The sequence below is a fragment of the Kocuria turfanensis genome (assembly GCF_001580365.1).
In the GTDB taxonomy this organism is placed as follows: Bacteria; Actinomycetota; Actinomycetes; order Actinomycetales; family Micrococcaceae; genus Kocuria; species Kocuria turfanensis.
Genome location: NZ_CP014480.1, coordinates 3,605,680 through 3,661,382, shown reverse-complemented (window position 1 = coordinate 3,661,382; position 55,703 = coordinate 3,605,680). Strand labels below are relative to the sequence as shown.

Sequence of the window (55,703 nt, the reverse complement as noted above, 5' to 3'; positions counted from 1 at the left end):
AGATCGGCCTCGCGGGCCTCGCCGGGGCCGTTGACGACGCAGCCCATGACGGCGACGCGCAGCGGGACCGTGAGGCCCTCCAGGCCCGCGGTGACCTCGTCCGCGAGGGTGTAGACGTCCACCTGGGCGCGCCCGCACGAGGGGCAGGAGACGATCTCGAGCTTGCGCGGGCGCAGGCCCAGGGACTGCAGGATCTGGTTGCCCACCTTGACCTCCTCGACCGGGGGCGCGGAGAGCGAGACCCGGATGGTGTCGCCGATGCCCTGGGAGAGCAGGGCGCCGAAGGCGGTGGCGGACTTGATGGTGCCCTGGAACGCCGGGCCGGCCTCGGTCACGCCCAGGTGCAGGGGCCAGTCCCCGCGCTCGGCCAGCAGCTGGTAGGCCCGCACCATGGTGACGGGGTCGTTGTGCTTGACCGAGATCTTGAAGTCGTGGAAGTCGTGCTCCTCGAACAGGGAGGCCTCCCACACCGCGGACTCCACGAGCGCCTCCGGGGTGGCCTTCCCGAACCGGTCCATGATCCGCTGGTCCAGGGAGCCCGCGTTCACCCCGATCCGGATGGACACCCCGGCGGCCTTGGCCTCCCGGGCGATCTGGGCGACCTGGTCGTCGAACTTGCGGATGTTGCCGGGGTTCACGCGCACGGCCGCGCACCCGGCCTCGATGGCCTTGTACACGTACTTCGGCTGGAAGTGGATGTCGGCGATCACCGGGATCGGGGACTTCATCGCGATGATCGGCAGGGCGTCGGCGTCGTCCTGCGAGGGGCAGGCCACCCGGACGATGTCGCACCCGGCGGCGGTCAGCTCGGCGATCTGCTGCAGGGTCGCGTTGATGTCCGTGGTGGGGGTGGTCGTCATGGACTGCACGCTGACCGGCGAGTCGGAGCCGACGCCCACGGACCCGACCCGGATCTGCCGGGTCTTCCGGCGCGGGGACAGGACGGGCTGGGGTGCGGCGGGCATGCCGAGGCTGACCGGGGTCAAGGGTTCCTCCGAGGAGTTCGCGGACAGATGCGGGGACGGTGGCGGGCGGACCCGGTCGCCGGGTCCGTCGTCGCCTCCCATTGTGCCCCATGCCCCCGGACGGTTCCTGGGCGCGGTTCCCGGATTCCGCCGTGGCCGAACGGCTCAGAACAGCTGCACGGGCTTCACGATGTCCGCGTAGACCAGCAGGACCGACATCCCGATCATCAGCACGGCCACGGCGTAGGTCAGCGGGAGCAGCCGCGCCGGGTCGAACGGGCCCGGGTCGGCGCGGCCCAGCAGCCGGGCGACACCCCGCCGCAGGCCCTCCCACAGGGCGCCGGCCACGTGCCCGCCGTCCAGCGGCAGCAGGGGCAGCAGGTTGAAGACGAACAGCGCCAGGTTCACCGACCCGATCAGCCCCACCAGGGAGGCCGCCTTGTCCCGCAGCTCGATCTCCTCGTGGGCGGCGATCTCCCCGGAGATCCGGCCGATCCCGACCACGGAGATGGGCCCGTCCGGGTCCCGCGGCGCGTCCGAGAACGCGGCCTGCCCGACCTCGTAGACCCGCTGCGGCAGGTGCAGCACGACCCCGGCGATCTGCTCCAGGCCGTCGAGCACCGCCCCGGGCACCGCGGTGAGCGGCTGCCGGACGGGCACGGCGGTGGGGCTGATCCCGATGAACCCGACCTCCTCGTAGCGGGGCGCGCCGTCGGGGCCCGTCACGGCGGCGCCGGTGTCGTCGACCACCGGGCGGGAGGTGAGGATCGGGGTGAGCACGGTCCGCACCTCCGCCCCGTCGCGCTCGACCACCACGGGGATCCGCTCCCCGGCGCGGTCGCGGATCCGCGCGGTGAGCTCCTCCCACGTGGCCACGGGGGCGCCGGCGACGGCGGTGACGACGTCCCCGGGACGCAGCCCCGCCGCGTTGGCCGGGGCCTCGGGGTCCTCCGCGCGGCACTCGGTCTGCCCGGCGGCCTGCCGCTCGGCGGGCACCACGCACTCCGAGACCCACGCGACCGTCGTGGTCGGCGTCGCCGTGCCGAACCCGGTGAGCAGCACGGCGAGGCACACGCTGCCCAGCAGCAGGTTCATGACGGGCCCGCCGAGCATGATCACGATCCGCTTCCACACGGGCAGGCGGTAGAAGACGCGGTCCTCGTCCCCGGGGGCCAGCTGCACGGCGGAGGCGCTGCGGGCCTCGGCGGCGAGCTGCTGGAGGACCCCGGTGCCGGCGGTCCGCGCCGTGCTCCCCGCCCGGGCGGGCGGGTACATCCCGACCATGGAGATGTAGCCGCCCAGCGGCACGGCCTTGAGCCCGTACTCGGTCTCCCCGCGGCGGCGGGAGAACACGGTGCGTCCGAAGCCGACCATGTACTGGGTGACGCGCACGCCGAAGAGCTTGGCGGGGACCAGGTGGCCGAGCTCGTGCAGGGCGATGGAGACCGCGATGGCCACGGCGGCGAGCAGCACGCCCACGAGGAACAGGACCACGCCCATCCGGGGACCTCCGGAGATCGTCGGGTCGTCCCTGGCGGGCGCCGGGGACGGCAGGGGCCGCGCGTGCGCGGCGAGGACCAGTGTGCACCACGATCCTGGGCGCGGGGTGTCACGCTCCCGCGCACGACGACGGCCGGTCGCCTCCGGGGAGGGACCGGCCGTCGCGGGCACCGCCGGGGCGCCGGGGCCTCAGCGGCGCAGGATGCGCCGGGCCAGCCGGTTGCCCACCAGCTGGACCAGCTGGACGAGGACGACGATCACGGCGACCGCCGCCCACGTGACCTCGTCGTTGAACCGCTGGTAGCCCAGGCGCAGTGCGAAGTCGCCCAGTCCCCCGGCGCCGATGGCCCCGGCCATCGCGGACATGTCCGTGATGCCGATGACCAGGAAGGTGTAGCCGAGCACCAGGGGTCCGAGCGCCTCGGGCAGGATCACCGTGGTGATGATCCTCCCGCGCGAGACGCCCATCGAGCGGGCGGCCTCCACCACGCCGGGGTCCACGCTCATCAGGTTCTGCTCGACGATGCGCGCGACCGCGAACATCGCCCCGATGGTCATCGCGAAGATCGCCGCGTTGGGGCCCAGGCGGGTCCCGACGACCTGCTGCGTCAGCGGCCCGAGCGCCGCCAGGAGGATGATGAAGGGGATCGGCCGGACGAAGTTCACGACGAGGTTGAGCCCCTCGTGCACCGCCCGGTTCTCCAGGATGTTGCCCCGGCGGGTCACGTAGAGCCCCACGCCCACGAGCATCCCGAGGAAGCCGGCGAGGACGAGGGTGACGGACACCATGTACAGGGTCTCCCCGAGCGCGGAGAGCAGCTCGGGGCCCAGGACGGACCAGTCGTTCACGCGGCCACCTCTCTCAGGGTCGTGATGCGGGACAGCTCGTCGACCACGGCCTGCACGGCCGCGTCCTCGCCGGTCAGCTCGAAGGTGAGGGACCCGAAGGACTGCTCCTGGAGCACGCTGATCCCGCCGTAGGCGATGGTGAAGCGGACCCCGCGGGCGGCGCCGTCGGAGAGCACGCCGCCGATGTCCACGCCGTCGCCGACGTCCACGATCACCAGGCGCCCGCGGTGGGCCCGGCGCAGCCGCTCGACCTCGCGCTCGTCCGGCACCGAGTGCAGGACGGAGGAGACGAAGCGGCGTGCGGTCTCGGTGCGGGGCCGGGCGAAGATGTCCACGGTGGAGCCGTGCTCCACGACCTTGCCGTCCTGCATCACGGCGACGCGGTCGGCGATCGCCCGGACCACGTCCATCTCGTGGGTGATGATCACGATCGTGATGCCCAGTTCGCGGTTGACCCGCTGCAGCACCTGCAGCACCTCCTGGGTGGTCTCCGGGTCGAGGGCGCTGGTCGACTCGTCGGCCAGGAGCAGCTTCGGGCTGGTCGCCAGCGCCCGGGCGATGCCCACGCGCTGCTTCTGCCCGCCGGAGAGCTGCTCCGGGTAGTTGCCGGCGCGCGCGGACAGGCCCACGAACTCCAGCAGCTCGGCGACCCGCGCCCGCCGCTTCTCCTTCGGCCAGCCGGCCCGCTTGAGCGGGTACTCGACGTTGCCGGCCACGGTCCGGGACGTGAACAGGTTGAACTGCTGGAAGATCATCCCGATCTCCTGCCGGACGGGCGCCAGCTCGGTCTCCTTGCGGCCGGCCACCTCGAAGCCCTCCACGGTCAGGGACCCCGAGGAGACGGGCTCGAGCCCGTTGATCAGGCGCACCAGGGTGGACTTGCCCGCCCCGGAGTAGCCGATCACGCCGAAGATCTCGCCGCGGTGGACGTCGAGGCTGACGTCGTCGACGGCCAGCACCTCGCGCGCGGCCCGGCCGGAGCCGGTGCGGAAGGACTTCGAGACGTTGCGGAAGGCGACGAGCACCTCGTCCGGGCGCCCGCGTGCGACCGGCCCGGAGGGGACCGCAGCGCTCACTGTCCCTGGTCCTTCAGCTCCTGCTGGTAGCGCGCGGCCAGCTCCTGCAGCTCCTCCGGCTCCAGCTGCAGCGGCACGGCCGTGTCCTTGGTCTCCTCCATCTCGGCGTCGATCACGGTCTGCTCGTGGTAGAGGTCCGCGACCTGCCGGAGGGTCTCGTCGTCGGCGAGCTCCTCGGTGGTGGTGAAGAGGTTGACGTAGGCGCGGGAGCCCTCCGCCTCGGGGTCGTCCTGGGCCAGGGCGGACTTCGGGTCGATGTCCGCGCGGGCGAGGAAGTCGTTGTTGATGACCGAACCGGCCACCGAGTCCATGGAGAGCACCGTCTGCTCGGCCGACACGGGGGTGACCCGGACCGTGGAGGCCTCGGTGTCGACGTCGAGCTCGGTGGGGATGAGGGTGTCGCTCTTCAGCTCCACGAGACCGGCCGACTCGAGCACGAGCAGGGCCCGGGAGAGGTTCACGGCGTCGTTGGGGACGGCGATCTCGTCGCCCTTCTGGAACTGGTCCACGGAGTCGTACTCGTTGGAGTACAGGCCCAGCGGGTAGATCGACGTCGAGCCGATCGGGGTGATGGAGCCCCCGGCGGAGTTGTTGTAGTCGGCGAGGAAGGGGACGTGCTGGAACCAGGTCATGTCCACGTCGCCGGACTCGGTGGCCGGGTTGGGCTGGTTGTAGTCGGAGAAGTCGACGTACTCGACGGTGATGCCCTGCTCCTCGGCCAGCTGCTTGAGGGCGTCGTGGGTCGGGTGCGAGCCGACGACGCCGATGCTGACCTTGCCGTCGGCCAGGGCGCCCTCGCCGGCCTGGTCGGAGCCGCCGCAGGCGGTGAGGGTGAGGCCGAGGGTGGTGGCCAGGGCGAGGAAGGTGAGGCGCTGCGATCGCATGTCGTGCCTTTCCGTGGGTCCAGGAGGTCGGGGATCTCCACCAGTCCCACCAGGGCCGACGGCCACGGTCGAGGGCGCGCCGGAGGCGCGTCCGCGGTCGAACCGTACTTGCCGCCGGCCCACGATGGCCGGTGCCGGATGGTTCACCTGGGGCACCCCACTACGGGAGAGGGTTGCCGCCCAGCAAGCCAGGGCTGCGCGCTGGGACTCGTCATCCGCCCGACAGACTAGCACGTGCGCCGGGGCCACATCCGGTCCACTTCTGGCCGGTCAACAAATGGAAAATGCTCAATGCGGCGTGTCGGACCGCGCATCACTTACCAGTCTATGTTCACAGCGAAATTTCTTATGCGTTGGTGATTAGTCTGGATTAGCAAGCTACTGCGACGTCAAACTTTGCATATGATATTTGGGATAGATGGCCAGGAACTGATTAATAAAGGCCAATAACAGCAAGAAACCACAGCAACCCCAAAAGACCGAAGGCTAGGTCGATCCAGCCGAGAACTTTCCCCGCTGTCGCGGGGACGCCCATCGACTGAGCTTTGCTGGCCTGCGAGATGGCAAGGGGTCCGAGGACTATTCCGAGAACGAATAGGCCAATCACCCCCAGGACAACGGCATTGCTCTTGTGGCTCATACCCTGCATGGCCATTGGGTGGGGAAGGGGCGAATATCCGGGATACTGCACGTATTGCTGATGCATATAGGGATTTTGCGAGTACTGAGGCTGCGCCTGCGGGACGTCATCTCGCGCATGCCCTGCCTGCTGGTGATCCATAGGATGCCTACCTCTGTCAGTGAGTAGTACTGGAGCTAATAAAATTGACGGGCCGATCCGACACCTAGGGTGCCGTTCATTCGAATTAACTGAGTCATCCCGGACACCTAGCAATCGCCACGGCAAGCCAAGCCACACGAAAACAAACTGGCGCGTGGGATTCTTGAGTATGAGATTTCCACTTCGTTTATCACCCCAACGATGACGACCACCCGCTGGGGTCCGAACGGCCGTCTTGATGTCATTCCTACTTTACCTCATGGTCATACACGTCCACCGCGCGCCACGGCGCAAACGGAACATGCTGCGTAGACCCCCCGGAAAGCGCCATGTCAGCATGGTTCCATGCCCCGTTTCTGCACCCGGGAGGCGGTACCGCCTCCGGGCTTGTCTCACAGCGTTACTCCTCCGCTAACCTCAAACGGGAAACCATGCTGTATGTCCACAGAAATCTCTCGAAACGCTCAGCGGGCAAGGACCTCCTGGGCCCGCCGCCGCGCCCAGCGCTCGGCCTCCAGGACAGCGCCGAGGTCCAGGCCGCCGCCGTCCTCATGCTCGCCCAGCACCGCCTCCACCGTGTCCACGATCGCCGGGAACCGGATCCTCCCGTCGTGGAAGGCGTGCACCGCCTCCTCGTTGGCGGCGTTGAACACCGCCGGATGGGTGCCCCCGCGCTCCCCCGCGGCCTTGATGAGCTCGACGGCGGGGAACGCGTCCCGGTCCAGCGGCTCGAAGGTCCACTCGGTCGCGCGGGTCCAGTCGCACGCGGCGGCGGCACCGGGCACCCGGTGCGGCCAGGCGAGGCCGAGGGCGATGGGCAGGCGCATGTCCGGCGGCGAGGCCTGGGCCAGCGTCGACCCGTCCACGAACTGGACCATGGAGTGCACCACCGACTGCGGGTGGACGACCACGTCGATGCGCTCAAGGGGAACGTCGAAGAGCAGATGCGCCTCCAGCACCTCCAGGGCCTTGTTCACCATGGAGGCCGAGTTGGTGGTGACCATCACGCCCATGTCCCAGGTGGGATGGCGCAGCGCCTCGCGCGGGGTGACCGCCTCCAGCTCCGCCCGGGTGCGACCGCGGAACGGCCCGCCCGAGGCGGTCAGGACGAGCCGGTCCACCTCGGCGGCGCTCCCGCCGCGCAGCGCCTGCGCCAGGGCGGAGTGCTCGGAGTCCACCGGGATCAGCGCGTCCGGGTGGCCCGAGGCCGCGGCCGCCTCCTTCACCAGCGCTCCCCCGGCGATCAGCGACTCCTTGTTGGCCAGCGCCAGCCGGTGCCCGGCCCGCAGGGCCGCCAGGGTGGGGGCGAGGCCGATCGAGCCGGTGATCCCGTTGAGCACGAGGTCGGCCTCGGGGTGCGCCGCGGCCGCCGTGGCGGCCTCGGGGCCGTGCAGGATCTCGGGCCGGTAGTCCCCGGCGCCGGCGGCCGCGGCGCGCTCGCCGATCCGCCGGGCCAGCTCCTGGGCGTCCTCCCCGCTGCCGCTGGTCGCCACCACGGCGGCGCGGGTCTGCACGGCCTGCTCCGCCAGCAGCGACAGACGGCCTTGGCCGGCCGCGAGGGCCACCACGCGGAACGGCGCCCCGCCGGCGAGCCCGTCGGCTGCCCGCACGACGTCGAGGGCCTGGGTGCCGATCGACCCCGTCGAGCCGAGCACGACTATCCGGCGGGGGCCGGAGGCGGCCAACGCGCGCAGTTCGGGGGTCGGGTGGGAACGGGACGCGATGAAGGGGGACCTCATTGTCCCAGTATCCCCCAGCCGAGCCCGGGCCTGGGCTCGGACGTATCGAGACCCCGGTCACCGTTTCCGGTGGCCGGGGCCTCGAGGTCCGCTGGGGTGCGTGTCAGTGTGTGCGGCCCTTGCGACCCGTCACGAGTCCATAGATGAAAAGCAGAATGAGAGCGCCAACAACTGCGAGGATGATTGAAGTGATGGTTCCACCGCCGATATTGAGCAACGAACCGATCCATCCACCGAGCAGGGCCCCCAGAATGCCCAAAACGATGGTAACGATAATGCCCCCGCCCTGCCTGCCTGGCATGATCAGCTTCGCGAGAGCACCGGCGATGAGGCCGACGACGATCCACCAGATGATTGCGCCCATGACTTCTCCTTGTCCGTCCCGGGAGGGACTTTCATTGTAAGCAACCGGCGAGTTTCCCAGGAATACCCTGAGCCGGCTTCTGCAGCCACCCTACCGGACTGTCAGCCCTCTGTCTTTTCTCTTTCGCGAATTCCGGGTGCGGCCGCCGGGCCGGGAGTCCTCCCAGGTGGGAGCGGGGACGTCGTCAGTGGGCGACCGGCTTCTCCGCGCCGATGCCTGTGAGCGAACGCACCTCCATCTCGGACTGCTTGACCGGGTCCTCCAGGCGCCGCTCCGTCATGGAACCGATGAAGCCGAGGAGGAAGGACGCCGGGATGGACACGATGCCCGGGTTCTGCAGCGGGAACCAGGCGAAGTCCGCCGTGGGGATCATCGAGGTCTCCGCCCCGGACATCACCGGGGAGAAGATGATCAGGACCACGGAGATGATCAGGCCGCCGTACATGGACCAGACCGCGCCGCGGGTGGTGAACCGCCGCCAGTACAGCGAGTACAGGATGGTCGGCAGGTTCGCCGAGGCCGCCACCGCGAAGGCCAGCGCCACGAGGAACGCGACGTTCTGGCCCTGGGCCCCGATCCCGCCCGCGATGGAGACGATGCCGATGACCACCACGGTGGTCTTGGCGACGCGCAGCTCCTGGCGGGGGTCGGAGTTCCCCTTCTTGATGACGCTGGTGTAGATGTCGTGGGCGAAGGAGGCCGAGGCCGTGATGGCCAGGCCGGCGACGACCGCGAGGATCGTGGCGAACGCCACGGCGGCGATGATGCCCATCAGCAGCGAGCCGCCGAGCTCGAAGGCCAGCAGCGGGGCCGCGGAGTTCACGCCGCCGGGGGCCGCCTGGATCCGCTCGGCGCCGATGAGGGCCGCCGCGCCGAAGCCCAGGACGAGCGTGAAGAGGTAGAACAGGCCGATCAGCCCGATCGCCCAGACCACCGAGGTGCGGGCCTCCTTGGCCGTGGGCACGGTGTAGAAGCGCATCAGCACGTGGGGCAGACCCGCGGCGCCGAAGACCAGGGCGAGCCCCAGGGAGATGAAGTCCAGCTTGCTGGTCTCGCTGGCCCCGTAGCGCAGACCCGGCTCGAGGATCGCGGGGTTGCCGGAGACGGCGACCGCGTCGCCCAGCAGGGAGGAGAGGTTGAAGCCGTAGAGCGCCAGGATCCAGACGGTCATCACCGCCACGCCGGAGACGAGCAGCACGGCCTTGATGATCTGCACGTAGGTGGTGCCCTTCATCCCGCCCACGAGCACGTAGACGATCATGAGCACGCCCACGACGACGATGACGAGGGACTGTCCCGCCCGGGAGCTGATGCCCAGCAGCAGGGACACCAGGGCACCGGCGCCGGCCATCTGGGCCAGCAGGTAGAACGCGGACACCGCGAGGGTGGAGATCGACGCCGCCACGCGCACCGGGCGCTGGCGCAGCCGGAAGGACAGGACGTCGGCCATCGTGAACTTCCCGGTGTTGCGCAGGAGCTCGGCGATGAGCAGCAGAGCCACCAGCCAGGCCACGAGGAAGCCGATGGAGTAGAGGAACCCGTCGTAGCCCTGGACGGCGATCGCGCCGACGATGCCCAGGAAGGACGCCGCCGAGAGGTAGTCGCCGGCGATCGCCAGGCCGTTCTGCGTCCCGCTGAACCCGCGGCCGCCGGCGTAGTAGTCGGCCGCCGTGGCCGTGGACTTGGAGGCCCGCAGCACGATCACCATGGTGACGACCACGAAGGCCCCGAAGATGGAGATGTTGATCCAGGGCGTGCCGACCGTCTCCGTGGTGGCGGTCGCCATGGGCGCGAGCGCGGTGGGGAGGTGGTTCATCGACTAGTTCTCCTGTCCGTGGACGCCGCGGGTGGTCCCGAGGCTGGGCTCGAGGCGCTCCCGGATGGCCGTGGCCTTCGGGTCCAGCTTGCGGTTGGCGAAGGACACGTAGGCGCCCGTGATCGCGAAGGTGGTGACGAACTGGAGCAGCCCCAGGATCACGCCCAGGTTGACGTTGCCGACCACCTGGATGGCGAAGAGCTGCGGGACGTACATGGCGAGCACCACGTACAGCAGGTACCAGACCAGGAAGGCGACAGCGAGCGGGAAGACGAAGCCGCGGTGGGTCCTCCGCAGTTCCTGGAACTCGGGCGACCGCTGGGCCGCGGGGAAGTCGACGTCGGCGACGAGGTCGTCGGCGTCGATGGGTGGCTGGTTGGACATGGGCTACCTCCTCATGTGATGCGGACCACACTAGGCCTTTGTATGCAGAGGGGCAAGACGAAGCACCGGCAATTCCCAGTTTGGGGCACGAATGTGACATGGAGGGCGCATTCTGGACGATTCGTGTCCAAGGCTGTATACACAGCGGGCGCGGGTGGGCTCCTCAGCGCAGGGCCAGCAGGAGCTGGACGGCGCGGTCCAGGAAGGCGTCCACCTGCTGCTCCTCGTAGCTGCGCTCGCCGTGCGCGAGCGGGAAGACGGCCCCGCGCAGCTCGGCCGGATCCAGCGGGGCGGAGTCCGTCAGCCGGGCGCCGAGGCGCTCGCAGAGGACGTCGACGTGGGCGGCCGAGTAGCCCTGCCCCCGGGACCGTCCGGGGTGCCGGAAGCGCTGGGTGCGCGGCCGCTCGATCCGCCCGCGCAGCAGCCCCGTCAGGGCGTCGACGTGCTGCCGCCAGACCTCGGGTCCGCGCAGGCGCAGGACCTGCTCGCGCTCGGCGGCGGCGAGGGCGTCCTCCGCGGCGTCCAGGGCCTCGTCGACGGCCTCCGGGCGGTAGCCGCCCCGCGCCCCGGAGAACACGGCCGCGCGCACCTGCGTGCTCAGCAGGAGGGCGCACCCCTCCCCCGGGGCGGGATCGGGCGCCTCCAGGGTCTTCCGCACGCGGGCGAGGAAGGCGTCCACCTCGGCGACGTCGTAGCCCCACGCGCCCTCGGCGCAGCGGGGGATGCGGGACGCGGGGATGCGTGCGGCGGCGTGCTCGGCGGGCATGGGCGGGCGGTCCTGGGCGGCCCGGTCAGGCGCTCGCGGCGAACAGCTCGAAGAGCAGGTACCCGGCGGGGACCGCGAAGAGGATGGAGTCGATCCGGTCCATCACGCCCCCGTGGCCGGGCAGCAGCGTGCCCATGTCCTTGATCCCCAGCTCGCGCTTGACCATGGACTCGGAGAAGTCGCCGAGGGTGGCGGCCAGCACGAGGGCCACCGCCAGGAGGGCGCCCTCCCACCAGGCGTGGTCGAGCAGCAGCACGGCGCACAGGATCCCGATCACCACGGACCCGCCCAGGGAGCCGGCGAAGCCCTCCCAGGACTTCTTCGGGCTGATCCTCGGGGCCATGGGGTGGCGGCCCCAGACCACCCCCACGGCGTAGCCGCACGTGTCAGAGCCGATGGCCAGCAGGATGACGGTGAGCACCTTCAGCGCCCCGCCGTCCGTGTGGTAGAGCAGCAGCGCGATGCTGAGGAGGAACCCGACCCAGACGAGGGCGAAGACCGAGCCCATGATGGACAGGATCATCCCGTCCCGCTCGCCCAGCGCCCGCCACACGATCACCAGGGTCAGGCCCACGACCACGGCCATCATGAGGGCCTCTCCCCCGCCGGCGAACGCGGCGAGGGGCATGAGCACCCCGGCGGTGACCGCCGGGACGCGCGGGATGGAGATGCCGCGGTAGCGCAGCGACCGCCCGACCTCCCAGACCCCGATCCCGGCGGCCGTGCCGGCGAGCAGGGCGAGCACGGCGGGCTGGACGAACAGGCCCACGAGCAGGGTCCCGATGAGCACCACGGCGACGCCCACGGCGGCCGGCAGGTTCCGTCCGGCGCGGGAGGGTGCGGTGTGCCGCCGCTCCCGGTGGTGGCCCGCCGCCGCGTCCCGGGTGCCGGGGGCACGAGAGGGGAAGGCCTCCCCGGCGGGTCCCGGGGAAGCCTTCAGCTCCTGGTGCGGGGGTCGCGGGTCCGGCATCAGACCTGCAGCAGCTCCGCTTCCTTGTTCTTGAGCATCTCGTCGATCTGCTCGATGTGCTTCTTGGTCACGGCGTCGAGGTCCTTCTCGGCGCGCTTGCCCTCGTCCTCGCCGATGTCGCCGTCCTTGACGGTCTTCTCGATCTGGTCCTTGGCGTGCCGGCGGATGTTGCGCACCGACACCCGGGCCTCCTCGGCCTTGTGCCCGACGATCTTCACGTACTCCTTGCGGCGCTCCTGGGTCAGCTCCGGCATGACCACCCGGATGACGTTGCCGTCGTTGGCCGGGTTGGCGCCGATGTCCGAGTTGCGCAGCGCCTTCTCGATGTCGGTCAGCGCCGAGCGGTCGTAGGGGGTGATGAGCAGGGTGCGGGCCTCGGGGTTCTGGAAGGAGGCGAGCTGCTGGAGGGGGGTGGGCGTGCCGTAGTACTCGACGAGGACGCTGGAGAAGAGGGAGGGATTGGCCCGGCCCGTGCGGATGCCGGCGAAGTCCTCCTTGGCGCCGTCCACGGCCTTGCCCATCTTGGTCTTCGCTTCGGACAGGATGTCTGAGATCACGTAGGAGCTCCTTCGTCGGGTCGCACGGAGTCCTCCGCGCGGGGTCGGTTCCGCCGGGACGGCGCCGGGGGGGCGCCCGTCCCGGGCATGCTGGCCCCAGTCTAGCGCCGGGCCGCCGGGGGCCGGATCAGGCGGTGACGAGGGTGCCGATCTGCTCCCCGAGGATCGCGCGGGTGACGTTGCCCTCGCCCTGCATGCCGAACACGCGCATCGTCACGTCGTTGTCGCGGCACAGGCTGAAGGCCGTCTGGTCCATCACGCGGATGTCGCGGGCCAGGGCCTCGTCGTAGGTCAGTGCGGACAGCCGCTGGGCGTCCGGGTTCGTGCGCGGGTCGGCCGTGTAGACGCCGTCGACCCCGTTCTTGGCCATCAGCACCTCGTCCGCGTGCACCTCGAGGGCGCGCTGGGCGGCGACGGTGTCGGTGGAGAAGTAGGGCAGCCCGGCCCCGGCGCCGAAGATCACGACGCGGTCCTTCTCCATGTGGCGGATGGCGCGCCGCGGGATGTACGCCTCGGCGACCTGCTCCATCTTGATCGCGGACTGCACCCGCGTGTCGACCCCGCACTGCTCGAGGAAGTCCTGCAGGGCCAGGCAGTTCATGACGGTGCCGAGCATCCCCATGTAGTCGGCGCGGGAGCGGTCCATGCCGGCCTGGGAGAGCTCGGCGCCGCGGAAGAAGTTGCCGCCGCCGACGACGATCGCGGTCTCCACCTGTCCGACCGTCGCGGCGATCTGCTCGGCGATGTCGCGGATCACGCGGGTGTCCACGCCGATGGAGCCGCCGCCGAAGACCTCGCCCGAGAGCTTCAGCAGGACCCGGCGCCGCGTGGGGGTGACCCGCGGGCCACGGCTCAGGCGCAGGGCCTCGTCCTGGATCTCGGACGCTGAAGTGGTGGGCATGGTTCCTCCCGGCGACGACGGTGCTGCTGGACGGGCACGGTCCCGCGAAGGTGGGGCGGAGCGGGTCCGGGCCTCCCTCAGCATACAGAACACCCGGCGCGCCCTCCGCCGGTGCCGGCGGTCTCCGGGGCATCGTCGCAGGTGGGAGCGAGTATGACGGAGGGAGGCGACCCTGCGGTGCAGGGTCGCCTCCCTCCGGCGGGGCGCCGTGGCGCCCGGACGGACCCGGTCAGGCGCCGACGCGGAAGCGGGCGAAGGCCGTGGCGGTCGCGCCAGCCTCCTCGAGCACCTTGCCGACGGTCTTCTTGGAGTCCTTGGCGAAGTCCTGGTCGAGCAGGACGACGTCCTTGTAGTAGCCCTTCAGGCGGCCGTTGATGATGTTCGGGATGATCTTCTCCGGCTTGCCCTCGGCGCGGGCGGTCTCCTCGGCCACGCGCTTCTCCGACTCGACGGTCGCGGCGGGCACGTCCTCCTCGGAGAGGAAGGTCGGGGACATCGCGGCGATGTGCACGGCCACGTCGTGGGCGACCTGGTCGGCCTGGGCGCCGGAGGCGGCCAGCAGCACGCCGACCTGGGCCGGGAGATCCTTGGAGGTCTTGTGCAGGTACACGGCCACGTTCTCCCCCTCGACCCGGGCGAGGCGGCGGACGACGACCTTCTCGCCGAGCAGCGCGCCGGTCTCGGTGACGAGCTCGGAGACGGCCTTGCCGTCGGCCTGGGCCTCCATGAGCTCCTCGAGGGAGCTCGCGTCGGCGGCGACGGCGGCCTCGAGGACCTTGTTGCCGAACTCGACGAACGGGGCGGACTTGGCCACGAAGTCGGTCTCGGAGTTGACCTCGACCAGGTAGCCCACGGTGCCCTCGACCCGCGCGGCCACGAGCCCCTCGGCCGTGGCGCGGCCCTCGCGCTTGGTGACGCCCTTCAGGCCCTTGACGCGGATGATCTCCTGGGCCTTCTGCAGGTCGCCGTCGGCCTCGTCGAGGGCCTTCTTGACGTCGAGCATGCCGGCGCCGGTGCGCTCCCGCAGGGCCTTGATCTCAGCGGCGGTGTAGTTCGCCATGTGAACTCCTCACGTAGTCGGTGGTGCCGGCCGGGGCGCGCGGGCGCCCCGGCCGGCGTCCGGTGGAGATGGTGCCCCACCGGGGAAAACGGACGATGAACGGAGACTACTCGGCGGCGGTCTCGGTCTCGGCGGGGGCGGCGGTCTCGGCGGGGGCGGCGGTCTCGGCCGGGGCCTCGGCGGAGACCTCCGGGGCGGCGGTCTGCTCGGCGGCGTGCTGCTCGAGCAGCTCGCGCTCCCACTCGGCCATCGGCTCGGCGGCCTGCTCGGCGCCACCGGACTTCTTGTTGTGGCGCTCCATGAGGCCCTCGGCCACGGCGTCGGCGATCACGCGGGTCAGCAGGTTGACGGAGCGGATCGCGTCGTCGTTGCCCGGGATCGGGAAGGCGACCTCGTCGGGGTCGCAGTTGGTGTCGAGGATCGCGACGACGGGGATGCCCAGCTTCTGGGCCTCGTCCACGGCCAGGTGCTCCTTCTTGGTGTCCACGATCCAGACCAGGGACGGGGCCTTGGTCAGGTTGCGGATGCCGCCGAGGGTGCGCTCCAGCTTCTCCTTCTCGCGGCGCAGGAGCAGCAGCTCCTTCTTGGTGTACTGCGAGCCGGCGACGTCGTCGAAGTCGATCTCCTCGAGCTCCTTCATGCGCTCGATGCGCTTGGAGACCGTGGTGAAGTTGGTGAGCATGCCGCCCAGCCAGCGGTGGTTCACGTAGGGCATCCCCACGCGGGTGGCCTGCTCGGCGATGGCCTCCTGCGCCTGCTTCTTCGTGCCGACGAACAGGATGGTGCCGCCGTGGGCCACGGTGGTCTTGACGGCCTCGTAGGCGCGGTCGATGAAGGACAGCGACTGCTGGAGGTCGATGATGTAGATGCCGTTGCGCTCGGTGAAGATGAAGCGCTTCATCTTCGGGTTCCAGCGGCGGGTCTGGTGGCCGAAGTGCACGCCGCTGTCGAGGAGCTGGCGCATGGTAACGACGGACATGTCGTCTCCTTGTTCTCGTGCGGGAGGGCGTGCGACGACGCCCGGCCCGCGGGTACGGTTATCGGCTGCGTCCGGCGGACGAGCCCCTGGCGCAGCGGTGAGCGGAACCGAGGCGGATCCGCTGCCGGGCCGCCGTGCCGCACCCCGCCGGGACGGGGAACGCGGACCGGGGCGGCCGGGCCGGGACAGGAGATCCCGGCGGCGCTGCGCGCGAAGTCAGCTGCTCGCCACCGCGCCGTCGGATCCGGCACGGAGCCGGATCCGGAGTGGTCACGAGGGCACGCCACGAGGAGCGCAGAGAGCACACTGCGGGGTCAACTGTACTACACGGGCCCCGTTGCCCCTGCACACCCACGGCCGCGGGCAGGGCTTCGCCCGGGGCCGTCCACAGGCGGCGGGGAGGGCCCGGCGGGCGGCGCCGTCGCGGCCGAGGGTGGGGGCATGAGACCCGTCCCGCCCCGCTCCCGCACGATCCGCCGGCCGCGCCTGCCGATCGCCGTGGTCCTGGCCCTCGTCGTCGTCCTGGCGGGGACACCGCTGCCGGCCTCCGGGGAGCGGGGCTGGGTCTGGCCGCTCGTGCCGCGGCCGGCGGTGGTGGGCGAGTGGGCCGCCCCGGCGCAGCGCTGGGGGCGGGGGCACCGCGGCGTGGACCTGGCCGCGGCCCCGGGCGCGACCGTGCGCTCCCCCGCCGACGGCACCGTGAGCTTCGTGGGGTTCGTGGTGGACCGCCCGGTGCTCACGGTGGACCACGGCGGCGGCCTGCGCTCGAGCTTCGAGCCCGTCGAGTCGGCCCTCGTGCGCGGGGACCGGGTCCGTCGCGGGCAGGCGGTGGGCGTGCTGCGCGGGCGCGACCACTGCGGGGCCGCGGCCTGCCTGCACTGGGGCGTGCGCCGGGGCGGGGACTACCTCAATCCGCTGCAGTTCGTCGGCGCCCTGGAGCCCTCGGTGCTGCTGCCCGTGCCCGAGCGGCCGCACGCGGCGGCTCAGCCGTCCTGGCCGCCCTCGTCCCTTGCACCCTCGTCCTGAGCATTCTCGTCCCGGGCGTCCTCGAGGCCCTGCTCGACCTCCTCGACGCCGTCCTCGGCGCCCTGCTGGACGTCCTCCGCGCCCTGCTCGACCTCCTGCTGGATCTCCTCGGCGCCCTGCTCGACGTCCTGCTGGATCTCCTCGGCGCCGAGGTCGCAGCCGGTCAGCGCGGCGAGCGCGAGCGCCGCCAGGGACAGGGGCCTCCACGGCCTGCGGCGGGTCATCCGGACATCTCCTCGGTCGGTGGTGCGTGCCTCGCAGCACCAGTGCACCACATCCGGCCGCGGCGCGCACCCGCCCGGGGACAGTGAGGCACCCCTCCCACCGGGCGAACGCGGTGACAGGGGTGCGGGAGTAGGGCCGGTGGGGCTTGAACCCACGACCGAAGGATTATGAGTCCTCTGCTCTGACCAGCTGAGCTACGGCCCCGCGCCGGGCGGGCCGGCGGCGCAGACCACGTTACCGCACCAGGGCGCCCAGCCGGGTCCGCAGTCGGCGCGGCCGCCCGCCGCGGTCGGGCCCGGGATCGGGCTGCTCGCCGCAGTAGATCCGCAGGAACGTCTCCAGGGTGCGCGGGAAGCTGTGCTGGGCCACCTTGCGGCGGCTCTCCCGTCCCATCCGGGCCCGCTCCTCGGCGGTCGCCCCGAGCACTAGGCCCAGCTTGTGCGCCAGGTCGCGGGCGTCCCCGGGGCGGAACAGCCAGCCGTTGACGCCGTCCTCGGCCAGGTGCGGCAGGGCCCGGGCGTCGGCCAGCACGACCGGGCGGGACGCCGACATCGCCTCCAGGGTCACCAGCGACTGCAGCTCGGCCGTGCCCGGCTGGCAGAAGACGTCGGCCCGCAGGTAGGCGGCGCGCAGCTCCTCGTCGGGGACGTAGCCGAGGAAGTGCACCCGGTCGCCGACCCCCAGGGCCAGCGCGAGCTTCTCGAGCGCGGCGCGCTGCTCCCCGTCCCCGGCCAGCTCCAGGTGGGCGCCGAGCTCGGCCGGGAGCAGGGACATGGCCTCGATGAGGACGTCCACGTTCTTCTCCACCGCGAGACGGCCGGTGAACAGGACGGTCGGGTGCGGGCCGTGGTCCGCGTGCTCCCCGGCGTGGGCCTCGTAGTCGGAGATCCGGATCCCGTTCGACACGGCGAGCACGGTGTCCGGGAAGCCGTTGCTGACCATGGTCTGCACGGCCAGCGGCGTGGGGGCGGTCACCACGTCGCACCGGCCGAAGACCCGCACCATGTCCCGCCAGGAGACCTTGCGGTAGAGGTCGAGGAACCACTGCGGGAACGGCAGGAAGGGATCCAGGTTCTCCGGGACGAAGTGGTTGGTGCCCACCGTCCGGATGCCCCGCCGCCGGGCCTCGCGCACGAGCAGCCGGCCGAGGATGTAGTGGCACTGCACGTGCACGACGTCGGGGTCCACCTCGTCGAACACCCGGCGGATCTCCCCGGCCACCTGCCACGGGAAGCAGAGCCGGAAGTACGGGTGGGTGAAGGCGCGGTGGGAGCGCAGCCGGTGCTCGACGACGCCGTCGTCCTCGGCGCGCGCGGACGGCCCGCGGCCGGTCCGGGCGCAGACCACGTGCACCCGGTGTCCCCGCTCGTGCAGGCCCCGGGCGAGCCGGTGCCCGAACTGCGCGGCCCCGTTGACGTCCGGTGGATACGTCTCGGCGCCCAGCAGCACGGTCAGGGGGCGGTCGGTGGTCGTGGTCTCGGCGCTCAAGCGTGGCTTCCCGGTCGATGGTCGGCTGGTCGGTCAGGTCCTGCGGGTCACGGCCCCGGCCGGCTCGGTGCGTGCCGGTCCCGGTGCGCGAGCTCTGCACGGCGTGCGAGCACCTCCGGGTGGTGCTGCGAGAGCACGGCGACCCCGACTATAGCAACGCCTCCCGCCAGCGTCATGAGCACGCCGGTCAGCACGGAGAAGCCGGGGCCGGCCTCGCCGAGCACCAGCAGCCCCAGGAGGACGCCCACCATCGGGTCGATCACGGTGAGACCGGCGATGACCAGGTCCGGGGGCCCGGAGGCGAACGCGGTCTGCAGGAACCACCCGCCCAGGGCGGCGGCCACCGCGGCGGCGCCGATCGCGAGCCAGTTGACGTCGTCCAGCGGGCCCCCGGCGCTGCCCTGGATCCGGGTGATGGTCAGCCGGACCAGCACCGCCACGAATCCGTAGAGGATGCCGGCGGCCACCACGTAGAACGTCCCGCCGAGGCCGTGGCGGAACAGTGCCGCGGCGACGCCGAGGACGCAGACGAGGACCACGAGCATGACGACCACGGTGCGCTCCGCCCACGCCGAGATCCCGTGGGCCGGATCCGTCGCCGCGACCGCGCAGGTCACGAAGACCGCACCGCCGGCGGTGCACAGTCCGATGGCCGCCCAGGTCCGCCGGTTGATCCGCAGCCGCCGGTGGCGGGCGTGCAGCAAGGTGGTGATCACCAGGGCCACGACGCCGATGGGCTGGACCACCGTCACGGTGGCGAGGCCGAGGGCCGCCACGTTGAGCGCCGTGCCGAGCCCGAGCAGGCCCAGCCCCAGGAGCCAGCGGTGGTTGCCCAGCAGCGTCATCAGGGCCCGCGGGGTCAGGCGGCCGTGCGTGCGGTCCGCCACGGCGCTGCCCTGCTTCTGCGTGCCGACGGCCAGGCACAGGGCCGAGAGCAGCGCGAGGGCCACGGCCAACCACTGGCTCACCACATCCACCGACCTGTGCTCACGCCCGGAATTCTAGCGAGGCGCTCGCGAGGCCGTCCGCGTGGGGCGTGGCCGCCGGGTGAACGCACGGCGAAGGCCCGGAAGCCGGTGGCTTCCGGGCCTTCGGCCGGTGTGCGCGCCCACGGGATGGCCGTGGGCGCCGTGGTCACCGGAACAGCCTGCGCAGGAAGACGAGGAACGCGCTGCCCGCCACGGCCAGGACCGTGAGCGGCTGCCAGCGCTCCCCCAGCCCGGACTGTCCCGCGCCGGAGCGGGTCCCGCCGCCCTGGGCCAGGAGGCTCTTGACGTCCTTGGGCGTGGTCCGGACCGTGCGGCTCGTGCGGTCCACGAAGCCCTTGGTCGTGGACTGGATGGTCTCGGCGCGGCCCTGGACGTCGTCACGCAGCGTCTTGAGGTGCTCGCGGCGCAGCTTCAGCCGGTGCCGCAGCTGCTCCTCGGTCGGCGCCGGGGGCTTCTGGCGGGCCGGGTCCTGGGCCGCCTCGCGCTGCTCCTGCTCCTTGCGCTCGCGGGCCAGCTGCTCCTCGCGCTGGACGCGGCTCTCGGTGTAGGCGGAGCCCTCCTTGACCACGCCGAGGTCGTACTTGAGCCCGAAGATCGCCTTGCGCGGGACGAGCGGCATGGCCTTCTTGATCGTGGCCACCCCGATCAGCGCCGCGACCACCAGGACGATCAGGAACAGCACGCCCAGCAGCAGTGCCGCCAGCCACGCCGGCATCACCTGCGACAGGCCGGCGATGGCGGCGCCGACGAGCGCGATGGTGGCCAGCAGCAGGAAGACCAGTCCGACGACGACGAAGGCCGCGCCCTTCCCGAGCGTCTTGGCCTTCTCCGTGAGCTCGATCTTCGCGAGCTGCGCCTCGTCCTTGAGCTGCTTGGGCAGCAGTCGGCCGAAGACCTTGACGACATCCAGGATCGACGCCGTCCCCGGGTCGGTGCGCTCCGCCCCCGCTCCCGAGGTGCCGCCCGTGCTGGGGCCTACCGAATGACTCATGCCCGCCTCCGTTGATGATGAGAAAAAGTACGTGGACTGAGCACCAAGCTACCATCGGGCCGACCGCCGGCGGGCGCGCACGGGGTCGGCAGGCCGCCGGGTGCCGGGCCCGGGCGAGGGGCCCGACCGGTCTCCCGGCCCACCGGGGCCGAACAGCGCGGAGGCGGCTCCGCAGCGCGCCCGTCCGCCGAGGAGCCCACAGCGGCGTCCTCGCGCTGTCCCGCAAAGAGCGGGCATTACAGGAGCGGTCCCATGCGGCTGAATAGGAGGTGCGCAGCCTCGTGCTCTCCCGGAAGGAATCCCGCCATGACCGTCATCACCCGCACGGCCCGTCCCACCGCGACCCCGGTGCGCGACGACGTCCTCCGCTCCCTGTCCGCCCGGGGCATCGCCGTCTCCAGCGCCGACGTGCTCTCCGAGGGCCGGGAGTGGTCCGTGGTGGTCTCCGGCCGTCCGGCCGCCCTGACCGAGACGGAGGTCCGGATCGCCGTGTGGAACACCGTGCTCAACCACACGGCCGTCCACGGGCTGCCCGAGCCGGTCGACGGGGTCCGGATCCGCCTCGACGGCTGACACGGACGGCTGACACGGAGGCGGGGCGTCCTCCGTCGCTGCCGGGCGAGCGCGCCCTACAGTGTGCAGTACGTCCCCCGCCCCCGCCCCCGCAGGAGTCCTCCGTGCGCAAGAAGGCCCCCCTCGTCGCCCTGGTCCTCACCACCGGCCTCGCCCTGACCGCCTGCTCCGACGACGCCGAGGACCCGGGGAACGGAGCGACGTCCTCCAGCACCCCGGCCGCGTCGCCGTCCGCATCCGCCACGGCGCCCGGGGCCTCGAAGACCCCGGAGGCACCCGAGACCTCCGAGGCACCGGAGCCCACGGAGGATCCGGCCGCCCCGGCCCCCGGGCCGGAGCCGACCCAGGCCGGCTCCGCGAACAACCCGCCGGCGGCCGATCCGCTGGCGGCGTTCACGGGCACGGACGCCGGCGCCCGGTTCGCCGGCGCGCTCACCGGCATCGACATCATGGGCGGGACCGGCGACGGGCCCACGGTGCACCGGCTGAGCACGAACCTCTACGACCCCGGCGTGGCCGTGGCGCTCTGTGACAGCTACCGCACGGAGATGGGCACCGGCCGCCAGCAGGTCGACGTCGTCGACGCCCTCGGCCAGTACCTCGCCACCAACAGCGCCGATCCGGCCGCCTGCGCCGCCGCGCCCGGCGCGAACCCCGGCCCCGGGGCGATCCCGGACCAGGACTTCAGCTACGACGAGGCCTACGCCGCCTGGCAGTCCGGGATGCCCTACTACGACGCCTTCTGCCTCAACTACACCCCCGTCACCGCCGCGGGGGTCTCCCAGTGCGAGGGCATCGAGGCCGGCACCGTCGACGCGATCACGGGCGAGTACATCGGCGGCTGAGCGGCCGGTCCTGCACCGGTCGCCTGCCGGGCCCGCCGCGCTGCAGCCCTCGTCCTGCCCGCGCCCGTCACCGTGCGTCGCCACCCGTCCCGGGAACGCGGCACGCGCGACCGCCAGGTTGCTGCCACAAGTGCACTCGGGACAGTGGATTCCGCCGAGCCCCCATGTCGCCGACCGCCTCCTGCTCATGGTCACCTGCTGATTCGGCACACCGGTATCAGCCTGGGGCGTGTCCTGCACGGGTGCTCCCCGGCGGGAGCGGAGCATGGGACGAACGCACCCACGTCCAGGAGAACCCATGTCCCAGCCCCTGACCGTCACCGCCGACGAGGTCCGTGCCGATCCCGGACGACTGGCCGTCCTCGTGCCGGCGGCCGACCAGATCCGCTTCCTCGCAGACCCGGACGCCTTCGTCAGCGGGTTCACCCCCTCGGACGAGTTCCCGGACCATAGCCAGATCTCCGCAGCGGTGCGCAACACGGCGGCGATGGACGGCGGCGAGGTGGCCCTGGTGCTACTGGCCCGGTGGTTGCGCGACGTGATGCCGGCCTCGGTGGAGCTGCTGGCCGGGGCCGGACTGTGCGCCCTCGTGCCGGTCTCCCCCGGAGGGCAGGAGTACCGGCAGGCCGTCGGCATCCTCGAGGTCCGCATCGGCACGGCCGTCGCCCTGAGGATCCGCCAACCCGACTCCTACGGCGATCCCACAGCTCACCTGCTCGTGGACCCCGGCATGGAGAGCACCTGGGCGTGGATGGGCCCGCACCCCACCGACGACGGTGCGGAGGTGACCGGGCGCGTCATGGACGTCTCGGAGCTGATCCTCCACGACGCCGTCATGCGCAGCGGTCTGCGCGCCACGGCGCTCGCCCTGCTGCGCACCGCCGCCGCGCAGGCGACCACCCCGGGGCCACGAGAGGACCACGACCCGGCGATGGCCGTCTATTCGCGGTGGATGGTCGGCGTGCTGGACCAGTACGAGGACTGACCGCGGCCCCGATCGACAGCGGTTCAGCATGAGGCCCGGCTCAGCTCCACGACGACGTACTCCTACGCCGACGGCATGAGGGCGGACACCGCCAGACCCGCCGCCCCCGAGCCTGCCGCTGCACGTCGCCACGCCCTGGCACCCATGTCTGCCTCCGTCGGCCTCCAACCGCGCGAACCGCATGGTCACCGACCTGCGGCCTCTGCAGTGAGAGGAGATGAGGATCGTGCATCCGCGTTGCCGATACGGGCAACGGTCGCGACGCAACCCTCATCCGCGGGGCTCATCGGCCGCACGCACGAGCCGGCGGAGCGGCCCTCGTCGTCGACGGTGACCCCTGTCAGCCGGCCGGTGTGCGTGGCATCGAGCCCGTCGATCGGCGGTCCCGTCGAGGACCGCGGGGCGGTGATCGCGGCCGTCGCGACGGGCTTCTCGCAAATCTCGTGCGGCTCCTCGGTGATCGGTGCCCCAGGCCCCCCGGCAGACCGACGCGCAGCTCGTCAACGTTCATCTTCAGCTCGTGTTCGGGGTCGCCGGCACACGGCGTCCCCGCCCCACGGGACGCCCAATGTCGTTCCGGACCCTCCGCGGACGACGCCACGCCCGCCATGGCCGGGCATCTGGTGCCGGTGGGCAGTCGCGGCACAGGTTGAGGCATGATCACCGTGCTGTGGGCCGCGCTGCGGGCCGTATGTCCTCCCGGCCGTCATTCGACCGTGCGCAGGTCCCGTGCCCTCACCTCGGCGTAGCGTGGTGGCCGGCACAGACGCACGAACGGCGATCGCCATGCGGCCGACCCAGGCGGAGATCGACGAGCTGCTGGCCACGTGCACCACCCACCGGAACACGTTCCTGGGCGACGCGGTCACCTTCCTGCGCACCAGTGCGGGGACCAGCGGGGAGTGCACTCTCGTCCACCTCGTGGCGGAGCCCGGGGCCGGCGTGCCCCGGCGCCACCCTCTGCACTCCGCCGAGCACTTCGAGGTCCTGGAGGGTGGTGCACTGACCGTCGAGATCGCCAGGAAACCCCACGCCGTGCTGCCCGGGGAGGACGCCACGGCGCCGGTGGACGCCGTGCATCTATGGGCGAACCAGGGCTCGTCCACGGTGGAGGAGCTGGCGCTTCGGGTCCGCGCCCGGCATCCGCAAGCCACCCGGCTGCCGTTCATCGGCGACGACGTCGATGACAGCCGCTACCCGGCCGAGATCACGGACCACTCCGATCGGCCGCTGGACACAGGTGGGCCGCCGCCGGACGACCGGACCGCGACCCAGATGCCCGGCAACCTGCGCACCTGACCTGGCCACCCGGCCCGCAGAGGAGCGCGACCGGGGTCCGATGACCTTCGCCGTGGAACTCGGCGCGCTGCGCACGGAGGGAGCCCGATGAGCCCCGGGCGGAACCCGCAGTCCCGGTCGGAGACCCCGGTGCGCAAGGAGGCTGCGATGTCGGCGCTGTGGGTGCTGGGGCTGCATTTCACCCTCATCTGCTACTTCATGTTCCAGCTGGAGTACGTGGGACTGTTCGGTACCCGGCGAGGCCCCATGGACCCCTTCTACACCGCCTTCACGGTGATCGGGATGATCGCCGGCGTCGTGCTGCCGTCGGTGGTGTCCTACCTGGTGCTGGGGTCGTGGCGGATGGTGTCCGTGGCCGCCTTGCTCGGCGGTGTCATCTGCTCGGTCTCCGTGCCGCTGCTGCTGCGTTACGCGGGGCTGTGAGCCCTGAGGGTCGATTCCCGGAGGCGCCCGGAAGGTGCCGGGGTGCGGCACACCGAGAACGTGATGTCCTACATGCGCACCGTCTCCGGAGCGGGTGCCGTCGCCTGTCGTGACCGCTGGCTCCAACCCTGTCGTCGGGCATCCGTGGACTGCTACGGTTCCGAACAGCAGGCACAGGACGAAGACGTCGCCCACCGCCTCCGACTCCACGAGGAGCAACCACGATGTCCACCGCGCACGACTCGTTCCCGCCCTCCGGACCACAGCGCCGGCCGATCCACATGAGCGTGAGCGTTGCCGATGGATGAGCGGCGGATGCTCAACAAGGGCGGCGCGGTGTACGTCGGCGCTCGGGCGGTGGTCATCCCGGCCCGCAGCGGATCCAGCGGCGAGCCCACCACCCGCCGTGTCGTCGTCTCCTCCGACCGGAGAAGCTTCACTCTCGACGACGGCCAGGTCTACCACCGGCTCTCCGGGGCACTGTGGTCCAAGCGCTACTCCCTGGACATCGGCACCCTTCTGGTCCGTCAGGCCTACACCGAGGGTGCCGGCCTGTTCGACAGCCTCTGGCGCTCGGCCACCGACCCGGCGCCTCGCACCGTGGCCGAGATCGCGTACGACCAGGATCGCGTCATCACCGAAGCGCTGCGCGCCCACCACCGGATCCCGCCGTGGTCCAGGGCGGATTTCTACTACGACGTGGCCCGGTCCAGGGAAGCGCTGGCCGAGCTGAGCGAGGACTTCGCCAAGATCCCCGACGAGAAGTTCTGGTCCGTGGTGGAGCGCCACCGCCGCACCCCCGAAGAGATCTCCGGGCTCAATCAGCCGGTCGGGCCGGACTGCCTCACCACCGAGCACGGCACCTGTGACCGGTGCCGGCCCGTGCACGTGTGGGCCTGGGTCGCCGAACGGCGCTGGACCCACCACGGCGGGGACCCAGCGGAGGTCTACGACGTCGCGGCTCTCCTCGCGGCGCTGGAGCGTCTTGACCCCGCGCACCAGCACACCCCCGGAGCAGTCCTCTCCGGGATCCTCGACGAGCATCACGATCACGACCGAAGGGCCTCCCGATGATAGAGCGCACCACCGGCAACGACCGCGTCGCCTATGTCTCCCGTGCCATCACGGCCCACCGCGATGCAGCGGTCTCAGCCTCGGGACATCTTCTGGACGACGACGTGGAGAAGCACCACCACCACGGGGAGGGACAGAGCGCGTGAGCAGCCCCGTCTGGCAGAATCCCGTGATGCTCACCGCCGCGGCCGGCCCCCAGGGCACGCAGGTCCGAGCCGTCTTCGAGAAGGCCTCCGCCATCGGTCTGCATGAGTCCCTGGCGCTGCGGAAGGCGACCGACCTGCACCAGAAGTTCGTCACCGACAACGCCCCCGAGCAGGTCGACTACGGGGAGCTCGGCCTCGCCGCCATGACGCTGGCCGTCAACGCCGCGGCCGCCGCCGGGCGCCAGGACGCCCTGGACCAGCTCCTCGGGTCGTGGCGGAGCCTGTCGCAGGCGATCGCCACCGACCTGTTCCTGCAGATGTACCGGCGCTCCCGTCCCGACTCCCCGCCCCCGTCCGGGGCAGCCCTGGAGCGCGCCGCCTCGGCTGCCGCCAGCAGCTTCGAGCTGCCGGTGGGTCACGCCCTGGTCGCCCTGGCCGCCCGGGACCTGATCGACGACGACGGCTTCCCGCAGGACGCCTACGACTTCCTCACCACCCCGTGGAGCTGGGCCGTCGGCGCCGCCCACCCCGACGACGACACCGGGCAGACGGTGGAGGGCTCGTGAGCGAGGCCCTGGCCGCCTGGGCACAGTCCCGCCGGCAGTCATTCCCTGCGGGGCGGGTTCCGGCCGACGGGCGGATGACGCCGATCGAGCTGAAGGTCGTGCGCGAGGCGCTGGGCCTGTCGCGGGAACAGCTCGCCGCCGCTCTGGACGTCGGCCTGCGCTCGGTCGACGACTGGGAGTCCGACCGCCGGCCCATCCCCGAGGGCGTCCGCGACGACGTCGAGCGGATCGAGGCGTACACCGCCGAGGTCGCCGACCAGCTGGCCGCCCACCTGCTCGAGCACGCCGGCGGCACCCCGGTGCTCGAGGTCTACGACCGGGACGCCGACATGCCGGCCCTCGACCTGCCCGGCGCACCGCTGCCGCCCACCGCCCGGTGGTGGCGGGCGGTCGCCCACCGGGTGGCCGAGGACGTGCCGGGGCTGCGGATCGTCGAGGCGCCGAAGTAGCCCAGGGCACCGGCGCCGCTGAACCCATGCGTGTGCACAGAAGTGGGGCTGCCGGGGCGCCGGCGGACTCTCTGGGCTGATCCCTGTCGGCGAGCCGCTGCGAGCGGCCCGACAGCGCGAGACCACGTCGGGGGGACGTGGTCTCGCCACCCGCAACACCCCTTGAGGCGCGCGCCGCCCCTGGCGGTCCTGCTTCCCAGCCGGGGCCGCCACGGAGCCATGTGTTGACCGGATCTCCAGTCTCCGGTCATCAGGAAGCCGCCGGCAGCCAGGAACAACGCGGCCGCCACGGCGAGCAGGGCCGCGGCGATCCGACGGTCCCGGCCCTTGGGCACCGTGCCTTTGCCCTGCGCCAGGCCGCGAGCCAGGTAGGCCAGCCCGACGGTCAGGAATCCGAGGGCGAACAGGTTGAGCCCTACCGCGGTCCGCATCGGGTGCCTCCCTTCTGCTGCCGTTCCAGCCGAGGAGGATGCCCCGCAGCGTGCAGGCCACCGAGGCGGCCACCAGCACGAGCGCGATCCGCCGGTCCCGGCTCTTCCGGTCCTTGCCGCGAGTGTCCATCAACCGGCGCACGACGAACAAGACCGCGGCCGGCAGCCGCAGCAGCGCGGACCCGATGTGCCGCTTGTGGGCGGGCTCCCCGAGGCTGAGCGCCTCAAACCCCTGTGCACCTGTCTCCGCCGCGCCTCCTGTCCTGTCCGAGCCGCTGCTCCGACCGACCTGCGCTCCGGTCTTGCGCACGGGCACAGCGCGTTCACAATCCACCGCCTGCCCGCTCGGCGAGCGCTGCCCGGAGGGCCCGAAATTAGACTGGTGACCGGGGGCGATGGTCATGAACTGGACCGATGAGCAGATCACGCAGATGCGCACCGGGCGGCCGGTGTACCGCAACGACGCCGCCGGGACGTCCCTGACCTGGTTGCGCCGAGGCGAGGACACCGGCGGGGAGTACGGGCTGATCTACGGGGAGTACGACCCCGGCACCGGGGTGTTCCCGCACTTCCACAGGGACTATGTGGAGACCTTTCGCGTGCTCGGAGGACGCGGGGCAGGCAAGATCGCCGGCCGCGCCGTCCAGTTGGGCGCCGGAGAGGAAGCCGTGGTGCCGCGGCTGGCGGTGCACGAGTTCCGCGCCTCCGGCGACCGGCCCGTGCGCTTCCTCGTCGAGGTCCGGCCCGCCCATCCGGGGTTCGAGAAGTGGGTGGTCACGCTGCAGCGCATGGCAGCGGCCGGCCTGACCACCCCGGACGGGCGGCCGAAGAACGTCCACCACGCCGCCCTGGTCCTGGTGGAGTCCGATGTGAACCTTCCCGGCCTCGGCCGGGTGTTGATGCCGGTGTTCCGGCTGCTGGCGGCCCGGGCCCGGCGCAGGGGCATCGCCGAGCAGCTGGAGAAGCACTACTACCGGCAGGACTGAGTCTCGCGGATCGGCTTCCACGACGGAGCCCGGGGCGTTCGTCGCACAGGGAGTCAGACGAGGCCGAGCTGCTGGGCCATGGACATCATGTCGAGGTATCTGTGCTCCACCTCGGTCGTTCCGCTCTCGTCGCGCCGGTTGAACACCGCCATGGGCACGGACACCCGGCGGCCGGTGGGCGGGACCGCCCCGGACGGTGTCATCAGCGGGCCGGTGTGGGTGCCCACGAACAGCAGCCGCATCGCTGCTGTGGGGCCGTCGACCGCCACCTCCTCGAGCTCGAGGGTCATGTCCGGCATCGCGGTGATCCACTGCTCGGTGTCCTGCTGGATGGCTGCTCGGCCACGCACGGGGTCCGGGGAGGCTGCGGTGTAGACGATCGCGTCCTGGCTGTAGGTGGCCGCGAATCCGGCGGCGTCGTGGGCGTTGAGGGCCGCGATGGTGTGCTCGACCTGTTCCCGACGGTCCCCGCCGGCGGCGGGATCGGGCCGATGACGTGAGTCCCTCATGGTCCACGCTCATCGAGCTGGCCGGCGGCATCGTGTCCTCGTGGGCGACCGTGAGCTGGTGGGCGGCGACGTCGAGACGGGGAACGCCTCGGCGACGCGGGCCGGGTTGCCGGTGAGCGACATGGTGGGGACGCCGTCGCGGCACGGGACGTGATGGCGCACCGCGGGTGTGCGCAGCCGCGCGAGACCGTGCCCGTTCACTCCACCGGGCTCAGCACCACCGTCTCGTTCCCGATCTGCACCTTCCCGCCGGTCACCGGCACCGGCACGGACACCGCCTGGTGGACGAAGATCTGCTGAGCAGCGTCGGTGCCCGGGGCGTACTTCTCGGCCAGCTCCGCGGCCCGCGCCCAGAGGACCTCCGCCTCCTCGGTGGTGATCATCTCCTCCGTCCACGCCATCTCCGCTCCGTCGCCCCACTGAGCGGGCGCGGCGTCGGCGATGGCTCCGTCCTCACCTTCCTCGCCGGCCACCGGCTCCAGCCACAGGTCCAGGCCGTCGAGCTCCGGGGTGCCGGCATCGGCCAGGGAGCACGGTCTCTGGCACTGCATCACGACGTAGGACTGGTTGCCTGTCGCTCCGGTGTCGTCGAAGTAGCTCTTCAGGTCCCCCGGCACGGGTGCGTCCAGGTAGGCCGTGACGAGGCGGCCGTCCGCGGTGCGGGCACGCAGCACCTGGCCGGCTTCCCTCTCGGCGTCGGAGGCGGTCGGGGAGGCAACGGGCGCCGGTTGGTCCGGTGAGGAGGTGGGCCGGGGCGGGTCGGATGCGGGCGGGGCCTCCGGCTCACCGCATCCGGTGAGGGCGAGCAGCGCGGCGGCGGCCAGGGCGCGACGGGGTCTCATGCGGCTCATTGTCGTCGAAGGGGATGGACCATCAGGCGCCCGGCCGGGTCGTGTCCTGCGCACCGGGGGATGATCACGCGACGAGCGCGTGCGCCCGTGGATGCAGCTCCTCGTCCCACCCTGGGCTCCGCGCCGCGAAGCTGCCTCGGTGCGCATCCCGTGCTCACGTCACGGAAGCAGGCAGGAGACCAGTCACCGGAAACAGGTGTCCCTCCGTGTCCGCGGCGAGTGGCCGCCGGTGGGCACGAGAGAGGCCCCCACCGGCGTTTCCGTCGGTGAGGGCCTTCTGCGCTGCTCCCCCGACTGGACTCGAACCAGTAACCCTTCGATTAACAGTCGAATGCTCTGCCAATTGAGCTACGGGGGACCGTGCACGCACGCGTGCAACGAGCCACTACTGTACCGTCCCGGGCAGGGTTCGACAAATTGCGCGCGCGGCGCGCCGCTCAGTCCTGGCGCAGGCTGCGCCGCTGCATCTCCAGCTCCAGCAGCTCCCGTTGCAGCTGCTGGTAGCGCTCCCGCTGCCCGGCCGGGTCCGTGCGCTGCAGCTCGGCGAGCCGGTCGGACTTGCGCCGGTTGATCTGCAGCTCGAAGAGCCGGTTGAGGATGTCCGCCGTGTAGCGCTCCAGCTGCTGCTGGGTGGTGGCCGGCAGCGGGGTCACGGCGAGCTCGGCGAGGAAGCCGTGCAGCGGCTCGGGCAGGTGCCCGCGCACGGCGTCCACCCACACCTGACCGCCGGGCACCCCGGCGCCGTCGCCGAGCAGGCCGGCGCGGGCGGCGAGCACGGCGTCGTGCACGGCGCCGTGCACCGGGTAGCGGAAGACGCTGAGGCCGAACTCCTCCCAGTGCCGCTCCAGCATCAGGTCCGGGCACTGGATCACGGTCTCGAGCGCCTCGCGCTCCATCCGGGCCACCGGCTCGCGCGGATCGGGCAGCTCGACCGCGGGCGGCCCGGAGGATTCGGGCTCCGGCCGCGGCGGCTCCGCCCGCCCCTCCCGGGGGGCGCGGCCGGCGGCGTCGACGGCGCGCTGGACCTCGGCGGGGTCCAGACCCAGCCAGCCCGCGAGCTGGCGGGCGTAGGCGGGGCGCAGGGAGCGGTCCCGGATCCGCGCCACGATGGGCGCGCACGCCCGCATGGCCCGGATCCGGCCCTCGATGGTGTCGAGGTCGTAGTTCTTCAGCGTGGCCCGGATGGCGAACTCGAACAGGGGCCGGCGGTTCTCCACCAGCTCGGCCACGGCGGCGTCGCCGCGGGCCAGCCGCAGGTCGCACGGGTCCATCCCGTGGGGCTCGACCGCCACGTAGGTCTGGGCCACGAACTTCTGGTCCTCCTCGAACGCGCGCAGGGCGGCCTTCTGCCCGGCGGCGTCGCCGTCGAAGGTGAAGACCACCTCGCCGCCGCCGCCGTCGTCGGAGAGGAAACGGCGGACGATCTTGATGTGCTCGGGCCCGAAGGCGGTCCCGCACGTGGCCACGGCCGTGGTCACCCCGGCCAGGTGGCAGGCCATGACGTCCGTGTAGCCCTCGACGACGACGAGCCGGCGCTGCCGGGCGATCTCCCGCTTGGCGAGGTCGATCCCGTAGAGCACCTGGGACTTCTTATAGAGCGCCGTCTCGGGGGTGTTGAGGTACTTGGGGCCGGGGTCGTCGTCGAAGAGCTTGCGGGCGCCGAAGCCGATGACCTCGCCGGCGACCGCGCGGATCGGCCACACCAGCCGCCCGCGGAAGCGGTCGTAGAGCCCCCGGTTGCCCTCCGAGAACATCCCGGTGAGCTTGAGCTCCTGGTCGGTGAAGCCGCGCTCGCGCAGGTGCTTGAGCAGGTGGTCCCAGCCGCGCGGGGCGTAGCCCACCCCGTAGCGCTTGGCCGCCTCGCCGTCGAAGCCCCGCTCCCCCAGGAACTGCTGGGCGGGCGCGGCCTGGCGCGTGTAGAGGTGGCGCTGGAAGAACTCGGCCGCGACCTTGTGCGCGTCCAGCAGCCGCTGGCGGCGCCCGACCTCCTCCTTCTTCGGCCCCGAGCCCTGCTCGTAGTGCAGCTCGTAGCCCAGGCGGGCGGCGAGCTTCTCCACCGTCTCCGCGAACGTGGTGTGGTCGATGTTCATCAGGAACGCGATGACGTCCCCGGACTCGTCGCAGCCGAAGCAGTGGTAGGTCCCCATCTGCGGCCGGACGTGGAAGGACGGCGAGCGCTCGTCGTGGAAGGGGCACAGGCCCTTCCAGGAGCCGATGCCGGCGCTCTTGAGGGTGACGTAGCCGTCGACGATCTCCTTGATGTCGGTGCGCGCGCGCACCTCGTCGATGTCCTCGCGTCTGATCAGTCCTGCCACGGGAACAGTCTAGGCGCGCCGCCCGACGCGCCCGGCCGGACCCCGGCGGCGGTGCAGTGCCGCGGGGCCCGGCCGGTGCCGCCCGGGAGCGGCGGGGCTCAGCGGGCGGTCTCGCGCAGCTCCTGGCGGGTCCTCGTGCCGGCCAGGGCCAGCCCGCCCAGCCCGCCCACCGCGGCGAAGGCGAAGAAGCCCCAGGGGTAGGCCAGGCCCGCGGTGAGCAGGGTGCCGCCGATGATGGGCCCGGAGATCGCCCCGAGCCGCCCCACGCCGGCGGACATGCCCAGGGCCGTGGCGCGCACCCGCGGCGGGTGGTTGGCCGCGGTGAAGGCGTAGACGAGCACCTGGGAGGAGAAGACGAAGAAGCCGGTGACGAGGACCAGGGCGTAGATCCCGAGCAAGGGCAGCCTGATCGCCAGCGCCGCGAGCAGCGCCGCCGAGCCGAGGAACCAGACGATGCCCGCCACCCGCGGGGTGATCCGGTCGGCCACCCGCCCGGCGACCGCCAGGCCGAGGATGGCGCCCACGTTGAGGATGAGCAGGAAACCGAGGGAGTTGCCGAGGTCGTACTCGGCGGCGCGCATGATCTGCGGGAGCCAGGTGTTGAGCCCGTAGACCAGCAGCAGGCCCATGAAGGAGGCCACCCAGATCGCCACGGAGTTGCGGCGCCAGCCCGGGGCCAGCAGCATCCGTGCGCCGACCTTCTCGGCCTGCTCCTCGGCGGCGGAGCGGTGGGCGATGTCCAGGCCGTAGTGCTCGGCCACCGCGCGGGCCTCGGCCGCGCGGCCCTGCGACGCGAGCCAGGACGGGGACTCGGGCAGGAAGACGACCATCAGCGGCACGAGGACGAACGCCGGGAGGGCGCCCAGCACGAACATCTCCTGCCAGCCGAACTGGCGGACCACGGCGATGGCGACCGCCGCGGTGAGCACGGCGCCCACGTGGTAGCCGGTCATCACCAGGGTGGTGGCGTTGGAGCCCCGCCCGCGGCGGGCGAACTCCGTGACCATCGCGATGGCGGTGGGCAGGCAGCCGCCCAGGCCTAGCCCCGCGAGGAAGCGCAGCAGGCCGAAGACCAGCACGTTCGGGGAGAAGGCCGCGGCGAAGGTCAGCAGGGAGAACAGGACCACGGCGCCGATGAGCATCTTGCGGCGGCCGAGCAGGTCGGTGAGGTAGCCCATCGCGAGGGCGCCGATCATCATGCCCAGGAGCCCGGCGGTGGCCACGGCCGTGCCCTGGGCGGTGGTCAGGCCCAGGGCGCCGCCCTCGAGCATGGACGGCAGCACGGCGCCCAGGACCACGGCGTCGAAGCCGTCGAGCAGCACCGCCGTCCAGCACAGCGGCGCCACCCAGGCGCGGGAGCGGAGCACGGGCGTGGGCCGCCCGGCGGTGGTGGACGCCGCGCGCGCGGCGGACCCGGGAGAGGAGCTCATGGCGTTCAGACCCTTTTGTGAGGAGGAGCACAGCTCCGACGATTCTAGGAAGCGCCCGCCGGGGAGACCCAGCTCACATCCGTTGAACGGGATCCGCGGTGTTCGCCGCCGGGCTCACCAGAGCGGCTTGTCCCCCACCCGCCAGTGCGTGCCGCGGATCCGGTCGTGGAGGGCCACGGCGGAGAGGTCGGTGAGGGAGGCGATCTGGTCCACGACGAGGCGCAGCCGGGCCGTCTCCGTCCCCGGGCCCTCGCCGATCTCGTGCCAGTCGGCGGCGAAGGCGTGCGAGAGGTAGCGGCCGTCCGAGTCCATGAGCGCGCCCACGAGGATGGAGAGCACCTCCTGCTGGTTGTCGTAGATCGGCTGGGCGTCGCGCACCGTGATGACGTAGGTGGTGGCGATGCCCTTGAGCACCGCGATCTCCACCGCCGTGTCCTGCGGGACGACGAGCTGGGCGTCGTAGCGGGTCAGCGGGTCCTCGCCGTAGATGTCCCGGGTGGCGCCCACCGCGGACATCGCGAAGCGCCCGATGAGCTGGCTCGTCATGTTCTTGAGCCGGGCGAGGTGCTTGCGGGAGCCGTCCATCTCCCGCACCCACAGGGAGGACTCCTCCAGACGGGTGAGGGCCGCGTCGAGGGCGGCGGGGGCGGCCCCGGGCAGGTACCACCGCCGGGTCATCTCGAGCACCTTGTCCCGCTGGGTCGTGTCGGCCAGCCAGCCCAGCTGCACGTACCCGGAGGCGATCGCGTCCTCGACGTCGTGCACCGAGTACGAGATGTCGTCGGAGAGGTCCATGACCTGGGCCTCGAGGCACTTCGTGCGCGCGGGCGCGCCCTCCCGCAGCCACTCGAACACCGGCAGGTCGTCGGTGTACACGCCGAACTTCGGGGAGCGGGTCCCGTCCGGGCGCAGCGGCGCCTCGTGCGCCTGCCACGGGTACTTGCAGGCGGCGTCCAGCACGGCGCGGGTGAGGTTCAGCCCGGCGGGCGCCCCGGCGTCGTCGAGCACCTTCGGCTCGAGCCGGGTGAGCAGGCGCAGGGTCTGCGCGTTGCCCTCGAAGCCGCCGATGTGCTGGGTCAGCCGGTGCAGGGCCGACTCCCCGTTGTGCCCGAAGGGCGGGTGGCCGAGGTCGTGGGAGAGGCAGGCGGCGTCGACGACGTCGGGGTCGCAGCCGAGCATCCGGCCCAGCTCCCGGCCGATCTGGGCGACCTCCAGGGAGTGGGTCAGGCGGTTGCGCACGAAGTCGTCGGTGTCCGGGGAGACGACCTGGGTCTTGGACGCCAGGCGCCGCAGCCCCGAGGAGTGCAGGATCCGGGCGCGGTCCCGCTCGAAGTCGGAGCGGTACTTGTTGTGGTGGTCCTCCGCCACCCAGCGCGCCACGTCGCGGGCCTCGTAGCCCGGGGCCGGGGAACCGGTGCGGTCGATCTCGATGGACGTGTGGGGCATGCCCGGTCCTCTCTGGTCGGGGAGGGCGGCTCAGCCGCCGGAGACGTCGAGCTCCGCCGCGACCAGGCCCAGCCGCTCGGCGTCGCCCAGTTCGCGGGAGTCCAGCCAGCCCTGCGGCAGGTGCGGCCGCTTGGGCGAGCCGGCCCGTCCGCGCGGACCCTCCACCGCCGGACCCGGGTAGCCGACGGTGAGGTCGAGCTCGGCCAGCAGCTCGCGCAGGGTGGCGAGGTCGGGCACCTGGGCCATCCGCGCGCGCAGCTCCCCGCCCACCGGGTAGCCCTTGAAGTACCAGGCGACGTGCTTGCGGATGTCGCGCAGCCCCTTGGCCTCGTCGCCGAACATCTCGACGAGCAGCTCCGCGTGCCGGTAGATCGTGCGGGCGACCTCGGCGACCCCGGGCCGGAAGCGGTCGGGGTGGCCCTCGAAGGCGGCCTGCAGGTCCCCGAACAGCCAGGGCCGGCCCTGGCAGCCGCGGCCGATGACCACGCCGTCCACACCGGTCTGCTCGACCATGCGCACGGCGTCCTCGGCGCTCCAGATGTCCCCGTTGCCGAGCACGGGCACGTCGGGCAGGGCCTCGCGCAGCTCGGCGATGGCGTTCCAGTCCGCGGTCCCGGAGTAGTGCTGCTCGAGGGTGCGCCCGTGCAGGGACACGGCCGCGACGCCGAGGTCGCGGGCGATCCGGCCGGCCTCGAGGTGGGTGAGGTGGGCGTCGTCGATGCCCTTGCGCATCTTGACGGTCACGGGGACGCCGCCGCGGGAGGCCTCCTCCACGGCGGTGCGCACGATCGCGGTGAACAGGTCGGTCTTCCAGGGCAGGGCCGACCCGCCCCCGCGCTTGGTGACCTTGGGCACGGGGCAGCCGAAGTTGAGGTCGACGTGGTCGGCCCGGTCCTCCTCCACGACCATGCGCACGGCCCGGCCCACGTGAACGGCGTCCACCCCGTAGATCTGGATGGAGCGAGGGGTCTCGTCCGGGTCGTGGTCGATGATCCGCATGGACTCGGGCCGGCGCTCCACGAGGGCGCGGGCGGTGACCATCTCGGTGACGTAGAGCCCGCCGCCGTACTCCCGGCACACCCGGCGGAACGCCTTGTTGGTCACCCCGGCCATGGGGGCCAGCACCACGGGCACGTCGATCGTGAGGCCGCCCAGCTGCAGCGGCGGCAGGTCGAGCCGGGCGGGCCCGGGCAGGGTGTCGGTCGGTCGCGTATCCATCACCGGGGAATTCTCTCACGGACGGCCGACGGACCGGGCCCCGGGACCGGATGGTCCCGGGGCCCGGCCCGTGCCACGGGCGCTCAGGCGGCGGGCGGCTCCGCGAGGACCACGGTGGTCTCCACGACCGTGGCCGCGCCGGCGGCGAGCAGGTTCTCGACGACGGCGGTCAGCGGCGCCATGGACCCGTCCACCTGGAACTGCACCGGATGCTGGTGGGCCAGCAGCGCCAGCAGCCGCTCCAGCGCCGGTCCCGCCGCGGCGTCCCCCGGGGCCCAGCCGAGCACCACGTGCGCCGGGGCGTCCTCGGCCGTCCGTCCCGCGGCCGGGCCCGGGTCGCCGCCGGGGGCGGCGTCCAGCTCGACCGGGCGGTAGCTGACGGCGAAGGCCGAGATCCGCCCCCGCTCCCCCGCCGCCACGCCGTTGCGCAGCACCACGGCCCCGTACGCGTGCGCGGCGTCGGAGAGGAACAGCTGGTTGACCCGCCCGATCGGCAGCTCGGCCGGCTCGTCCCAGGCGTGCACGGAGCGGTAGAACTCCCACAGCGCCCGGGTGAGCTCCACGGAGCCGGTGGCCAGGTCCTCCACGGCCTGGGCCGGCGTGCCGTCGGGGTGCTCGCGCAGCGGCTGCAGCGGCAGCGCCCCGGCGCCGACGCGCACCACCGTGGAGACCTGGACGGGCTCCAGGCCGGCCGCGCGGGCGAACCGCTCCCCCGCCGAGCCGGGCTCGGCCTTGGTGCGCAGCGCCCGCACGCCCGAGGGCGAGCCCGCGGCCTCGGCGCGCAACCGCCCCAGCAGGGCCCGGCCGATCCCCTCGCCACGGCGGTCGGGGGCGACCTCGACGTAGACCCACAGCCGCAGGGGGTGCAGCGCCGACTCGTAGACGGTTCCGGCGGCCACCGGCACCCCGGCGTCCTCCGCGACCACGGTCCGCGACCACGGGGCGTCGGCGTCGGGGCGCAGCACGGCGCGGAACGCGGCGGCCTGCGGGGTCTCCGGGTCCGGCCACACCTCCAGCAGCCGCAGGTCGTCGCCGTCGCGCCAGGGGCGCAGGGTGAGCGCGGCGCTCATCAGCGGACGAGCTTCCCGGCCAGGTAGGACTTCACCTGGTCGAGGGCCACGCGCTCCTGGGTCATCGCGTCCCGCTCGCGGATGGTCACGGCCTGGTCCTCGAGGGTGTCGAAGTCCACGGTGATGCAGAACGGGGTGCCGATCTCGTCCTGGCGGCGGTAGCGGCGCCCGATCGCCCCGGAGTCGTCGAAGTCGATGTTCCAGTTCCGGCGCAGCTCGGCGGCCAGGTCCCGGGCCTTCGGCGAGAGGTCCTCGTTGCGGGACAGCGGCAGGACCGCGGCCTTGACCGGGGCCAGCCGCGGGTCCAGCTTCAGCACGGTGCGCTTGTCCACCCCGCCCTTGGCGTTGGGCGCCTCGTCCTCGGTGTAGGCGTCCACCAGGAAGGCCATCATCGAGCGGGTCAGCCCGAACGAGGGCTCGATCACGTAGGGCACGTAGCGCTCGTTGGTCTGCTGGTCGAAGTAGCTGAGGTCCGCGTTGGAGTGCTGGTTGTGCACGCCGAGGTCGTAGTCGGTGCGGTTGGCCACGCCCATGAGCTCGCCCCACGGGTTGCCCTGGAAGCCGAACCGGTACTCGATGTCGATCGTCCCGGCGGAGTAGTGCGCGCGGTCGTCCTCGGGGACGTCGTAGCGGCGCATGTGGTCGGGGTCGATGCCGAGGTCGGTGAACCAGTTCCAGCACGCCTCCACCCACTCGTCGAACCAGTGCCCGGCCTCCGAGGGGTGGGTGAAGTACTCGATCTCCATCTGCTCGAACTCGCGGGTGCGGAAGATGAAGTTGCCCGGGGTGATCTCGTTGCGGAAGGCCTTGCCGATCTGGCCGATGCCGAACGGGGGCTTCTTGCGCGAGGCGGTGACCACGTTGTTGAAGTTCACGAAGATGCCCTGGGCGGTCTCGGGCCGGAGGTAGTGCAGGCCCTCCTCGTTGTCGACCGGGCCGAGGAAGGTCTTCAGCAGGCCGGAGAACTGCTGGGGCTCGGTCCACTGGCCCTTGGTGCCGCAGTTGGGGCAGGGGATCTCGGCCATCCCGTTCTCCGGGGCGCGCCCCTTCTTCTCCTCGAACGCCTCGATCAGGTGGTCCTGGCGGGCGCGCCGGTGGCAGGAGGTGCACTCCACCAGCGGGTCCGTGAAGGTCGCCACGTGCCCGGAGGCCTCCCAGACGGCCTTCGGGAGGATGATCGAGGAGTCGAGGCCCACCATGTCCTCGCGCCCGCGCACGAAGGTCTGCCACCACTCGCGCTTGATGTTCTCCTTGAGCTCGGCGCCGAGGGGCCCGTAGTCCCAGGCGGAGCGGGAGCCGCCGTAGATCTCACCCGCCTGGAACACGAAACCGCGGCGCTTGGCCAGCGAGATGACGTTGTCCAACGTGGACTTGGGGGCCATGGGGATCACTCCAGGTTCTCGCCCGACCGCCGGCTGCGGACGCGCGTGGTGGGTTGCGTAGCCCGGCGGGTCGGCGCCGGGGATGCGGCCGTCGCCGGCCGTCACGGTCGGGGACGCCGCGGGCGGCGTCCCCGACCCAGGGTAGCCAATCGCCGGGGCCGTCGCCGACCGGCGGAACGGGGGGCGGGGAACCGGCGCGGCCCGCCGGGCGCCGGGACCTGGGACACTGGGAGCATGACGAGCTCCCCGACGCCCCGGCACACCGACGACCTGCCCATCCGCGACGACATGATCCGGCTCGGCCAGGCGCTCAAGCTGGCCAACCTCGCCGAGGACGGCGCCCAGGCCCGCTCCCTCGTGGAGGAGGGGCAGGTGAGCGTCAACGGCGAGGTCGAGACCCGGCGCGGCCGGCAGCTGCACCCGGGCGACGTGGTCTCGACCGGGGGCGCCGCCGTCCGGATCACCGCCGGCGGCTGAGCGTCCGCGGTCAGCCCCCCAGGACCACGTGGGTGAGGTACTCCCGCACGTGGCGCAGCTCCTGGGGGCTGATCCCGTGGCCCACCCCGGTGTAGTGCACCTTCATGACGTCGGCGTGCTCGAGCATCCACTCGGCCGTGCTGTCGACGAGGTGCTGCGGGATGACGGGGTCCTGCGGGTCGCGGCCCCAGAACATCGGCAGGGGACGCTCGCGCAGCCGCTCGTCGGCGAGGGTTGGGTGCTCGCCCGGCACCACGAACCCGGACAGGCCCACCACCGCGGCGATCTCCCCGGGCAGGGTGCGCGCCAGCGAGGTGGCCATCGCCATGCCCTGCGAGAAGCCCAGCAGCGTGATGCTGGAGTGCTCCGCGGCGCGCTCGCGCAGCCAGGCGGCCACGGGCGCCACCGCCTCGGCCACGCGCTCCGTGGAGAAGCTGAGGTCGGCCGCGAGCGGGAACCACTGGAAGCCCAGCTGCACGGGCTGGGGCGCGCGCAGGGAGGCCACGCTGAACTCACCCGGCAGCTCCGGGACGAGGCCCATGAGGTCGTGCTCGTGCGAGCCGTAGCCGTGCAGCAGCACGAGCAGCGGGGTGCCGGGGCGGGCCTCGGGGTCGTTGCTCCACACGGCGTGGGGGGCGGCTGCGGTCGGGGCGGTTCCGGTCGGGGCGGGGGCGTCGGTCATGGCACCAGTGTGCCACCCGCGGCGCCGTCCGCCCGGGCCCGGGCCCACGGCCCGGGCGTCAGGGCCGGGCCAGCACGGTCTCCACGAGCAGCTTGCCCACCTGCGGCGCCTCGATGAGGAACCCGTCGTGCCCGGACGGGGACGTGAGGGTGTGCCGCCGGACGTCCCCGGGCAGGGCGGCGGCCAGGACGTCGGACTCGCGCGGCAGGTACAGGCGGTCGGAGTCGACCGCGGCCACGAGCCACTCGCACGAGGTCACCGACAGGGCCTCCTCCAGCGTGCCGCGGCCGCGGCAGACGTCGTGGGACATGAGCGTCTCGTTGACGGCGAGGTAGCTGTTCGCGTCGAAGCGGCCCGCGAGCTTGGAGGCCTGGTGGTCCAGGTAGCTCTCGACCTGGTAGCGCCCGCGCCCCCCGGGATGGGTGTCGATCACCTGCTCCTCGGCCTGCGGGGTGCGCCCGAACCGGTGGTGCAGCTCGTCGGCGGAGCGGTAGGTGATGTGGGCGATCCGCCGGGCCAGGCCCAGCCCGGTCACCGGGAAGGGCCCGTCGTAGTAGTCCCCGCCCCGGAAGTCCGGGTCCTGGCGGATCGCGAGGTTCTGCGCCTGTCCCCAGGCCAGCTGCTCGGCGCTGGACTGGGCGCACGCGGCGACCACCGCGCAGGCCCGGACCCGCTCGGGGTAGGTCACCGCCCACTCCAGGGCGCGCGCCCCGCCCATGGACCCGCCGATGACCAGGCGCCACGCGTCGATGCCCAGGGCGTCGGCCAGGGCGGCCTCCGCGTGCACGGAGTCGCGCACGGTGACCAGGGGGAAGCGGGAGCCCCAGGGCCGGCGCTCGGGGTCCACCTCGGCCGGGGCCGGGGTGGACGGCCCGGTGGAGCCGTAGCAGCCGCCCACGATGTTGGCGCACACCACGAAGTAGCGGTCCGTGTCGATGGCGGCGCCGGGGCCGACCAGGCCGTCCCACCAGCCGCCGCTCTCGGCGGCGCGCCGCTGCGCCTCCGGGGCCCCGGGCCGGGCCCGCCCGGCGGCGACGTGGGTGTCCCCGGTGAGGGCGTGCTCCACGAGCACCGCGTTGGAGCCGTCCGGGGCGAGCACGCCCCAGGTCTCGTAGGCGAGCCGGACCTCCGGCAGCCGGAAGCCGGACTCCAGCTCCAGGGTGCCGATCTCGGCGTGCCGCGGCACGCCGTCCTCGCGCACGTCCGCGCCGGCCCCGCGCAGCACCGTCACGCTCACTCCTGCCCTCCGGCCACGGCCGCGGCCGCGGCGAAGCCCTGCTCCAGGTCCGCCAGGATGTCCTTGACGTTCTCCAGCCCCACGGACAGGCGCACGAAGCCGGGCTCCACCCCCGCCGCGAGCTGCTCCTCGGGCAGCAGCTGGCTGTGCGTGGTGGACGCGGGGTGGATCACCAGGGAGCGCACGTCGCCGATGTTCGCCACGTTGGAGTGCAGCGTCAGGGCGTCCACGAACGCCGCCCCGGCCGCCCGGCCGCCCTCGAGGACGAACCCGAGGACGGACCCGGCGCCGCGGGGCGCGTACTTGCGCGCCCGGTCGTGCCAGGGCGAGGACTCCAGCCCCGCCCAGCTCACCGAGCGCACGTCCTCGCGCGCCTCCAGCCAGCGGGCCACCTCCCCGGCGTTGGCCACGTGGCGCTCCATGCGCAGCGACAGCGTCTCGATGCCCTGCTCGATGAGGAACGCGTTGAACGGGGAGATCGCCGAGCCGAGGTCGCGCAGCAGCTGCACCCGGGCCTTGAGGATGTAGGAGAGGTTGACCCCGAACGCGCCCTCCGCACCGAGGGCCTGGGCGTAGACCAGCCCGCCGTAGGACTCGTCGGGCTGGTTGAAGCCGGGGAAGCGCTCCGGGTACCGGCCGAAGTCGAAGGCGCCGGAGTCCACGATCACGCCGCCGAGCGCGGTGCCGTGCCCGCCCAGGAACTTCGTGGCGGAGTGCACCACGATGTCCGCGCCCCAGCGGAACGGCTGGACGAGGTACGGGGTCGCCACCGTGTTGTCCACGATGAGCGGGACCTCGTGCTCGTGGGCGATCCCGGAGACCGTCTCGATGTCGAGGACGTCGTTGCGCGGGTTGGGGATGGTCTCGGCGAAGAACGCCTTGGTGTTCGGGCGCACGGCCCGCCGCCAGGCCTCCGGGTCGTCCGGGTCGGTCACGAAGGTGGTCTCGATGCCGAGCTTGGGCAGCGTGAACTTGAAGAGGTTGTACGTCCCGCCGTACAGGCTCGGGCTGGCCACCACGTGGTCCCCCGCCCCGGCGAGGTTGAGCACCGCGAAGGTCGTGGCCGACTGCCCCGCGCTGAGCATCAGGGCGCCCACCCCGCCCTCCAGGGCGCTGATCCGGTTCTCCACGACCTCCGTGGTCGGGTTGCCGATGCGGGTGTAGATGGGCCCCAGCTCCGCCAGCGCGAAGCGGTCCGCGGCGGCCTGGGCGTCGGGGAAGACGAAGGACGTGCTCTGGTGGATGGGCAGGGCGCGGGAGCCGGTGACCGGATCGGGGCGCTGGCCGGCGTGGATCTGCTGGGTCTCGAACGACCAGCCGGCCGGGTGCTCCGGGCTGGGCAGCGCGGTCGCGGGGCGGTCGGTCGTGGAAGCAGTGGACTCGGACATGCCGGGAGACTCCTTGCGGGTGTCAGGGGTCCGGTGTCCGACCGTGGTGGTGCTGCCGTGCGACGGCCGGGCACCGAGGACCCGCGCTTGCTCGCTCGCCGGTTGCGAGGAGCCCGGTCTTCACCCAGGGCACCCCACCGCGGAGGAGGGTTGCCGGCCAGCTAGCTGGGGCTTGGACGCTGGCGCTCATGACCTGGACAGCATTCTCCGGATTCGAGCGACACGGCGTCAAGCCGGGGCGCGGCGAGCGCCCCGCACGCGGGCCGGACGGGCCGGGGAGCACCTCGCCGGGGACCGATTTGGAGACGAAAGTCACACGGTGCCACGATGAGCCCATGAGAGTCGACCACGTGTCCTACGCCTGCCGCCCGGAGGGCCTGGCGGCCACCACCGAGCGCATCGCCGATCAGCTGGGGATCGAGCCGGTCAAGGGTGGGGTGCACCCCCGTTTCGGCACCCGCAACATGATCCTTCCCCTCACGAACCACCAGTACGTCGAGGTCGTCGAGGTCCTCGAGCACCCGGCGGCGGAGAAGGCCCCGTTCGGGCGGGCCGTGCGCGCCCGCTCCGAGGCCGGCGGCGGCTGGCTGGGCTGGGTCGTCGAGGTCGACGACCTCGCGCCCTTCGAGCAGCGCCTGGGCCGGCACGCGGTGCCCGGCCACCGGGTGTTCCCCGACGGCCGGTGCCTGGAGTGGCACCAGATCGGCGTCAAGGGCCTGATCGCCGACCCCCAGTTGCCGTTCATGGTGCACTTCGACTCGGACCCGGAGATGCACCCGTCCCAGGCGCGGATCACCGACGTGGCCCTGGCGGGGATGTGCATCGCCGGGTCGCCCGACCGGGTGGCCGAGTGGCTGGGCGCGCCCGTGGAGACCGCGCTGGACGACCTGGCGGTGGAGTGGCGCTACCCGGAGGGCACGCCCGGCCTGCTCTCGGTGTCCTTCAGCACCCTCGACGGGCTCGTCACCATCTGAGGCGCCGGCCGGGGCGGGCCCGCACGGNGCGGGCCCGCACGGCGGGCCCGCCTCAGCCGAGCAGCCGGCCGACGCCCAGGAAGCCCACGGCGTCCAGCAGGAAGTGCGCGACGACGAGGGGCATGACCCGCCCGGTGCGCCGGTAGAGCTCGGCGAAGACCAGGCCCATCACCACGTTGCCGAGGAAGGGCCCGATGCCCTGGTAGAGGTGGTAGCTGCCGCGGAACAGCGCCGTGACCGCCAGCACCACCGGCCAGCGCCAGCCGATGCGGGTGAGCCGGTCGGTCAGGAACGCGACCACCACCACCTCCTCGACCAGGGCGTGGCGCAGCGCGGAGAGCAGCAGCACCGGCACCGTCCACCAGTGCTCGGCCAGCCCGGACGTCGTCACCTCCGCGGTGAGCCCCAGGGCGCGGCCGGCCGCGTAGAGGGCCAGGGTGCCCAGGCCCATGACGAGGAACAGGACGGTGCCCAGCCCGAGGTCCGGGACCGGCATCCGGGCGTCGAGCCCGATCCGCCGCCGCACCGTGCCCAGCGCGCCCGCGGACCCGGCGAGCAGGTACAGCGCCAGCAGCACCGGGACCAGGTCCAGGCCGATGCCGGTGAGCTGGCGCAGCAGGTCGAGCAGCGGCTGCGGGCTCAGCGGCGGGTTCATCGTCGTCCGCGCCTCCGAGAGCGGTCCGCGGGAGAGCTGCTCGGCCAGGGAGAGCACCGCGTAGAGCGCCGAGGCGCCCAGGGAGACCCCCAGCACCAGGACCACCTGCATCCACAGGTCGGCGCGGGTGGAGCCGAAGGCCGGCGGTCGCGGGGCGAGGTGCGCAGGGGTGCTCATGCGGCCATTCTGGCACCGCCCGGGCGGGCCGCCGGGCCCGCCCGTCGGCGCCGCGCGCCCGGTCCGGCCAGCGGCGGGCGGCGCGCCTTCCCTAGGATGGGCACCATGACAGCTCTTCCCCCGCAGATCCGCCGGCAGCCCGCCGAGCGCAGCTTCCACGGCCACCTGTTCTCCGATCCCTACGAGTGGATGCGGGCGAAGGAGTCCCCGGAGGTGCTCGCCCACCTCACCGCGGAGAACGAGTACGCGGAGGCCCGCACGGCCCACCTGGCCGGGCTGCGGGAGTCGATCTTCGGGGAGATCAAGGGCCGCACCCAGGAGACCGACCTGTCGGTGCCGAACCGGCGCGGGGACTGGTGGTACTTCTCCCGCACGGTGGAGGGCGGCGCGCACCAGGTGTTCTGCCGGGTGCCGGCCACGACCACCGGGGACGTCCTCGCGGACTGGACCCCGCCCGTCGTCGAGCCCGGGACCCCCATGGCCGGCGAGCAGGTGCTGCTCGACGCCAACGCCGAGTCCGCGAAGCACGAGTTCTACTCCCTCGGCAGCTTCGACGTCTCCGAGGACGGGGAGCTGCTGGCCTGGGCCGAGGACGTCACCGGGGACGAGCGGTTCACCCTGCGCGTGCGCGACCTCACCACCGGGGCGCTGCTCGCCGACGAGATCCCCGGGACCTTCTACGGGTCCTTCCTCACCCCCGACGCCCGCGCGGTCTACTACACCGTGGTGGACGAGTCCTGGCGGCCCCACCAGCTGCGCCGCCACGTCCTGGGCACCCCGGTGGCCGAGGACGTGGTGGTCCACGAGGAGACCGACCCGGGCCTGTGGCTGGGCGCGGGGCTGTCCGCGGACCGGCGCTGGATCGTGGTGGAGGCCATGTGCTCGGAGTTCTCCGAGCAGCTGATCCAGCCGGCGGCGGATCCGCAGGCCCCGCTGCAGGTGGTGCTGCCGCGCACCGACCGGGTCCTCTACGAGGCCGAGCCGTTCCTGCTGGACGGCCGCGAGCAGATCCTGCTGACCCACGACCACGAGGCCCCGAACTCCCGGGTCTCGCTGATGGACCCGGCCGACCTCGGCCGCCCGATCGCGGAGGTGGACCTGCGCGACGTCGTCCCGGCCTCGGACACCGTGCGGGTCAACGGCTGCGCGGTCACGGCCACCCACCTGGTGGTCTCCGTGCGGGCGGAGACCACGCTGCGGGTGCGGCTGCTCCCTCTGGCGGGCCTCGGCACGGACGCCCAGGCGGCGGCCGTGGAGCCGGCCTTCGCGGAGCAGCTCTACACCGCCGGGGTGGCCGCCGCCGAGCACGACGCCCCGGTGCTGCGGCTGTCCTACACCTCCTTCACCACGCCCCCGCGCGTCTACGACGTCTTCCCCGCCGGCGCCACCGGCGACGACGACGCCCTGCCCGCCGAGCCCGTGCTGCGCCGGGAGACCACGGTGCTCGGCGGGTACGACCCGGCCGACTACACGGTGGAGCGGGACTGGGCCGTCGCCGCGGACGGCACCCGGATCCCCGTCTCCCTGGTCCGCCGGGCGGACCTGGACCCCGCGGTGCCGGCACCGGTGGTCCAGTACGCCTACGGCTCCTACGAGCACAGCACCGACCCGGGATTCTCCGTCTCCCGGCTGTCCCTGCTGGACCGCGGCGTGGTCTGGGCGGTCGCCCACGTGCGCGGCGGCGGCGAGCTGGGCCGGTCCTGGTACGAGGAGGGCAAGAAGCTGCACAAGGTCAACACCTTCACCGACTACGTGGCGGTGACCGAGCACCTGGCGGCCCGCCCGGACCTCGACGAGCGGCGGATCCTGGTGATGGGCGGGTCCGCCGGCGGCCTGCTCGTGGGCGCGGTGCTCAACCTGGCCCCCGAGAAGTACTGCGGCGCGCTGGCGGCGGTGCCGTTCGTGGACCCGCTGACCTCCATCCTCGACCCCTCGTTGCCGCTCACGGCCCTGGAGTGGGAGGAGTGGGGCAACCCGATCGAGGACTCGCACGTCTACCGGTACATGCGCGACTACTCCCCCTACGAGAACGTCCGCCCGCTGCCCTATCCCCCGGTGCTGGCCGTGACCAGCCTCAACGACACCCGGGTGCTCTACGTGGAGCCGGCCAAGTGGGTCGCCGCGCTGCGGGAGGCCACGACCTCCGGCCAGCCCGTGCTGCTGCGCTGCGAGATGGCCGGCGGCCACGGCGGCGCGTCCGGGCGGTACTCGCAGTGGAAGGACACCGCCTGGGAGTACGCCTGGGTGCTCGACCGGATGGGGCTGGCCGGCGCCTGAGCCGACGGCGCGGGAGCCGGCTGCCCGCGCCCCCGGGCGGCACGCTCCGCGCCCCTCGGGCCCGCGGAGCGTGCCGCCCGAGGGGCCGGGGTCAGGAGGCCGGGTGCTGGCTGCGGAAGCGCACCGGGTCGAGCGCGGCGGCGGTCTCCCGGGAGCACCACGGGCCCACCGCGCCGTCCACGAGCAGGTCCGCGGCGGCGCGGGCCATGGCCGTGCTCGTCTGGAAGCCGTAGCCGGACTGGCCGGCCAGCCAGAGCAGCCCCGGCACCTCCGGGTCGAACCCGCACACCGGCACGCCGTCCGGGGACTCGGTGCGCAGCCCGGTCCAGGCCCGCTCGATCCCGGTGGCGCCCAGGGACGTCACGGCGTTGAGCCGGGCCACGAGGTCCTCGACGTCCTCGCGCACCGGCTGCGCGTCGCAGGGCTCGCTCGGCACCGCCTCGGACGGGGAGACCAGGGCCCCGTCCCCGGCCCGCCGGTAGTACCAGCCGGAGTCCGCGGCGACGACCATGGGGTGGTCCGGGGCCAGGGGCCTGGCGAGACGGACGAGGGCCGCGGTGCGCCGCAGCGGGCGCAGCCCGAGCGGGGCGGCGCCGAACCGGCCCGCCACCTCGTCCGCCCAGGCGCCCGCGGCCACGACGACGCGGCGGGCGCGGACCTGCTGCGCACCGGCCGCGGCGCGCCAGCCCTCGCCGTCGGGTGCGGCCGCCGTGACCGGGGCCGCGGTGAGGATCCGCACCCCGGCCGCCGCCGCGCGCGCCCGGTGCCAGGCCACGAGGGCGCCGGCGTCGGTGCGCACCGAGGTGTCGTCGAGCAGCCCGCCCGCCACCTCCTCCGGCGGGGAGCAGGCCAGTTCGGGGCACAGCTCCACCAGGGCCGGGCGGGAGAGCTCCTGCAGACCCGGGGCGGCCTCCGCGCGCAGCCCGGCCGCGGTGCCCACGAGCACCATGCTGCTGGGCCAGGCCAAGGGCCGGGGCGGGGCGGGGCGCGGTTCCAGCAGCCCGGCCACGGTGGCGGCGGTGAGCTCCCGCACCGGTGCGGGACCGTAGCTGGGGATGAGCTGCTCGGCCGAGCGCCCGGAGGTGTGGTGGGCCAGGGCCGGCTCGGCCTCGGCGAGCACGATCCCGGTGCCGCTGCCCCGCCGGTCGGCCAGGGCGGAGGCCAGGGAGAGTCCGGCGATGCCGCCGCCGATGATGAGCACGTCCTGCACGGGGTCCATCCGCCCATGCTCGCACGCCGCCCGGTGACCGTGCTCCTCCCCGCGGAGCCGGCCGAGGGGCGACTCCGGGCGGAAAGGCCGAGGGGCCGCGGGTGGCCTTCATGACCGGGCCGATGAGCGCGCCCACGGCCTGCACCTTGCCGGCCCGGACCTTCGCGACGACGTCGGGCATCTGCGCCATGGCGTCGTCGATCGCCGCGGTGAGGACGCTGTCGTCGGAGACGACCGCCAGACCGCGCTGCTCGACGACCTCGGCCGGGGAGCCCTCCCCCTCCAGGACGTGGGCGAGGACCTTCTTGGCCAGCTTGTCGTTGATCTTGCCGGCGCCGATGAGCCCGTCGAGCTCGACGACGTGCTGCGGGGTGACGCCCAGCTCCGCGATCTCGACCTCCCGCTGCTTGGCCAGGCGGGCGATCTCGCCCATCCACCACTTGCGGGCCGCGGCCGGGGCCGCCCCGGCCGCGACGGTCTGCTCGATCTCGTCGAGGACCCCCGCGTTGACGACGTCGCGGAACTCCTCGTCCGAGAACCCCCAGGCGGCCTTCAGCCGCTTGCGGCGCTCGGCCGGGGGCTCGGGCAGCTCCGCCCGCAGCCGCTCGATCCACGCCTCGTCCGTCACGACCGGCACGAGGTCCGGCTCGGGGAAGTAGCGGTAGTCGTCGGCGTCGGACTTCGGCCGCCCGCTGGTGGTGGAGCGGGTGTCCTCGTGCCAGTGGCGGGTCTCCTGCACGATCGTCCCGCCGGCGTCGAGGACGGCGGCGTGCCGCTGGATCTCGAAGCGCACGGCGCGCTCGACCGCGCGCAGGGAGTTCACGTTCTTCGTCTCGGAGCGGGTGCCGAATGTGGACGCGCCCTTGGGCATGAGGGACACGTTGGCGTCGCACCGGACGTTGCCGCGCTCCATCCGGGCGTCCGAGATGCCGAGGTTCTTGACGATCTCGCGGATGACGGTCACGTAGGCGCGCGCCAGCTCGGGGGCCCGGGAACCGGCGCCCACGATCGGCTTGGTCACGATCTCGATCAGCGGCACCCCGGCGCGGTTGTAGTCCACCAGGGAGAAGTCGGCGCCCTGGATGCGGCCGGCGGCCCCGCCCATGTGGGTGAGCTTGCCGGCGTCCTCCTCCATGTGGGCGCGCTCGATCTCGACGGTGAACACCGTCCCGTCCTCCAGCTCCACGTCGACGGAGCCGTTCTCGGCGATCGGCTCGTCGTACTGGGAGGTCTGGAAGTTCTTCGGGGTGTCCGGGTAGAAGTAGTTCTTCCGGGCGAAGTGGGACACCGGGCGGATCTCGCAGCCCAGGGCCAGGCCGAGCTTGATCGCCGACTCCACGGCCACCCGGTTGACCACCGGCAGCACCCCGGGCAGGCCTAGGGAGACGGGGGTGACGTTGGTGTTCGGCTCGTCGCCGAAGACGTTGGGGGCGGCGTCGAACATCTTGGTCCGCGTGTTCAGCTCCACGTGGACCTCGAAGCCGAGGACGGGGTCGTACTTCTCCATGGCCTCGTCGAAGGACAGGACCTCTTCGGTGGTCTGGGTCATCAGCGGGCTCCTCCCCGGACGGGTGCGGACAGGGTGGACTCGGCGGCCAGGTCCCGGACCAGCGCGGCGGTGTCCGGCAGGTCCTTCCACAGGGGCCCGCCCCAGCGGTCGGCGAGCAGGGCCTCCAGGCCGGCGCCGGCGCGGTAGAGCCGGGCGTCCTCCCGGGCCGGGGCCATGAACTGGATGCCCACGGGCAGCCCGTCCTCGGGGGCGAGACCGCCGGGAACGGAGATCGCGGGCACGCCGGCCAGGTTGGTGGGGATGGTCGCGATGTCGTTGAGGTACATCTGCATGGGGTCCGCGGACTCGTCCACGGCGCCGCGCTCGAAGGCCGTGGTCGGCGCCGTCGGGGAGACGAGCACGTCCACCTGCTCGAAGGCGGCGGCGAAGTCGCGCTGCACCAGGGTGCGGACCTTCTGCGCCGAGCCGTAGTAGGCGTCGTAGTAGCCGGCGGACAGGGCGTAGGTGCCCAGGATGATGCGCCGCTTGACCTCCGCGCCGAAGCCGGCCGCCCGGGTGGCGCCCATCACCCGCTCGATGGTCAGCGGCCCGTCCTCGGGCAGCACGCGGTGGCCGAAGCGCACGCCGTCGTACTTGGCGAGGTTCGAGGAGACCTCCGAGGACATGATCAGGTAGTAGGCCCCCAGGGCGTAGCGGAAGTTCGGGGTGGAGACCTCCACGATCTCGGCGCCGGCCGAGCGCAGCAGCTCCACGGCCTCGCCGAAGCGCTGCTGGACCCCGGGCTGGAAGCCCTCGCCCGTGAGCTCCCGGACCACGCCCACGCGCAGGCCCTTCAGCCCGCCCTCGGCGGCGCCGGCCCGGGCCTGGGCGGCGAGGGGCCCGACCGGGCCCGGCAGCGAGGTGGAGTCCTGCGGGTCGTGCCCGCCCACCACCTCGTGCAGCAGCGCGGCGTCGAGCACCGTGCGGGCGACCGGGCCCACCTGGTCCAGGGAGGAGGCCATGGCGATCACGCCGTAGCGGGAGACCCCGCCGTAGGTCGGCTTCACGCCCACCGAGCCGGTCAGGGCCGCCGGCTGGCGGATGGACCCGCCGGTGTCGGTGCCCAGGGCCAGGGGCGCCTGGAAGGCGGTGACGGCCGCGGCGGAACCGCCGCCGGAGCCCCCGGGGATCCGGGCGAGGTCCCACGGGTTGCGGGTGTCGCCGAACGCGGAGTGCTCGTTGGAGGAGCCCATCGCGAACTCGTCCAGGTTCGTCTTGCCGAGCACGGGCATCCGCGCCGCGCGCAGCCGGCGGGTCACGGTGGCGTCGTAGGGGCTCATCCAGCCCTCGAGCATCCGGGAGGCCGCGGTGGTGGGCTGGCCCTTGGTGACGATGAGGTCCTTGACCGCGATCGGCACGCCGGCCAGCTCGGGCAGCTCCTCGCCGCGGGCGCGGGCGGCGTCCACCTCGGCGGCCACGGACAGGGCCTCCTCGGTGTTCACGTGCAGGAAAGCGTTGAGCCCGCTCTTGCCGCGGCTGCGGTCGGCGGGGTCGACGGGGGCGCCGTCGGTGTCCCGGATGCGGTCCAGGTGCGCCTGGACGGCCTCCACGGAGCTGACCTCGCCGGCGGCGAGCTGCTGGGCGAGCTCGGCGGCCGAGAGGCCGGCGACGCCCTGGGGGGTACCGGTGGTCGTCATGCGGCTACTCCTCGTCCAGGATCGCGGGCACCTTGAACTTGCCCTCGGCGGCGTCGGGGGCGTTGCTGAGCGACTCCTCGGCGGTGAGGGTCTCGCCCACGACGTCCTCCCGGAAGACGTTCTGCAGCGGGATCGGGTGGCTCGTGGCGGGGACGTCCGGGCCGGCGGCCTCGCTGACGGACGCGACCGAGTCGACGACGAGGTCCAGCTCCGTGGCCATGGACCGCAGCTCCTCCTCGGTCATCTCGATGTGCGCGAGCTTCGCCAGGTGGGCGACCTGCTCGCGGGTGATCGCAGACATGCGCACTCCTCCTTGTGGTCGGGGTGGTTTCCGGTCCAGTCTAGCCGCGCGGGCCCCACCGCCCGCGCGGACGGAGGCGCCGGTGCGGGGGCATACCCTGGAGGCACGCCCACCCACCACACAGGAGCACCCGGACATGGCCAAGAGCACCCCCGCCCGCACGAAGAAGGCCCGTGGCGCCAAGAAGGACCGCCCCGCCGGCGCCCGGCCCGGGAGGACCACGCGCTCGGCCTCGGCCACGGACGCCGCCAACGCCTGGCGCCAGCGGGTCAGCAAGGACGCCGCCGAGACGATCGACACGGTCATGGCGCACGTGCAGGCCGTGGCCGAGCAGCAGCTGGGGCAGCACGGGGCCTTTCCGGCCTTCCTGGTGACCGCCCGCAAGGACGGCGAGTACGAGCTCGACGCCCTGCCGCCGGAGCAGGTGGCGGAGCTCTCCCCCGAGGCGGCGCTGCAGGCGCTGCGGGACAAGGCCGAGCAGCTGCGGGACGAGATCCTCTGCGCCGGCGTGGCGTTCCCGGTGACCCTGCCGGACCGCTCGGGCCAGACCGCGGTGGCCGTGGAGGTCCAGCACCGCGAGGGCGAGTCCCTGCGCATCATCCAGCCGTACCGCGTGAAGGGGGCCGAGCGCTCGGTGAGCTTCGGGGACGTGGCGGCGGAGCCCGCCGAGCCCTGGCTGTGGCTCTGAGCGCCTCGGGCCGCGCCCGGCCGGTCGCGACCGGCCGCCCACGCGACGAAGGGCCCCTCCGCACGCGGAGGGGCCCTTCGTCTCGTGCTGCTGCGCGGCGAGGCCGCGCGGTGCCGGTCCCGGGAGGGATCAGGCGGGGATGTTCAGCACCTGACCGGGGAAGATCAGGTTCGGGTCGGCGATGCTGCCGGCGTTGGCGGCGGCCAGCGCCTCCCAGCCACCGTCGATGCCCAGCTTCTGGGCGATGATCGAGAGGGTGTCACCGGCGGCCACGGTGTAGGACTCGCCGGCCACGGAGGCCGGGGCCACGGCGGCGGCCGGGGCGACGTACTCGACCGCGGGGGCGGGAGCCGGGGCCGGCGCGGGGGCGGCCTCGACCGGGGCGGGAGCCGGAGCGGCGACCGGGGCCGGGGCGGCCTCGACCGGGGCCGGGGCCTCGACGGACTGGGGGGCCACGGTGGTGGCGGAGCCCATCGGGTTGGCGGAGGGGGCGGCGCTGCCGCTCAGGCCCAGCTTGGCCGAGCAGGCGGGCCATGCGCCCCAGCCCTGGCCGTCGAGCACGTTCTCGGCCACGGCGATCTGCTGCTCACGGGAGGCGTCCTGCGGGGCGCCGGTGCCGCCGAAGGCGGCCCAGGTCGACGGGGTGAACTGCAGGCCACCGGAGAAGCCGTTGCCCGTGGCGGTGTTCCAGTTGCCACCGGACTCGCACTCGGCGAGGGCGTCCCAGGTCGAGGCCGGGGCGGCGTTGGCCGGGAGGGCCATGGCGCCCACGGCGGTCCCGCCGAGGATCAGGGCGGCGGCACCGCGACGGACGTTGCGACGAACAGCGTTGGCGTTGGTCATGATGCTCCCTTGGGCCACCTGCGCTCGTTTCCGTCCCCGGATGTCTTCGCGCCGTCGTCTACCCGTCAAAGGTGTGGTCGGGTAAGTGCTTACAGGTGGCTGCCCTTCAGACGACGTGCGGTGTTACGGCAGCACCTAGCATGAGTTGGTGGCGTGCTCGAGGCAGACTCGGGGCACACCGGATCCCCGGAGGAGATCCTCGGGGAAGCTGTTTATCACGGTAGCGTAACGATTTCCGTTGCGCTACCCCCCTGACCCTCGACGTGAGGTATAACACCGTCCGTCGGCGCGGGGGTGTCGGGCCGTGATGGAACCCGACGGTTCGGAGCCGTGCTCCGGAAGCGGAGGGCATGCCCTCGGGAAGAATGCTTCGAATGTCACGCTATGGCAACGGTTTTGTCTCGGTCAAGTCACGAGAGGCATCTCACACCCGGCCCCCGGAGGCCGGGTCGGCCTGTCTCAGCCGGGAATGCCGCGCTCACGTGCGGTGATCCAGGCCGCGAGACGGTCCGCGGCCGGCACCGGGCCGTCGGCCGGGGAGGGCAGCACCGGGCGCCGGACGAGCGCTCCGGCCTCCTCGGCGATGAGCGCGCCGGCGGCCCAGTCGTGCTCGTGCAGGCCCTGCTCCCCGTAGCCGTCCAGCGTGCCGTCGGCCACCATGCACAGGTCCAGCGCCGCGGAACCCAGACGCCGCATGTCCGTGTACTGCCGCATTGTGCTCAAGAAAGTATGGAACTGGCGTTCGCGCTGGGCGGCGTCGTAGGAGAAGCCGGTCCCGTAGATGCGCCCCGGCCGGCCGGGTTCGGGCCCGCTGAGACGGCGCGTGGTGCCGTCCGTCTCCAGCCACGCCCCGGCGCCCCGCACCGCGAAGTAGGTCCGGCGCAGGGCCGGCGCATTGACCACGCCCACGAGCCAGTTGCCCTCGGCGTCGGCGGCGGCCACGGACGTGCAGTAGTACACGATGCCGCGGATGAAGTTCGTCGTGCCGTCGAGCGGGTCCACCGACCAGCGGATCCCGGAGGGCTGATCGGGCCGGTGCGTGCCCGACTCCTCGCCGGTCACCGTGTCGTGCGGGCGACGGCCCAGCAGGGTGCGCAGCACCGCCTGCTCGGCCGCGACGTCGAAGCGGGTGACCCAGTCCCCCGCCCCCGACTTGCCGGTGACCTCGAGCCGTGCGGCGTCCCGGCCCCGGAGGACCTCGGCGCCGGCCTCGGCGGCCGCCAGGGCCAGCTCGAGCAGCTCCTCCAGTTCCCCGCCGGTGGGGCCGAGCCCGTCCAGTGCGTCGTCGTGGCGTCCCATGCTCAGGCCCCGTCCTCGTCGTCGGCGATGTCCGCCGGGCTGTCGTGTGCCGTGCTCTCGTGCGCCGTGCTCTCGTGCGCCGTGCTCTCGTCCGCCGCGCCCGGGCCGGGCGCGGTCTCGCCGGCGTCCCCGTCCGCGTCCTCGTCCGCGCCGCCGGGGGCCACGGCGTCCGGCCCGCCGGCGAGGAGGCGCTCGAAGCCCTCCTCGTCCAGCACCGGCACGCCCAGCTGCTCGGCCTTGTCCAGCTTGGTGCCCGCGTTCTCCCCGGCCACCACGAAGTCGGTCTTCTTCGACACCGACCCGGAGGCCTTGCCGCCGCGCACCAGGACCGCCTCCTTCGCCGAGTCCCGGCTGAAGCGCTCCAGGGTGCCGGTGATGACCACCGTGGTGCCCTCGAGGGTGCGGGGCACCGACTCGTCGACCTCGTCCACCATGCGCACGCCGGCGGCCGCCCACTGCTCCACGATCTCGCACCGCCACGGCTCGGCGAACCACTCCTTGACGGACGCGGCGATGACCGGCCCCACCCCGTCGGTGTGGGCGAGGGTCTCCTCGTCGGCGTCGCGGATGGCCTGCATCGAGCCGAACGCGGTGGCCAGGGAGCGGGCCGCCGTGGGGCCCACGTGCCGGACGGACAGCGCCACGAGCACCCGCCACAGCGGCTGGGACTTCGCCTTCTCGAGCTCCTCGAAGAGCTTGCGGGTGGTGGCGGTGGGCTCGGACGGCTTCTTGGCGGTGCCCTTGGACCAGAAGTACGGCACCAGCTCCGTCTCGCCCGTGGCGGTGCCGCGGGACTTCTTCTCCCGCCGGATCCGGACGTCGCGCAGGTCCTCGGGCGTGAGGTCGAACAGGTGGGCCTCGCTGGTCAGCGGCGGGGTCTCCGGCTCGTCGGGCCGGGTCAGCGCCAGGGCGGACTCGTAGCCGAGGGCCTCGATGTCGAAGGCGCCGCGCCCGGCGGCGTGGAAGACCCGCTCGCGCAGCTGGGCCGGGCAGCTGCGGGCGTTGGGGCAGCGGATGTCGACGTCGCCCTCCTTGGCCGGGCGCAGCTCCGTGCCGCAGGACGGGCAGTGGCTGGGCATCACGAACTCGCGCTCGCTGCCGTCGCGCAGGGCGACCACGGGGCCCACGATCTCGGGGATCACGTCGCCGGCCTTGCGCAGCACCACGGTGTCGCCGATGAGCACGCCCTTGGCCTTCACCACGTCCTGGTTGTGCAGGGTGGCCATCTCCACCGTGGACCCGGCGACCCGCACCGGCTCCATGAGCCCGAAGGGGGTGACCCGGCCGGTGCGGCCCACGTTGACCAGGATGTCCTTGAGCTTCGTGTGCACCTCCTCGGGCGGGTACTTGTAGGCCACGGACCAGCGCGGCACCCGGGAGGTGTGCCCGAGCCGGAACTGGGTGCGGCGGTCGTCGACCTTGACCACGATGCCGTCGATCTCGTGGAGGAGGTCGTGGCGGCGGCGGCCGTACTCCTCGATGAACGCGAGGACGTCCTCCGTGGACGGCAGCACCTTGGAGTAGGGGCTGACCGGCAGCCCCCACCGCTCGAGCAGCGCGTAGACCTCGGACTGGGTGTCGGCGCGCAGGCCGGTGGCGGCGCCCACGCCGTGCACGTACATGGACAGCCGGCGCCGGGCGGTGACCTCGGGGTCCTTCTGCCGCAGGGAGCCCGCCGCCGCGTTGCGGGGGTTGGCGAAGGGGGCGCGGCCCTCGGCCACGATCGCCTCGTTGAGGGAGCGGAAGTCGCGGGAGGAGATGAAGACCTCGCCGCGGATCTCGACCTCCTCGGGGACGTCGTCCCCGGCGAGGATGGTGGGGATCGTGGCGATGGTGCGCACGTTGTGCGTGACGTCCTCCCCGGTCGTGCCGTCGCCGCGGGTCGCGGCCCGCACCAGCTCGCCGTCGCGGTAGAGCAGGTTCACGGCCAGCCCGTCGATCTTCAGCTCCGTCAGCCACGCGGGCTCCGGGGCGTCCGGCAGCGCCTCGATCGCGGCGGAG

General features: G+C 72.7%; 53 protein-coding genes, 2 tRNA genes, 1 pseudogene and 2 riboswitches (2 of these 58 only partly in view). Of the genes and pseudogenes, 15 read left to right on the top strand and 41 right to left on the bottom strand.

All coding sequences use genetic code 11. From position 1 onward, the window contains the following. The 16 genes from ispG to rpsB all read right to left on the bottom strand — a co-directional run. Positions 1–986, bottom strand: partial view of a flavodoxin-dependent (E)-4-hydroxy-3-methylbut-2-enyl-diphosphate synthase gene (ispG, locus tag AYX06_RS16680; RefSeq protein ID WP_062736725.1) — the 5' portion only. Its footprint begins 181 nt before the window's first position; only the first 986 of its 1,167 coding nucleotides appear in the window; its start codon is at positions 984–986; its stop codon lies off the left edge, out of view. A gap of 144 nt (positions 987–1,130) precedes the next feature. Then, complete coding sequence (locus AYX06_RS16675) at positions 1,131–2,465, bottom strand: M50 family metallopeptidase (RefSeq protein WP_062736724.1); 1,335 nt, start codon at positions 2,463–2,465, stop codon at positions 1,131–1,133. Between the two features lie 189 nt (positions 2,466–2,654). Continuing rightward, positions 2,655–3,254: a methionine ABC transporter permease gene (locus AYX06_RS16670; RefSeq protein ID WP_084271793.1), complete on the bottom strand. Its 600-nt coding sequence runs from the start codon at positions 3,252–3,254 to the stop codon at positions 2,655–2,657. Between the two features lie 56 nt (positions 3,255–3,310). Further along, positions 3,311–4,390, bottom strand: coding sequence for a methionine ABC transporter ATP-binding protein (locus AYX06_RS16665; protein ID WP_084271693.1), 1,080 nt, complete (start codon positions 4,388–4,390; stop codon positions 3,311–3,313). Further along, positions 4,387–5,274: a MetQ/NlpA family ABC transporter substrate-binding protein gene (locus AYX06_RS16660; RefSeq protein WP_062736722.1), complete on the bottom strand. Its 888-nt coding sequence runs from the start codon at positions 5,272–5,274 to the stop codon at positions 4,387–4,389. Before AYX06_RS16660 ends, AYX06_RS16665 begins: the two co-directional genes overlap by 4 nt. A gap of 99 nt (positions 5,275–5,373) precedes the next feature. Continuing rightward, positions 5,374–5,490: riboswitch (SAM riboswitch) on the bottom strand. Between the two features lie 217 nt (positions 5,491–5,707). Then, the gene (locus AYX06_RS20610) at positions 5,708–6,055 is read right to left on the bottom strand and encodes a DUF4190 domain-containing protein (RefSeq protein WP_232319340.1); all 348 of its coding nucleotides are present in this window, start codon (positions 6,053–6,055) and stop codon (positions 5,708–5,710) included. Between the two features lie 464 nt (positions 6,056–6,519). Further along, positions 6,520–7,794 (bottom strand): 1-deoxy-D-xylulose-5-phosphate reductoisomerase, encoded by a 1,275-nt coding sequence (gene dxr / locus AYX06_RS16650; protein WP_084271692.1) that lies wholly within the window; start codon positions 7,792–7,794, stop codon positions 6,520–6,522. Between the two features lie 103 nt (positions 7,795–7,897). Further along, positions 7,898–8,158 (bottom strand): GlsB/YeaQ/YmgE family stress response membrane protein, encoded by a 261-nt coding sequence (locus AYX06_RS16645; RefSeq protein WP_062736720.1) that lies wholly within the window; start codon positions 8,156–8,158, stop codon positions 7,898–7,900. 184 nt (positions 8,159–8,342) lie between these two features. Continuing rightward, entirely contained in the window at positions 8,343–9,974 is a 1,632-nt protein-coding gene (locus AYX06_RS16640; RefSeq protein WP_062736719.1) for a solute symporter family protein, read from the bottom strand. Positions 9,975–9,977: 3 nt separating this feature from the next. Continuing rightward, on the bottom strand, positions 9,978–10,358 hold the full coding sequence (locus tag AYX06_RS16635; protein ID WP_062736718.1) for a DUF485 domain-containing protein: 381 nt from the start codon (positions 10,356–10,358) through the stop codon (positions 9,978–9,980). Positions 10,359–10,521: 163 nt separating this feature from the next. Continuing rightward, on the bottom strand, positions 10,522–11,124 hold the full coding sequence (locus AYX06_RS16630) for a DivIVA domain-containing protein (RefSeq protein WP_062736717.1): 603 nt from the start codon (positions 11,122–11,124) through the stop codon (positions 10,522–10,524). Between the two features lie 25 nt (positions 11,125–11,149). Then, positions 11,150–12,094: a phosphatidate cytidylyltransferase gene (locus tag AYX06_RS16625; protein WP_062736716.1), complete on the bottom strand. Its 945-nt coding sequence runs from the start codon at positions 12,092–12,094 to the stop codon at positions 11,150–11,152. After that, positions 12,094–12,651, bottom strand: coding sequence for a ribosome recycling factor (gene frr / locus AYX06_RS16620; protein WP_047801870.1), 558 nt, complete (start codon positions 12,649–12,651; stop codon positions 12,094–12,096). The genes AYX06_RS16625 and frr overlap by 1 nt, the downstream gene beginning before the upstream one ends. Before the next feature lie 127 nt (positions 12,652–12,778). After that, entirely contained in the window at positions 12,779–13,552 is a 774-nt protein-coding gene (gene pyrH, locus AYX06_RS16615; protein WP_232319339.1) for a UMP kinase, read from the bottom strand. A gap of 229 nt (positions 13,553–13,781) precedes the next feature. Further along, positions 13,782–14,612, bottom strand: a complete 831-nt coding sequence (tsf, locus tag AYX06_RS16610; RefSeq protein ID WP_062736715.1) for a translation elongation factor Ts — start codon at positions 14,610–14,612, stop codon at positions 13,782–13,784. A 106-nt stretch (positions 14,613–14,718) separates the two neighbouring features. Then, complete coding sequence (gene rpsB / locus AYX06_RS16605) at positions 14,719–15,591, bottom strand: 30S ribosomal protein S2 (protein WP_062736714.1); 873 nt, start codon at positions 15,589–15,591, stop codon at positions 14,719–14,721. 441 nt (positions 15,592–16,032) lie between these two features. On the opposite strand from rpsB, the gene AYX06_RS16600 reads away from it, so the two are divergent. Then, the gene (locus AYX06_RS16600) at positions 16,033–16,617 is read left to right on the top strand and encodes a murein hydrolase activator EnvC family protein (protein ID WP_084271691.1); all 585 of its coding nucleotides are present in this window, start codon (positions 16,033–16,035) and stop codon (positions 16,615–16,617) included. Here AYX06_RS16600 and AYX06_RS16595 read toward each other — a convergent pair. From AYX06_RS16595 to AYX06_RS16575, 5 genes are all read right to left on the bottom strand, one after another. Beyond that, positions 16,575–16,841 carry a hypothetical protein gene (locus tag AYX06_RS16595; RefSeq protein ID WP_062736713.1) on the bottom strand — a complete coding sequence of 89 codons (267 nt, stop codon included), beginning with the start codon at positions 16,839–16,841 and terminating at the stop codon, positions 16,575–16,577. The two genes, AYX06_RS16600 and AYX06_RS16595, sit on opposite strands and share 43 nt — an antisense overlap. A gap of 131 nt (positions 16,842–16,972) precedes the next feature. Continuing rightward, positions 16,973–17,046, bottom strand: a tRNA-Ile gene (locus AYX06_RS16590). A 30-nt stretch (positions 17,047–17,076) separates the two neighbouring features. Beyond that, positions 17,077–18,330: a glycosyltransferase gene (locus tag AYX06_RS16585; RefSeq protein WP_062736712.1), complete on the bottom strand. Its 1,254-nt coding sequence runs from the start codon at positions 18,328–18,330 to the stop codon at positions 17,077–17,079. 47 nt (positions 18,331–18,377) lie between these two features. Beyond that, complete coding sequence (locus tag AYX06_RS16580; protein WP_232319338.1) at positions 18,378–19,298, bottom strand: DMT family transporter; 921 nt, start codon at positions 19,296–19,298, stop codon at positions 18,378–18,380. A 166-nt stretch (positions 19,299–19,464) separates the two neighbouring features. Further along, entirely contained in the window at positions 19,465–20,310 is an 846-nt protein-coding gene (locus AYX06_RS16575) for a phage holin family protein (protein ID WP_062736711.1), read from the bottom strand. Positions 20,311–20,616: 306 nt separating this feature from the next. Between AYX06_RS16575 and AYX06_RS16570 the strand changes: the two genes are divergently transcribed. The 10 genes from AYX06_RS16570 (at position 20,617) to AYX06_RS16530 (ending at position 28,087) form a co-directional block, all read left to right on the top strand. After that, a complete protein-coding gene (locus AYX06_RS16570; RefSeq protein ID WP_062736710.1) occupies positions 20,617–20,883 on the top strand; it encodes a hypothetical protein in 267 nt (88 codons plus the stop codon). 104 nt (positions 20,884–20,987) lie between these two features. Beyond that, positions 20,988–21,728 (top strand): hypothetical protein, encoded by a 741-nt coding sequence (locus AYX06_RS16565; protein ID WP_062736709.1) that lies wholly within the window; start codon positions 20,988–20,990, stop codon positions 21,726–21,728. A 298-nt stretch (positions 21,729–22,026) separates the two neighbouring features. Further along, positions 22,027–22,713 (top strand): hypothetical protein, encoded by a 687-nt coding sequence (locus AYX06_RS16560; protein WP_062736708.1) that lies wholly within the window; start codon positions 22,027–22,029, stop codon positions 22,711–22,713. A gap of 786 nt (positions 22,714–23,499) precedes the next feature. After that, complete coding sequence (locus tag AYX06_RS16555) at positions 23,500–24,012, top strand: cupin domain-containing protein (RefSeq protein WP_062736707.1); 513 nt, start codon at positions 23,500–23,502, stop codon at positions 24,010–24,012. Positions 24,013–24,099: 87 nt separating this feature from the next. Beyond that, the gene (locus tag AYX06_RS16550) at positions 24,100–24,435 is read left to right on the top strand and encodes a hypothetical protein (RefSeq protein WP_062736706.1); all 336 of its coding nucleotides are present in this window, start codon (positions 24,100–24,102) and stop codon (positions 24,433–24,435) included. Between the two features lie 294 nt (positions 24,436–24,729). Beyond that, a complete protein-coding gene (locus tag AYX06_RS16545) occupies positions 24,730–25,509 on the top strand; it encodes a hypothetical protein (RefSeq protein WP_147017426.1) in 780 nt (259 codons plus the stop codon). Then, the gene (locus AYX06_RS19955) at positions 25,506–25,655 is read left to right on the top strand and encodes a hypothetical protein (protein ID WP_157093472.1); all 150 of its coding nucleotides are present in this window, start codon (positions 25,506–25,508) and stop codon (positions 25,653–25,655) included. The genes AYX06_RS16545 and AYX06_RS19955 overlap by 4 nt, the downstream gene beginning before the upstream one ends. Then, complete coding sequence (locus AYX06_RS16540) at positions 25,652–26,221, top strand: hypothetical protein (protein WP_062736704.1); 570 nt, start codon at positions 25,652–25,654, stop codon at positions 26,219–26,221. Before AYX06_RS19955 ends, AYX06_RS16540 begins: the two co-directional genes overlap by 4 nt. Then, positions 26,218–26,670, top strand: coding sequence for a helix-turn-helix domain-containing protein (locus tag AYX06_RS16535; protein ID WP_062736703.1), 453 nt, complete (start codon positions 26,218–26,220; stop codon positions 26,668–26,670). The genes AYX06_RS16540 and AYX06_RS16535 overlap by 4 nt, the downstream gene beginning before the upstream one ends. 832 nt (positions 26,671–27,502) lie before the next feature. Next, positions 27,503–28,087: a cupin domain-containing protein gene (locus tag AYX06_RS16530; protein ID WP_186815611.1), complete on the top strand. Its 585-nt coding sequence runs from the start codon at positions 27,503–27,505 to the stop codon at positions 28,085–28,087. 53 nt (positions 28,088–28,140) lie between these two features. Here the strand turns inward: AYX06_RS16530 and AYX06_RS16525 are convergent, their stop codons facing one another. The 9 genes from AYX06_RS16525 to AYX06_RS16485 all read right to left on the bottom strand — a co-directional run bounded on the left by AYX06_RS16525 (position 28,141) and on the right by AYX06_RS16485 (position 38,308). Continuing rightward, the gene (locus AYX06_RS16525; RefSeq protein ID WP_062736701.1) at positions 28,141–28,596 is read right to left on the bottom strand and encodes an ester cyclase; all 456 of its coding nucleotides are present in this window, start codon (positions 28,594–28,596) and stop codon (positions 28,141–28,143) included. Positions 28,597–28,793: 197 nt separating this feature from the next. After that, positions 28,794–29,438, bottom strand: coding sequence for a hypothetical protein (locus AYX06_RS16520; protein ID WP_062736700.1), 645 nt, complete (start codon positions 29,436–29,438; stop codon positions 28,794–28,796). 294 nt (positions 29,439–29,732) lie between these two features. After that, positions 29,733–29,805 (bottom strand) — tRNA-Asn (locus AYX06_RS16515). A gap of 79 nt (positions 29,806–29,884) precedes the next feature. Continuing rightward, complete coding sequence (gene dnaG, locus AYX06_RS16510) at positions 29,885–31,762, bottom strand: DNA primase (RefSeq protein WP_062736699.1); 1,878 nt, start codon at positions 31,760–31,762, stop codon at positions 29,885–29,887. A 98-nt stretch (positions 31,763–31,860) separates the two neighbouring features. Continuing rightward, positions 31,861–33,192 (bottom strand): MFS transporter, encoded by a 1,332-nt coding sequence (locus tag AYX06_RS16505; RefSeq protein WP_062736698.1) that lies wholly within the window; start codon positions 33,190–33,192, stop codon positions 31,861–31,863. A 114-nt stretch (positions 33,193–33,306) separates the two neighbouring features. Beyond that, positions 33,307–34,638, bottom strand: a complete 1,332-nt coding sequence (locus AYX06_RS16500) for a deoxyguanosinetriphosphate triphosphohydrolase (protein ID WP_062736697.1) — start codon at positions 34,636–34,638, stop codon at positions 33,307–33,309. A gap of 30 nt (positions 34,639–34,668) precedes the next feature. After that, complete coding sequence (dusB, locus tag AYX06_RS16495) at positions 34,669–35,856, bottom strand: tRNA dihydrouridine synthase DusB (RefSeq protein WP_062736696.1); 1,188 nt, start codon at positions 35,854–35,856, stop codon at positions 34,669–34,671. Positions 35,857–35,939: 83 nt separating this feature from the next. Further along, positions 35,940–36,926: a GNAT family N-acetyltransferase gene (locus AYX06_RS16490; RefSeq protein WP_062736695.1), complete on the bottom strand. Its 987-nt coding sequence runs from the start codon at positions 36,924–36,926 to the stop codon at positions 35,940–35,942. Beyond that, positions 36,926–38,308, bottom strand: coding sequence for a glycine--tRNA ligase (locus AYX06_RS16485; protein ID WP_062736694.1), 1,383 nt, complete (start codon positions 38,306–38,308; stop codon positions 36,926–36,928). The genes AYX06_RS16490 and AYX06_RS16485 overlap by 1 nt, the downstream gene beginning before the upstream one ends. A 234-nt stretch (positions 38,309–38,542) precedes the next feature. Here AYX06_RS16485 and AYX06_RS16480 point away from each other — a divergent pair, with 234 nt between their 5' ends. Next, the gene (locus AYX06_RS16480; protein ID WP_062736693.1) at positions 38,543–38,785 is read left to right on the top strand and encodes an RNA-binding S4 domain-containing protein; all 243 of its coding nucleotides are present in this window, start codon (positions 38,543–38,545) and stop codon (positions 38,783–38,785) included. A gap of 10 nt (positions 38,786–38,795) precedes the next feature. On the opposite strand, the gene AYX06_RS16475 is transcribed toward AYX06_RS16480, so the two are convergent. From AYX06_RS16475 to AYX06_RS16465, 3 genes are read right to left on the bottom strand one after another with little or no spacing between them, the layout of a single operon-like run. Beyond that, positions 38,796–39,467 carry an alpha/beta hydrolase gene (locus tag AYX06_RS16475; RefSeq protein WP_062736692.1) on the bottom strand — a complete coding sequence of 224 codons (672 nt, stop codon included), beginning with the start codon at positions 39,465–39,467 and terminating at the stop codon, positions 38,796–38,798. A 58-nt stretch (positions 39,468–39,525) separates the two neighbouring features. Then, positions 39,526–40,704 carry a homoserine O-acetyltransferase MetX gene (metX, locus tag AYX06_RS16470; protein WP_062736691.1) on the bottom strand — a complete coding sequence of 393 codons (1,179 nt, stop codon included), beginning with the start codon at positions 40,702–40,704 and terminating at the stop codon, positions 39,526–39,528. Continuing rightward, a complete protein-coding gene (locus tag AYX06_RS16465) occupies positions 40,701–42,092 on the bottom strand; it encodes a bifunctional o-acetylhomoserine/o-acetylserine sulfhydrylase (RefSeq protein WP_232319337.1) in 1,392 nt (463 codons plus the stop codon). Before AYX06_RS16465 ends, metX begins: the two co-directional genes overlap by 4 nt. Positions 42,093–42,170: 78 nt before the next feature. Then, positions 42,171–42,286, bottom strand: a riboswitch (SAM riboswitch). A gap of 141 nt (positions 42,287–42,427) precedes the next feature. Here AYX06_RS16465 and AYX06_RS16460 point away from each other — a divergent pair. Beyond that, complete coding sequence (locus tag AYX06_RS16460; protein ID WP_062736690.1) at positions 42,428–43,066, top strand: VOC family protein; 639 nt, start codon at positions 42,428–42,430, stop codon at positions 43,064–43,066. Between the two features lie 52 nt (positions 43,067–43,118). On the opposite strand, the gene AYX06_RS16455 is transcribed toward AYX06_RS16460, so the two are convergent. After that, on the bottom strand, positions 43,119–43,898 hold the full coding sequence (locus tag AYX06_RS16455) for a CPBP family intramembrane glutamic endopeptidase (protein WP_062736689.1): 780 nt from the start codon (positions 43,896–43,898) through the stop codon (positions 43,119–43,121). Between the two features lie 105 nt (positions 43,899–44,003). Here AYX06_RS16455 and AYX06_RS16450 point away from each other — a divergent pair, with 105 nt between their 5' ends. Continuing rightward, positions 44,004–46,175: a S9 family peptidase gene (locus AYX06_RS16450; protein WP_062736688.1), complete on the top strand. Its 2,172-nt coding sequence runs from the start codon at positions 44,004–44,006 to the stop codon at positions 46,173–46,175. A gap of 91 nt (positions 46,176–46,266) precedes the next feature. Here AYX06_RS16450 and AYX06_RS16445 read toward each other — a convergent pair whose 3' ends face one another. The 4 genes and pseudogenes from AYX06_RS16445 to gatC form a co-directional block, all read right to left on the bottom strand. Continuing rightward, positions 46,267–47,394, bottom strand: a complete 1,128-nt coding sequence (locus AYX06_RS16445) for an NAD(P)/FAD-dependent oxidoreductase (protein ID WP_084271690.1) — start codon at positions 47,392–47,394, stop codon at positions 46,267–46,269. Positions 47,395–47,479: 85 nt separating this feature from the next. Next, positions 47,480–48,934, bottom strand: a pseudogene (gene gatB / locus AYX06_RS19435) (Asp-tRNA(Asn)/Glu-tRNA(Gln) amidotransferase subunit GatB); the annotation flags it as partial. Continuing rightward, positions 48,934–50,571, bottom strand: coding sequence for an Asp-tRNA(Asn)/Glu-tRNA(Gln) amidotransferase subunit GatA (gene gatA / locus AYX06_RS16430; protein ID WP_062736685.1), 1,638 nt, complete (start codon positions 50,569–50,571; stop codon positions 48,934–48,936). The pseudogene gatB and the gene gatA, both read right to left, overlap by 1 nt. 4 nt (positions 50,572–50,575) lie before the next feature. After that, entirely contained in the window at positions 50,576–50,872 is a 297-nt protein-coding gene (gatC, locus tag AYX06_RS16425) for an Asp-tRNA(Asn)/Glu-tRNA(Gln) amidotransferase subunit GatC (RefSeq protein WP_047803351.1), read from the bottom strand. 136 nt (positions 50,873–51,008) lie between these two features. Here gatC and AYX06_RS16420 point away from each other — a divergent pair, with 136 nt between their 5' ends. After that, on the top strand, positions 51,009–51,560 hold the full coding sequence (locus AYX06_RS16420) for a hypothetical protein (RefSeq protein ID WP_062736684.1): 552 nt from the start codon (positions 51,009–51,011) through the stop codon (positions 51,558–51,560). A 129-nt stretch (positions 51,561–51,689) separates the two neighbouring features. Here AYX06_RS16420 and AYX06_RS16415 read toward each other — a convergent pair whose 3' ends face one another. From AYX06_RS16415 to ligA, 3 genes are all read right to left on the bottom strand, one after another. Next, positions 51,690–52,403: a LysM peptidoglycan-binding domain-containing protein gene (locus AYX06_RS16415; protein WP_062736683.1), complete on the bottom strand. Its 714-nt coding sequence runs from the start codon at positions 52,401–52,403 to the stop codon at positions 51,690–51,692. 459 nt (positions 52,404–52,862) lie between these two features. After that, positions 52,863–53,702: an inositol monophosphatase family protein gene (locus tag AYX06_RS16410; RefSeq protein ID WP_062736682.1), complete on the bottom strand. Its 840-nt coding sequence runs from the start codon at positions 53,700–53,702 to the stop codon at positions 52,863–52,865. Between the two features lie 2 nt (positions 53,703–53,704). Beyond that, positions 53,705–55,703, bottom strand: partial view of an NAD-dependent DNA ligase LigA gene (gene ligA / locus AYX06_RS16405; RefSeq protein ID WP_084271689.1) — the 3' portion only. It continues 365 nt past the right edge of the window; 1,999 of the gene's 2,364 nt are visible here — the last part of the coding sequence; its start codon lies beyond the right edge, outside the window; the stop codon is at positions 53,705–53,707.

Coding starts and splice junctions, on each gene's coding strand:
- AYX06_RS16675 (WP_062736724.1), bottom strand. CDS start 2,465: ATGGGCGTGGTCCTGTTCCTCGTGGGCGTGCTGCTCGCCGCCGTGGCC.
- AYX06_RS16670 (WP_084271793.1), bottom strand. CDS start 3,254: ATGGTGTCCGTCACCCTCGTCCTCGCCGGCTTCCTCGGGATGCTCGTG.
- AYX06_RS16660 (WP_062736722.1), bottom strand. CDS start 5,274: ATGCGATCGCAGCGCCTCACCTTCCTCGCCCTGGCCACCACCCTCGGC.
- AYX06_RS20610 (WP_232319340.1), bottom strand. CDS start 6,055: ATGGATCACCAGCAGGCAGGGCATGCGCGAGATGACGTCCCGCAGGCG.
- dxr (WP_084271692.1), bottom strand. CDS start 7,794: ATGAGGTCCCCCTTCATCGCGTCCCGTTCCCACCCGACCCCCGAACTG.
- AYX06_RS16645 (WP_062736720.1), bottom strand. CDS start 8,158: ATGGGCGCAATCATCTGGTGGATCGTCGTCGGCCTCATCGCCGGTGCT.
- AYX06_RS16640 (WP_062736719.1), bottom strand. CDS start 9,974: ATGAACCACCTCCCCACCGCGCTCGCGCCCATGGCGACCGCCACCACG.
- AYX06_RS16635 (WP_062736718.1), bottom strand. CDS start 10,358: ATGTCCAACCAGCCACCCATCGACGCCGACGACCTCGTCGCCGACGTC.
- AYX06_RS16630 (WP_062736717.1), bottom strand. CDS start 11,124: ATGCCCGCCGAGCACGCCGCCGCACGCATCCCCGCGTCCCGCATCCCC.
- AYX06_RS16625 (WP_062736716.1), bottom strand. CDS start 12,094: ATGCCGGACCCGCGACCCCCGCACCAGGAGCTGAAGGCTTCCCCGGGA.
- pyrH (WP_232319339.1), bottom strand. CDS start 13,552: ATGCCCACCACTTCAGCGTCCGAGATCCAGGACGAGGCCCTGCGCCTG.
- tsf (WP_062736715.1), bottom strand. CDS start 14,612: ATGGCGAACTACACCGCCGCTGAGATCAAGGCCCTGCGGGAGCGCACC.
- rpsB (WP_062736714.1), bottom strand. CDS start 15,591: ATGTCCGTCGTTACCATGCGCCAGCTCCTCGACAGCGGCGTGCACTTC.
- AYX06_RS16600 (WP_084271691.1), top strand. CDS start 16,033: ATGAGACCCGTCCCGCCCCGCTCCCGCACGATCCGCCGGCCGCGCCTG.
- AYX06_RS16595 (WP_062736713.1), bottom strand. CDS start 16,841: ATGACCCGCCGCAGGCCGTGGAGGCCCCTGTCCCTGGCGGCGCTCGCG.
- AYX06_RS16575 (WP_062736711.1), bottom strand. CDS start 20,310: ATGAGTCATTCGGTAGGCCCCAGCACGGGCGGCACCTCGGGAGCGGGG.
- AYX06_RS16570 (WP_062736710.1), top strand. CDS start 20,617: ATGACCGTCATCACCCGCACGGCCCGTCCCACCGCGACCCCGGTGCGC.
- AYX06_RS16560 (WP_062736708.1), top strand. CDS start 22,027: ATGTCCCAGCCCCTGACCGTCACCGCCGACGAGGTCCGTGCCGATCCC.
- AYX06_RS16555 (WP_062736707.1), top strand. CDS start 23,500: ATGCGGCCGACCCAGGCGGAGATCGACGAGCTGCTGGCCACGTGCACC.
- AYX06_RS16550 (WP_062736706.1), top strand. CDS start 24,100: ATGAGCCCCGGGCGGAACCCGCAGTCCCGGTCGGAGACCCCGGTGCGC.
- AYX06_RS19955 (WP_157093472.1), top strand. CDS start 25,506: ATGATAGAGCGCACCACCGGCAACGACCGCGTCGCCTATGTCTCCCGT.
- AYX06_RS16530 (WP_186815611.1), top strand. CDS start 27,503: ATGAACTGGACCGATGAGCAGATCACGCAGATGCGCACCGGGCGGCCG.
- AYX06_RS16525 (WP_062736701.1), bottom strand. CDS start 28,596: ATGAGGGACTCACGTCATCGGCCCGATCCCGCCGCCGGCGGGGACCGT.
- AYX06_RS16520 (WP_062736700.1), bottom strand. CDS start 29,438: ATGAGACCCCGTCGCGCCCTGGCCGCCGCCGCGCTGCTCGCCCTCACC.
- AYX06_RS16505 (WP_062736698.1), bottom strand. CDS start 33,192: ATGAGCTCCTCTCCCGGGTCCGCCGCGCGCGCGGCGTCCACCACCGCC.
- AYX06_RS16500 (WP_062736697.1), bottom strand. CDS start 34,638: ATGCCCCACACGTCCATCGAGATCGACCGCACCGGTTCCCCGGCCCCG.
- dusB (WP_062736696.1), bottom strand. CDS start 35,856: ATGGATACGCGACCGACCGACACCCTGCCCGGGCCCGCCCGGCTCGAC.
- AYX06_RS16490 (WP_062736695.1), bottom strand. CDS start 36,926: ATGAGCGCCGCGCTCACCCTGCGCCCCTGGCGCGACGGCGACGACCTG.
- AYX06_RS16485 (WP_062736694.1), bottom strand. CDS start 38,308: ATGGCCCCCAAGTCCACGTTGGACAACGTCATCTCGCTGGCCAAGCGC.
- AYX06_RS16480 (WP_062736693.1), top strand. CDS start 38,543: ATGACGAGCTCCCCGACGCCCCGGCACACCGACGACCTGCCCATCCGC.
- AYX06_RS16475 (WP_062736692.1), bottom strand. CDS start 39,467: ATGACCGACGCCCCCGCCCCGACCGGAACCGCCCCGACCGCAGCCGCC.
- AYX06_RS16465 (WP_232319337.1), bottom strand. CDS start 42,092: ATGTCCGAGTCCACTGCTTCCACGACCGACCGCCCCGCGACCGCGCTG.
- AYX06_RS16460 (WP_062736690.1), top strand. CDS start 42,428: ATGAGAGTCGACCACGTGTCCTACGCCTGCCGCCCGGAGGGCCTGGCG.
- AYX06_RS16455 (WP_062736689.1), bottom strand. CDS start 43,898: ATGAGCACCCCTGCGCACCTCGCCCCGCGACCGCCGGCCTTCGGCTCC.
- AYX06_RS16450 (WP_062736688.1), top strand. CDS start 44,004: ATGACAGCTCTTCCCCCGCAGATCCGCCGGCAGCCCGCCGAGCGCAGC.
- AYX06_RS16445 (WP_084271690.1), bottom strand. CDS start 47,394: ATGGACCCCGTGCAGGACGTGCTCATCATCGGCGGCGGCATCGCCGGA.
- gatA (WP_062736685.1), bottom strand. CDS start 50,571: ATGACGACCACCGGTACCCCCCAGGGCGTCGCCGGCCTCTCGGCCGCC.
- gatC (WP_047803351.1), bottom strand. CDS start 50,872: ATGTCTGCGATCACCCGCGAGCAGGTCGCCCACCTGGCGAAGCTCGCG.
- AYX06_RS16420 (WP_062736684.1), top strand. CDS start 51,009: ATGGCCAAGAGCACCCCCGCCCGCACGAAGAAGGCCCGTGGCGCCAAG.
- AYX06_RS16415 (WP_062736683.1), bottom strand. CDS start 52,403: ATGACCAACGCCAACGCTGTTCGTCGCAACGTCCGTCGCGGTGCCGCC.
- AYX06_RS16410 (WP_062736682.1), bottom strand. CDS start 53,702: ATGGGACGCCACGACGACGCACTGGACGGGCTCGGCCCCACCGGCGGG.